49 protein-coding genes and 1 pseudogene are annotated in these 55,760 nt (G+C 67.6%); 20 read left to right on the top strand and 30 right to left on the bottom strand.

What is annotated here, in order from left to right:
• Positions 1 to 85: 85 nt before the first annotated feature.
• Positions 86 to 934 carry a fumarylacetoacetate hydrolase family protein gene (locus tag FZ033_RS21970; protein WP_149578210.1) on the top strand — a complete coding sequence of 283 codons (849 nt, stop codon included), beginning with the start codon at positions 86 to 88 and terminating at the stop codon, positions 932 to 934.
• A gap of 147 nt (positions 935 to 1,081) precedes the next feature.
• Here the strand turns inward: FZ033_RS21970 and FZ033_RS21965 are convergent, their stop codons facing one another.
• Complete coding sequence (locus FZ033_RS21965) at positions 1,082 to 2,029, bottom strand: LysR family transcriptional regulator (protein ID WP_188079629.1); 948 nt, start codon at positions 2,027 to 2,029, stop codon at positions 1,082 to 1,084.
• A gap of 121 nt (positions 2,030 to 2,150) precedes the next feature.
• On the opposite strand from FZ033_RS21965, the gene FZ033_RS21960 reads away from it, so the two are divergent.
• The 6 genes from FZ033_RS21960 (at position 2,151) to FZ033_RS21935 (ending at position 8,502) form a co-directional block, all read left to right on the top strand.
• Positions 2,151 to 3,257 (top strand): ABC transporter ATP-binding protein, encoded by a 1,107-nt coding sequence (locus tag FZ033_RS21960; RefSeq protein WP_149578193.1) that lies wholly within the window; start codon positions 2,151 to 2,153, stop codon positions 3,255 to 3,257.
• Positions 3,258 to 3,259: 2 nt separating this feature from the next.
• A complete protein-coding gene (locus FZ033_RS21955; RefSeq protein WP_149578192.1) occupies positions 3,260 to 4,306 on the top strand; it encodes an ABC transporter substrate-binding protein in 1,047 nt (348 codons plus the stop codon).
• Between the two features lie 2 nt (positions 4,307 to 4,308).
• Positions 4,309 to 5,184, top strand: coding sequence for an ABC transporter permease (locus tag FZ033_RS21950; protein WP_149578191.1), 876 nt, complete (start codon positions 4,309 to 4,311; stop codon positions 5,182 to 5,184).
• Between the two features lie 112 nt (positions 5,185 to 5,296).
• Positions 5,297 to 6,100, top strand: a complete 804-nt coding sequence (locus FZ033_RS21945) for an ABC transporter permease (RefSeq protein ID WP_149578190.1) — start codon at positions 5,297 to 5,299, stop codon at positions 6,098 to 6,100.
• A gap of 13 nt (positions 6,101 to 6,113) precedes the next feature.
• The gene (gene uraD, locus FZ033_RS21940) at positions 6,114 to 6,992 is read left to right on the top strand and encodes a 2-oxo-4-hydroxy-4-carboxy-5-ureidoimidazoline decarboxylase (RefSeq protein ID WP_188079628.1); all 879 of its coding nucleotides are present in this window, start codon (positions 6,114 to 6,116) and stop codon (positions 6,990 to 6,992) included.
• Between the two features lie 91 nt (positions 6,993 to 7,083).
• Positions 7,084 to 8,502, top strand: coding sequence for an RsmB/NOP family class I SAM-dependent RNA methyltransferase (locus FZ033_RS21935; RefSeq protein WP_149578188.1), 1,419 nt, complete (start codon positions 7,084 to 7,086; stop codon positions 8,500 to 8,502).
• Between the two features lie 48 nt (positions 8,503 to 8,550).
• Here the strand turns inward: FZ033_RS21935 and FZ033_RS21930 are convergent, their stop codons facing one another.
• Both FZ033_RS21930 and FZ033_RS21925 read right to left on the bottom strand, forming a co-directional pair.
• Positions 8,551 to 10,581: a YgiQ family radical SAM protein gene (locus FZ033_RS21930; protein WP_149578209.1), complete on the bottom strand. Its 2,031-nt coding sequence runs from the start codon at positions 10,579 to 10,581 to the stop codon at positions 8,551 to 8,553.
• A 273-nt stretch (positions 10,582 to 10,854) separates the two neighbouring features.
• Entirely contained in the window at positions 10,855 to 11,169 is a 315-nt protein-coding gene (locus tag FZ033_RS21925; protein ID WP_149578208.1) for a hypothetical protein, read from the bottom strand.
• Positions 11,170 to 11,418: 249 nt separating this feature from the next.
• Here FZ033_RS21925 and cls point away from each other — a divergent pair, with 249 nt between their 5' ends.
• Entirely contained in the window at positions 11,419 to 12,864 is a 1,446-nt protein-coding gene (gene cls, locus FZ033_RS21920) for a cardiolipin synthase (RefSeq protein WP_149578187.1), read from the top strand.
• Positions 12,865 to 12,908: 44 nt separating this feature from the next.
• Here cls and FZ033_RS21915 read toward each other — a convergent pair whose 3' ends face one another.
• The 6 genes and pseudogenes from FZ033_RS21915 to FZ033_RS21895 form a co-directional block, all read right to left on the bottom strand.
• Positions 12,909 to 13,610, bottom strand: a complete 702-nt coding sequence (locus FZ033_RS21915) for an ABC transporter ATP-binding protein (protein ID WP_149578186.1) — start codon at positions 13,608 to 13,610, stop codon at positions 12,909 to 12,911.
• Positions 13,611 to 13,643: 33 nt separating this feature from the next.
• Positions 13,644 to 14,402: an ABC transporter ATP-binding protein gene (locus FZ033_RS21910; protein WP_149578185.1), complete on the bottom strand. Its 759-nt coding sequence runs from the start codon at positions 14,400 to 14,402 to the stop codon at positions 13,644 to 13,646.
• Positions 14,369 to 15,259 (bottom strand): branched-chain amino acid ABC transporter permease, encoded by an 891-nt coding sequence (locus tag FZ033_RS24180; RefSeq protein ID WP_232847610.1) that lies wholly within the window; start codon positions 15,257 to 15,259, stop codon positions 14,369 to 14,371. The genes FZ033_RS21910 and FZ033_RS24180 overlap by 34 nt, the downstream gene beginning before the upstream one ends.
• Before the next feature lie 177 nt (positions 15,260 to 15,436).
• Positions 15,437 to 16,345, bottom strand: a pseudogene (locus tag FZ033_RS24420) (branched-chain amino acid ABC transporter permease); the annotation flags it as partial.
• Positions 16,346 to 16,379: 34 nt separating this feature from the next.
• A complete protein-coding gene (locus FZ033_RS21900) occupies positions 16,380 to 17,561 on the bottom strand; it encodes an ABC transporter substrate-binding protein (protein ID WP_149578184.1) in 1,182 nt (393 codons plus the stop codon).
• Between the two features lie 123 nt (positions 17,562 to 17,684).
• Positions 17,685 to 18,506: a phytanoyl-CoA dioxygenase family protein gene (locus tag FZ033_RS21895; RefSeq protein ID WP_149578183.1), complete on the bottom strand. Its 822-nt coding sequence runs from the start codon at positions 18,504 to 18,506 to the stop codon at positions 17,685 to 17,687.
• 201 nt (positions 18,507 to 18,707) lie between these two features.
• Between FZ033_RS21895 and FZ033_RS21890 the strand changes: the two genes are divergently transcribed.
• Positions 18,708 to 19,415, top strand: coding sequence for a TetR/AcrR family transcriptional regulator (locus FZ033_RS21890; protein WP_269149880.1), 708 nt, complete (start codon positions 18,708 to 18,710; stop codon positions 19,413 to 19,415).
• 296 nt (positions 19,416 to 19,711) lie between these two features.
• Here FZ033_RS21890 and FZ033_RS21885 read toward each other — a convergent pair whose 3' ends face one another.
• The 11 genes from FZ033_RS21885 to FZ033_RS21835 form a co-directional block, all read right to left on the bottom strand.
• The gene (locus FZ033_RS21885) at positions 19,712 to 21,160 is read right to left on the bottom strand and encodes an NAD-dependent succinate-semialdehyde dehydrogenase (RefSeq protein WP_408068505.1); all 1,449 of its coding nucleotides are present in this window, start codon (positions 21,158 to 21,160) and stop codon (positions 19,712 to 19,714) included.
• Positions 21,161 to 21,204: 44 nt separating this feature from the next.
• On the bottom strand, positions 21,205 to 22,017 hold the full coding sequence (locus FZ033_RS21880; protein WP_149578180.1) for an aldolase/citrate lyase family protein: 813 nt from the start codon (positions 22,015 to 22,017) through the stop codon (positions 21,205 to 21,207).
• Positions 22,018 to 22,026: 9 nt separating this feature from the next.
• On the bottom strand, positions 22,027 to 22,830 hold the full coding sequence (gene hpaH, locus FZ033_RS21875; RefSeq protein ID WP_149578207.1) for a 2-oxo-hept-4-ene-1,7-dioate hydratase: 804 nt from the start codon (positions 22,828 to 22,830) through the stop codon (positions 22,027 to 22,029).
• A 22-nt stretch (positions 22,831 to 22,852) separates the two neighbouring features.
• Positions 22,853 to 23,239 carry a 5-carboxymethyl-2-hydroxymuconate Delta-isomerase gene (locus FZ033_RS21870; RefSeq protein WP_149578179.1) on the bottom strand — a complete coding sequence of 129 codons (387 nt, stop codon included), beginning with the start codon at positions 23,237 to 23,239 and terminating at the stop codon, positions 22,853 to 22,855.
• 47 nt (positions 23,240 to 23,286) lie between these two features.
• Entirely contained in the window at positions 23,287 to 24,135 is an 849-nt protein-coding gene (gene hpaD / locus FZ033_RS21865; protein WP_149578178.1) for a 3,4-dihydroxyphenylacetate 2,3-dioxygenase, read from the bottom strand.
• A gap of 114 nt (positions 24,136 to 24,249) precedes the next feature.
• Entirely contained in the window at positions 24,250 to 25,710 is a 1,461-nt protein-coding gene (gene hpaE, locus FZ033_RS21860) for a 5-carboxymethyl-2-hydroxymuconate semialdehyde dehydrogenase (RefSeq protein WP_149578177.1), read from the bottom strand.
• A 4-nt stretch (positions 25,711 to 25,714) separates the two neighbouring features.
• Positions 25,715 to 26,491, bottom strand: coding sequence for a fumarylacetoacetate hydrolase family protein (locus FZ033_RS21855; protein ID WP_149578176.1), 777 nt, complete (start codon positions 26,489 to 26,491; stop codon positions 25,715 to 25,717).
• Positions 26,488 to 27,120: a fumarylacetoacetate hydrolase family protein gene (locus FZ033_RS21850; protein ID WP_149578175.1), complete on the bottom strand. Its 633-nt coding sequence runs from the start codon at positions 27,118 to 27,120 to the stop codon at positions 26,488 to 26,490. Before FZ033_RS21850 ends, FZ033_RS21855 begins: the two co-directional genes overlap by 4 nt.
• Before the next feature lie 18 nt (positions 27,121 to 27,138).
• Positions 27,139 to 28,470 carry a TRAP transporter large permease gene (locus FZ033_RS21845; protein WP_149578174.1) on the bottom strand — a complete coding sequence of 444 codons (1,332 nt, stop codon included), beginning with the start codon at positions 28,468 to 28,470 and terminating at the stop codon, positions 27,139 to 27,141.
• Complete coding sequence (locus FZ033_RS21840; protein ID WP_149578173.1) at positions 28,467 to 28,991, bottom strand: TRAP transporter small permease; 525 nt, start codon at positions 28,989 to 28,991, stop codon at positions 28,467 to 28,469. The genes FZ033_RS21845 and FZ033_RS21840 overlap by 4 nt, the downstream gene beginning before the upstream one ends.
• Before the next feature lie 115 nt (positions 28,992 to 29,106).
• Positions 29,107 to 30,123: a TRAP transporter substrate-binding protein gene (locus FZ033_RS21835; RefSeq protein ID WP_149578172.1), complete on the bottom strand. Its 1,017-nt coding sequence runs from the start codon at positions 30,121 to 30,123 to the stop codon at positions 29,107 to 29,109.
• 110 nt (positions 30,124 to 30,233) lie between these two features.
• On the opposite strand from FZ033_RS21835, the gene hpaR reads away from it, so the two are divergent.
• Entirely contained in the window at positions 30,234 to 30,776 is a 543-nt protein-coding gene (gene hpaR, locus FZ033_RS21830) for a homoprotocatechuate degradation operon regulator HpaR (protein WP_149578171.1), read from the top strand.
• A 168-nt stretch (positions 30,777 to 30,944) separates the two neighbouring features.
• Positions 30,945 to 31,481, top strand: coding sequence for an HPP family protein (locus FZ033_RS21825; protein ID WP_149578170.1), 537 nt, complete (start codon positions 30,945 to 30,947; stop codon positions 31,479 to 31,481).
• Between the two features lie 256 nt (positions 31,482 to 31,737).
• On the opposite strand, the gene FZ033_RS21820 is transcribed toward FZ033_RS21825, so the two are convergent.
• A complete protein-coding gene (locus tag FZ033_RS21820; protein WP_149578169.1) occupies positions 31,738 to 32,595 on the bottom strand; it encodes a LysR family transcriptional regulator in 858 nt (285 codons plus the stop codon).
• A 97-nt stretch (positions 32,596 to 32,692) separates the two neighbouring features.
• Here FZ033_RS21820 and FZ033_RS21815 point away from each other — a divergent pair, with 97 nt between their 5' ends.
• Positions 32,693 to 33,067, top strand: coding sequence for a tautomerase family protein (locus tag FZ033_RS21815; protein ID WP_149578168.1), 375 nt, complete (start codon positions 32,693 to 32,695; stop codon positions 33,065 to 33,067).
• 128 nt (positions 33,068 to 33,195) lie between these two features.
• On the opposite strand, the gene FZ033_RS21810 is transcribed toward FZ033_RS21815, so the two are convergent.
• Together FZ033_RS21810 and FZ033_RS21805 are read right to left on the bottom strand one after the other, a co-directional pair.
• Positions 33,196 to 33,594: a VOC family protein gene (locus FZ033_RS21810; RefSeq protein ID WP_149578167.1), complete on the bottom strand. Its 399-nt coding sequence runs from the start codon at positions 33,592 to 33,594 to the stop codon at positions 33,196 to 33,198.
• Between the two features lie 7 nt (positions 33,595 to 33,601).
• On the bottom strand, positions 33,602 to 34,075 hold the full coding sequence (locus tag FZ033_RS21805; RefSeq protein WP_149578166.1) for a cupin domain-containing protein: 474 nt from the start codon (positions 34,073 to 34,075) through the stop codon (positions 33,602 to 33,604).
• A 57-nt stretch (positions 34,076 to 34,132) separates the two neighbouring features.
• Between FZ033_RS21805 and FZ033_RS21800 the strand changes: the two genes are divergently transcribed.
• Positions 34,133 to 35,065, top strand: a complete 933-nt coding sequence (locus FZ033_RS21800; protein WP_232847607.1) for a LysR substrate-binding domain-containing protein — start codon at positions 34,133 to 34,135, stop codon at positions 35,063 to 35,065.
• Positions 35,066 to 35,138: 73 nt separating this feature from the next.
• Here the strand turns inward: FZ033_RS21800 and FZ033_RS21795 are convergent, their stop codons facing one another.
• A complete protein-coding gene (locus FZ033_RS21795) occupies positions 35,139 to 36,470 on the bottom strand; it encodes an LLM class flavin-dependent oxidoreductase (protein WP_149578165.1) in 1,332 nt (443 codons plus the stop codon).
• A gap of 52 nt (positions 36,471 to 36,522) precedes the next feature.
• The gene (locus tag FZ033_RS21790; protein WP_456243181.1) at positions 36,523 to 37,527 is read right to left on the bottom strand and encodes an aliphatic sulfonate ABC transporter substrate-binding protein; all 1,005 of its coding nucleotides are present in this window, start codon (positions 37,525 to 37,527) and stop codon (positions 36,523 to 36,525) included.
• A gap of 556 nt (positions 37,528 to 38,083) precedes the next feature.
• On the opposite strand from FZ033_RS21790, the gene FZ033_RS21785 reads away from it, so the two are divergent.
• The 7 genes from FZ033_RS21785 (at position 38,084) to FZ033_RS21755 (ending at position 49,489) form a co-directional block, all read left to right on the top strand.
• Entirely contained in the window at positions 38,084 to 39,736 is a 1,653-nt protein-coding gene (locus FZ033_RS21785; RefSeq protein ID WP_149578164.1) for an ABC transporter substrate-binding protein, read from the top strand.
• 38 nt (positions 39,737 to 39,774) lie between these two features.
• Positions 39,775 to 40,785: an ABC transporter permease gene (locus tag FZ033_RS21780; RefSeq protein ID WP_149578163.1), complete on the top strand. Its 1,011-nt coding sequence runs from the start codon at positions 39,775 to 39,777 to the stop codon at positions 40,783 to 40,785.
• Positions 40,782 to 41,630 carry an ABC transporter permease gene (locus tag FZ033_RS21775; protein WP_149578162.1) on the top strand — a complete coding sequence of 283 codons (849 nt, stop codon included), beginning with the start codon at positions 40,782 to 40,784 and terminating at the stop codon, positions 41,628 to 41,630. The genes FZ033_RS21780 and FZ033_RS21775 overlap by 4 nt, the downstream gene beginning before the upstream one ends.
• Complete coding sequence (locus FZ033_RS21770) at positions 41,609 to 43,351, top strand: dipeptide ABC transporter ATP-binding protein (protein WP_149578161.1); 1,743 nt, start codon at positions 41,609 to 41,611, stop codon at positions 43,349 to 43,351. Before FZ033_RS21775 ends, FZ033_RS21770 begins: the two co-directional genes overlap by 22 nt.
• 445 nt (positions 43,352 to 43,796) lie before the next feature.
• On the top strand, positions 43,797 to 45,344 hold the full coding sequence (locus tag FZ033_RS21765; protein ID WP_149578160.1) for a Wadjet anti-phage system protein JetA family protein: 1,548 nt from the start codon (positions 43,797 to 43,799) through the stop codon (positions 45,342 to 45,344).
• Entirely contained in the window at positions 45,334 to 46,002 is a 669-nt protein-coding gene (locus tag FZ033_RS21760) for a DUF4194 domain-containing protein (RefSeq protein WP_149578159.1), read from the top strand. The genes FZ033_RS21765 and FZ033_RS21760 overlap by 11 nt, the downstream gene beginning before the upstream one ends.
• Position 46,003: 1 nt before the next feature.
• Complete coding sequence (locus FZ033_RS21755; protein WP_149578158.1) at positions 46,004 to 49,489, top strand: SbcC/MukB-like Walker B domain-containing protein; 3,486 nt, start codon at positions 46,004 to 46,006, stop codon at positions 49,487 to 49,489.
• A gap of 227 nt (positions 49,490 to 49,716) precedes the next feature.
• Here FZ033_RS21755 and FZ033_RS21750 read toward each other — a convergent pair whose 3' ends face one another.
• From FZ033_RS21750 to FZ033_RS21730, 5 genes are all read right to left on the bottom strand, one after another.
• Complete coding sequence (locus FZ033_RS21750) at positions 49,717 to 50,562, bottom strand: amidohydrolase family protein (RefSeq protein WP_149578157.1); 846 nt, start codon at positions 50,560 to 50,562, stop codon at positions 49,717 to 49,719.
• A 126-nt stretch (positions 50,563 to 50,688) separates the two neighbouring features.
• Entirely contained in the window at positions 50,689 to 51,816 is a 1,128-nt protein-coding gene (gene ssuD, locus FZ033_RS21745) for an FMNH2-dependent alkanesulfonate monooxygenase (RefSeq protein ID WP_149578156.1), read from the bottom strand.
• Between the two features lie 12 nt (positions 51,817 to 51,828).
• Positions 51,829 to 53,211 carry an LLM class flavin-dependent oxidoreductase gene (locus tag FZ033_RS21740; RefSeq protein WP_149578155.1) on the bottom strand — a complete coding sequence of 461 codons (1,383 nt, stop codon included), beginning with the start codon at positions 53,209 to 53,211 and terminating at the stop codon, positions 51,829 to 51,831.
• A complete protein-coding gene (locus FZ033_RS21735; RefSeq protein WP_149578154.1) occupies positions 53,208 to 54,464 on the bottom strand; it encodes an SfnB family sulfur acquisition oxidoreductase in 1,257 nt (418 codons plus the stop codon). The genes FZ033_RS21740 and FZ033_RS21735 overlap by 4 nt, the downstream gene beginning before the upstream one ends.
• Before the next feature lie 11 nt (positions 54,465 to 54,475).
• Positions 54,476 to 55,720 carry an SfnB family sulfur acquisition oxidoreductase gene (locus tag FZ033_RS21730; protein ID WP_149578153.1) on the bottom strand — a complete coding sequence of 415 codons (1,245 nt, stop codon included), beginning with the start codon at positions 55,718 to 55,720 and terminating at the stop codon, positions 54,476 to 54,478.
• Between the last annotated feature and the right edge of the window lie 40 nt (positions 55,721 to 55,760).

Below are 55,760 nucleotides of genomic sequence, written 5' to 3'. Positions count from 1 at the left end.
CGCGTGCCTCGCCCCCGGCGATGCCGGGGGCGCCGGGTCGCAGGGCGGGTGGAGGGTGGCAAATGCCCGAAAAAGGAAACGTGATATGAAATTCTTGCGTTTTGGGTCCGCCGGGCAGGAAAAGCCCGGCGTCCTTGATGGCGACGGCCGCATTCGCGACCTCTCCGGGGAAGTCTTGGACATCACGGGAGATGTCCTTTCACCCGCCAGCATCGCCCGCCTGTCCACCCTCGATCTTTCCGCCCTGCCCATCGTGGAAGGAAAGCCCCGGCTGGGGTGTCCGGTCGCCCAGGTGGGCAAGTTCATCGCGGTCGGCCTGAACTATGCCGATCACGCGGCCGAGGCCAACATGCCGCTGCCGAGCGAACCCGTCATCTTCTCCAAGGCGACCAGCTGCATCGTGGGACCCAATGACGATGTGGTCCTTCCCCCGGCTTCCAAAAAGGGCGATTGGGAAGTCGAACTGGGCATCGTCATCGGAAAGACCGCGCAATACGTGCCGCAGGAAAAGGCGCTGGGCCACGTGGCGGGATATTGCCTGGTGAATGATGTTTCGGAACGCGAATATCAGCTGGAACGGGGCGGCACCTGGGACAAAGGCAAGGGCTTCGACACCTTCGGGCCGATCGGGCCCTATCTCGTCACCGCCGATGAGGTTCAAGATCCGCAGGCGCTGGACCTGTGGCTCGATGTCAACGGGCGCCGGATGCAGAGCGGCAACACCCGCACCATGATCTTCGATGTCGAGACGCTGGTGAGCTACATCAGCCGCATCATGACCTTGTTCCCGGGCGATGTGATCACCACCGGCACGCCGCCGGGCGTGGGCATGGGGCAGAAGCCGGAGCCGATCTACCTGAAGGCCGGCGACGTGATGGAACTGGGCATCGAAAAGCTGGGCACCCAGAGGCAACATGTGCGGGTAAGGGCTTGATGCCTGTTCGAGAAGGCTCGGCGAAGCGGCCGTCGTCGGCCGGCACCAGCATGTCCAGCGCCACGGGAACGAAACAGGAGCGCAGGGCCCGCGCCTAAGCGGAGAACGGCATGGACGAGTAGCCTCTGAGGTGAGGGGAGGGAAGGGTCAGCCCGGCGGGGGCTGGCCGGCGGCGCGCCGCACCTCGGCGATGGTAGTGTCGATCAGCCTTTCCAGCGCCTCCGCGACGATGCGACCCACCCGCGTCAGCGGCTTGCGCCCGTCGATGGCGATGCTCACCATCTGCGGCTCGGCGCCCTTGTCGCGGACCGGGCGAAAGACCAGGGTGCCCGCGATCAGCTCGGGTGCAGCGTCCAGCTCCGAGGTGAAGGCCACATAGCCCTTCTCGCAGGCCAGGATCTTCACCAGCTGGAGCGAATTGGTCTCCACCGTCTTGCGGTCCTGGGTGAACAGCCAGCCGTGGTGCGCTTCCAGATAGCGGCGGATCATCAAGGCGCGGCTCTGGAGCACGATGGGGTGGGCCACCACCTCCTGCAGGCTGAGGGAGGCGCGCTGCGCCAAGGGATGGTCCGGCGCGATCACGCAGCCGAAGGGCAGCTCCGCCGACCAGAGCACATGGATGTCCCGCCGCGGCGAGAGATTGAACACGGCGGCGATGTCGGCTTCCCCGGCGGTGAGCGCCGCCACCGCTGCGTCGGTGCTCGCCACCTCCAGATCCAGCGAGATGCGCGGGTGGCGGGCGTCGAGGTCGGCAATCAAGGCGGGTAGGATGCCGTTCACATGGCTGTCCATGGCCATCACCCGCACATGGCCCTGGTTGACGCCCTGGAGCTGGCGTAGCTCCGCCGCCGCCCGGCGCTCGTCCGCCAGCCAGCGGCGCGCCAGGGTCACGATGGCGTCCCCCGCCGGGGTGAGGCGCATGCCCTTCGCCACCCGCTCGAACAAGGGCACGCCCAGCGTCTCCTCAAGCTGGAGCACCTGCCGGTTGATGGCGGAGGCGGCGACGTTGAGGTCCTTGGCCGCGCGTTGGATCGAGCCGGAGCGGGCCACCTGCTCGGCATAGCGCAGGGCGGCGGGAACGAGCGATGCCGGCATCCCAGCCTCCATGCGCATTTTGCGTATGGAAAAGTATCAAATCTGCGATGGACGGCAATGCCCCGCCCGGTGACTATCGTCCCCATGAGCGCGATCGGGCGCCCCTTGCGAGGCTGGGACCATGAGCCAATCCGCCGGGCATGCGCTGACCCTTCGGACGATTTCCCATTCGTTCGGCCAGATGGTGGCCGCCAACGCCATCGACCTGGACATCCGCCCCGGCGAGCTGGTCTCCCTGCTTGGCCCGTCGGGCTGCGGCAAGACCACCTTGCTAAAGATCATCGCCGGCTTCCTGCGCCAGACCTCCGGTGACGTGCTGGTGGACGGGGCCTCCATCACGCGCCTGCCCACCAACCGGCGGCGCATCGGCATCGTGTTCCAGAACTATGCCCTGTTCCCGCACATGAGCGTCGCCCAGAACATCGCCTATGGCCCGGCGGCGGCGGGCCGGCCGAAGGCGGAGATCGCGGCGGTCGTCGCCGAGATGCTGGACGTGGTGCAGATGGGTGCTCTGCGCGACCGGCTGCCGCGGGAATTGTCCGGCGGCCAGCAGCAGCGCGTCGCGCTCGCCCGCTGCCTGGCCATCCGCCCCAAGATCCTGCTGCTGGATGAGCCCTTCAGCGCGCTCGACAAGAACCTGCGCCTCGACATGCAGATCGAGATCAAGCGCCTGCAGCGGCATTCGGGCATCACCACCGTGATGGTGACCCATGACCAGGAAGAGGCGCTGGGCATGTCCGACCGCATCGCCGTGCTCTCGCGTGGCAATCTGGAGCAGTTCGCCCCGCCCTCCGACATCTACGACCGGCCGGCCTCCCTGTTCGTCAACACCTTCGTGGGCACCGCCAACTTCCTCAAGGGTGAGGTCGTGGGCTCCTCTCCCGCCGGCGCGGCGGTGCGGCTTGAGGGCGGAGCGGTGATCGAGACCGGCCGTGAGACGGCCCTTGTGCCGGGCGCCCGCGTGCTGGTGGCGGTGCGGCCGGAAGGGCTGCGCGTGCGCGCCGAAGGCGGCCCCGGCGCGCTGGGGGCGCAGGTCACCGCCGTCATGCCCATCGGCCCCTCCTTCATCTACGAGGTGAGGCTCGCCGACGGCACCGCGGTGAAGGTGGTGCAGGAGCGGGACGAGGCCGCGCCGCTCTCCGGCGCCGTCTTCCTCCACCTCAAGCCAAATCGCATCAGCGGGCTGTTCCCGGACCTTCCAGGCGACACCCACAAGAAGGGGAATTGACCATGACGTTCGAGATGTCCCGGCGAGGTTTCCTCGCCTCCGCCTCGGCCGCCGCCGGCCTCGCCCTGCTGCCGCGCGGCGCCCTCGCCGCTGACGAACTGGTGGCCGCAACCTTCGGCGGCACCTGGGCCAACGTGCAGAAGCAGATCCTCGTGCCCTATTTCACCAGGCGCACGGGGGCGAGCGTGGTGCAGTCGCCCATGCTGGCCACCGAGCAGATCGCCAAGCTCACCGCCGCCCGGGGCAACCAGCCGCCCTTCGATATCGCCATGCTGGACGAGGGCCCGGCGCTGGAGGCCATCGATGCTGGCCTGATCGCCAAGTACGATCCCGCCAAATCGCCCAATTTCGCGGCGCTGAACCCGCAGTTCCAGGGCGCCTACGGCCCTGCCATCACCATGCAGGCCATCGGCATCGCCTATAACCCGAAGACCGTGAAGACCCCGCCCACCTCGTGGGAGGACCTCTGGAAGCCGGAGTTCAAGGGCCGGGTGGGCATCACCTCGCTGGCCTCCACCCTCGGCCTCGCCTTCCTGCTGGAGATCAACCGGCTCGCCGGCGGCACCGAGGCGAACATGGAGCCGGGATTCAAGCGGCTGAAGACCCTGCTGCCGAACCTTGCCGCCGTCTCCGCTAATTTCGGCGCCCATGGCGCGCTGTTCCAGCAGGGCGAGATCGACATCGGCGTGCAGAACTTCAACTTCGCCGAGGAACTCAAGGCCAAGGGCGTGCCCATCGAGTTCGTGCGGGTGGACACCGGCACCCCCGCCTGGAAGACCACCATGCACGTGGTGGCCGGCGCCCTGAAGCCGGACCTCGCCTATGCCTATGTGGACAGCCAGATCTCTGCCGACGTGCAGGGCGAGATGCAGAAATCGCCCTGGAACGTTATCCCCACCAGCAGCAAGGTGCCGTTCTCCGGCCTTGTGGCGGAAAAGATCGCCAGGACCCCCGCGGACCTCGACAAGATGGTGTTTTTCGACTGGAAGGCGGTGAACCAGAACCGCGCCGCCTGGACCCAGCAGTTCAATCGCGAGATCCGGGTGTGACCATGGCGGGCGCCGTGTCCACCCCCTCCAGAGCGCCCACCCTCTCTAAAGACTGGGCGCTCGCGCTGCCGCTCGCGGCCTTCTTCGCCCTGTTCTTCATCGCGCCGCTGGGCCTGCTGGTCTCCATCAGCTTCCAGGCCGAGCGTCAGATGACCGGAGCGCTGGGCCTTGGCCAGTACGCCGCTTTCCTCACCGACGCGCTGAACCTTGCGGTGCTGCGCGACACGCTGCTGGTGGGAGCGAAGGCGACCGCCTTGTGCCTCCTCTTCGGCTATCCGCTGGCATGGCTGTGCACCCGCGTGTCTGCCCGCTGGCAGGCGGCGCTCATCTTCCTCGTCGTGCTGCCCATCGTCACCAGCGTGGTGGTGCGGACCTTCGCCTGGATCGTCATCCTGGGGCGCAACGGCATCGTCAACGAGGCGATCCTGGCGCTCGGCCTCTCGGCCCAGCCGCTGCGCCTGCTGTTCAGCGAGACCGGCGTCGTCATCGTGCTGGCGCAGGTGCAGATGCCGCTCATGGTGCTGCCGCTCATCACCACGCTCCAGCGCATCGACCCGAACCTGGAGAGCGCCTCGCAGGCGCTGGGCGCCGGGGCATGGCGCACCTTCTTCAAGGTCACGCTGCCCCTGTCCCTGCCGGGCATCATCGCCGGTACAATCCTCACCTATACCGCGTGCGTGACCGCCTTCGTCACCCAGTCCCTCATCGGCGGCTCGCGCCTGCTCTACATGCCCATGCTGATCTTCCAGCAGGCCATGGACCTCCAGAACTGGCCATTCGCCGCCGCGGTCTCGGTGATCTTCATGGCCTCCGTCCTCCTCATCGTCGCCATGCTGGTCGCGCTCTCGCGCAGCCGCGCGGCCCGGCTCTACGGCTAGAGCGACCTCCGCGCGCCCTGGCTCGCAGAAGTCGCTCTAGATTCTTGTGTTGACGCGTTTTCTTCACGCGAACCGGTATCCACTTCGCTCGAAAACGCTCTGGGAGGCACCCATGCCCCGCGACTGGCAATCCCTGTCCTTCACCGCCGTGTTCGGCCTTATCTCCCTGATCTCGGTCATCGTGCTGGCGGGGCCGACCCTGGTCATCCTCATCCTCTCCTTCACGGGGGAGGAGGCGCTGCACTTTCCGCCTTCCAGCTATTCCCTGCGGTGGTATGCGGCGCTCGTCGACGCCAATGAGCTCCAGTCCGCCCTGTGGGTGAGCCTGAAGGTGGCGGTGATCAGCGTGACGGCCTGCGTGGTGCTCGGCGTCGGCGCCGCGCTCGCCATCGCCCGCAGCAAAGGGGCGGTCGCGCGGGCGCTGGAAACGCTCTTCATGTCGCCGCTCATCCTGCCGGCGCTGGCCTTCGGCTTTGCGTCGCTGATGTTGTTCTCCATTCTGGGGATGCGGCCTTCCATCCTCACCCTCGCCATCGGCCATATCGTGGTGTGCGTGCCCTTCGTGCTGCGCACTACGCTGGCGAGCCTGATGCAGCTCGACCCCGCCTTGATCGATGCGTCGCGCAGCCTGGGCGCCTCGGGCCTGCACACGTTCCGGACGGTGACGCTGCCGCTCATCAGCCCGGGCGTGGCGTCCGGCGCCTTCATCGCCTTCATGGCCTCCTTCGACAACGTGCCGGTCTCGCTGTTCCTACAGGATGCACGCACCCAGGTGCTGCCCATCTATCTGTGGGACATCATCCAGAACCAGCTCGACAGCCGCGCCGCCTCGGCGTGCGGCGTCATCATCATCGCCACCGTGCTGCTGATGGTGCTGATGGAGCGCGTCGCCGGCTTCTCACGCTTCATGAAATGACCGGGAGATGGATGTGCCGAGCGACTTGATCAGCCTCGACGCCCTGAACGCCATGCCGGCTGCCGAGTTTGCGGCAAGCCTCGGCCCGGTGTTCGAGAACGCGCCCTGGGTGGCGCAGCAGGCCGCAGCCGCGCGGCCCTTCGCCAGCCTGACGGCCCTGCACAAGGCCATGCTCGATGCCATCGGGGCCTTGCCGCCGGAGGCGCTGCTCGGCTTCCTGCGCGGGCATCCACGCCTCTCTGCCGAGACGCTGCGGCGTGGCACCACGGCTGAGTCCACCGTGGAGCAGACCGCCCTTGGCCTCGACGCGCTGGACGCGGACCTCAGCGCGCGGCTGGAGCGGCTGAACGCAGCCTATGAGGCACGGTTCGGCTATCCCTTCATCCTGGCGGTGCGCAAGGCGTCGCTGGCGACCCTGTTCGCTACCTTCGAGCGGCGCCTCGCGGCGAGCCCGGAGGCGGAGCGCGCCGAAGCGCTGGCGGAGATCTCGGCCATCTCCTGGATGCGCCTTCTGGACCGGGTGCGGGCCGCGCCCACGGGCAGCGTGTCCACCCACGTTCTCGACACGGTGCGCGCCGCCCCGGCCGGCGGGCTCGGCGTGGAGCTGTGGCGGCGCGACGGCGACGGCGCCACGACCCGCATCCTCGCTTTCGTCACCAATGACAACGGCGCCTGCGACGGCGCCCTGCTGGATGGCGGGGCCCTTTGCGCCGGCACCTACGAGTGGCGCTACGACACCCCCACCTATTTCGCTCGCCACGGCTATTCCACCCCCGCCCGCGCCTATCTCGGCAAGGTGCGCGTGGCCTTCACCGTGTGGAATCCCGAGGAACATTTCCACGTGCCCCTGCTGCTCTCGCCGGGCGCCTACACCACCTATCGCGGGAGCTGAGGCGACACGCGACCCCAGGTCGGGAAGGGCGGCCATTGCGCCAGCGACACCGCGGCCCCAACACGGGGCCGCCCGAGAGGCGTGCGAATCAATGGTCAACGCCAGCGCCTTCATCTATGGTGCCGCGCCATTTTCCAGCCTGATCGTCTCTCCCGTGACTCCCGCCGCCCGTCTGCAAGCTACTCTCGAACTGATGCATGAAGTCGACAGTGTCGCGCGTCCCGCCGATGCTGTCGTCTCGGCGTGGTTTCGAGCCCACCGCCATATCGGCGACAGGGATCGCGGCCATATCTGTGATCTGCTCTACGCGCTACTGAGGCATCACGCACGAATAGTCTGGTGGTTGGCAAAACACGGGCGCCCGGACGTGCCGCGCAACCGGCTTTTGGCATGGCTTGCGCTCGATGGAGGCAAGACCTTGGGGGGCAACGCCTTGGGGGGCAGGACCTCGGGGAGCAAGACGCCGGACCAGGTCCATGGCCTGTTCACCGGTGGCAAGTTCGCGCCTGCCGCCTTGACGGATCGCGAGCGTGCGCTGCTGGTCAAATTGCAGGGCTGTACGATCGATCATCCGGCCATGCCGGACGAGGTGCGCTTTGAATGTCCGTCCTGGGCGGTCGAGCCCTTGCGGCGGCGTTTCGACGCCTCGTTCGGGCGCGAGATGGCCGCGCTTCTGACCCCCGCTCCGCTCGATCTGCGTGTCAATCCGGTCAAGTCCACGCGCGAGGTGATGCTGCGCGCGCTGCGCGATCTTGGCCTGAAGGCCGAGGCGTCTCCCCTGGCACCGTTCGGCATTCGCGTGCGGGAGCGTCCCTCGCTGGCCAGCCTGCCCATGCTGAAAAGCGGCGAGGTGGAGATTCAGGACGAGGGCTCGCAGCTAGTCGCCATGCTGGTCGACGCGCGGCCGGGCGAACGCGTGGTCGATTTCTGCGCCGGAGCCGGCGGCAAGACGCTGGCCATTGCCGCGCAGATGGCAAACAAGGGCCACGTCATTGCCTGCGATGTCTTGGACGGCCGCCTGAAGCGCGCCGCCGAGCGGTTCCGGCGCGCAGGCCTCCACAATATCGAGACCCGGCCCCTGGCTAGCGAAACCGATCGCTGGGTGAAGCGTCACAAGGGCAGTTTCGATCGCGTGCTGGTCGATGCGCCATGCAGCGGCACCGGGACGTGGCGGCGCAATCCGGATGCACGGTGGCGTCAGCAGGAAGCCGGGCTCGATCATCTCTTGCCGCTGCAGGCCCGTATTCTTGCAAGCGCCGCGCGGCTAGTGAAGCCCGGCGGACGGCTCGTCTACGCAACCTGCTCCATGCTGCCCGAGGAGAACGAGGCCCAGGTGGCCGCCTTCCTTGCGGCCTATCCCGCCTTTCATGTCACGCCGCTGCACGAGGCTGCGCCGCAGCTGACCGGTTCGGCGCATCCGGACCACTTGTCGCTGACGCCCGCGCGTCACGATACGGATGGCTTTTTTGCCGCTGTCCTGCAGCGCGAGTCCACGGCAACGCCCGAGTAAAAGTCGCCGCCGGGCGACGCGGAGAACCCCGCCTGCCTATGGGACCGTTTACTTGCGGATGGGAACGCCCTTGGTGGTGAAGCGCTGCGTCCCTCCGGTGCCGCGCACGGGTCGCCGCGTGCCGGCGGCCTTGCCTGTGCCGGGCGGCTGGTGGGCCGGCACCAACTGGTCGGGGCGCGGGCCGATCAGGTCGGCGCGGCCCATCTGCTTCAGCGCCTCGCGCAGCAGCGGCCAATTGTCGGGATCGTGGTAGCGCAGGAACGCCTTGTGCAGACGGCGCTGCCGCAGCCCCGTGACCGTCACCACCTTGTCGCTCCCCCCGTGCCGCACCCCACGCAGCGGATTGATGCCGGTATGGTACATGGCGGTGGCCGTGGCCATGGGAGAGGGCAGGAACGTCTGTACCTGATCGGCGCGATAGCGGTTCTTCTTGAGCCAGAGCGCGAGGTTCATCATGTCCTCGTCGGTCGTGCCCGGATGGGCGGCAATGAAATACGGAATGAGGTAATATTTCTTGCCCGCCTGCTTCACCGCGGCTTCGAACATCTCCTTGAAGCGGTCATAGGTACCGATGCCCGGCTTCATCATCTTGTCGAGGGGGCCGCGCTCGGTGTGCTCGGGCGCGATCTTCAGATAGCCGCCGACGTGATGGGTCACCAGCTCCTGGATATATTCGGGGCTCTTCACCGCTAGGTCATAGCGCACGCCGGACGCCACCATCACCTTCTTGACGCCCTCGGTCTCGCGCACCTTGCGATAGAGCCGGATCAGTTCGTCGTGGGAGGTGTTCAGGTTCGGGCAGATGTCGGGAAAGACGCACGACGGCAGCCGGCAGGCCGCCTCGATCTTCGGGTCCTTGCAGGCCATCCGGTACATGTTGGCGGTGGGCCCGCCGATGTCCGAGATCACGCCCGTGAACCCTGGTGTCTTGTCCCGGATCAGCTCGATCTCGCGCAGGATCGAGCCTTCCGAGCGGTTCTGGATGATGCGGCCCTCGTGCTCGGTGATGGAGCAGAAGGTGCAGCCGCCGAAGCAGCCGCGCATGATGGTCACCGAGAACTTGATCATGTCCCAGGCCGGGATCTTCGCATCGCCGTAGGCGGGATGCGGGGCGCGGGCATAGGGCAGGTCGTAGACCGCGTCCATCTCGTCGGAGGTCAGCGGGATCGGCGGCGGGTTCAGCCACAGGTCCCGGTCGCCGTGGCGCTGGACCAGCGGGCGCGCATTGCCGGGATTGCTCTCCCGGTGCAGCACGCGCGAGGCGCGGGCATAGGCTTCCTTGTCCTGTTCGACCTGCTCATAGGCCGGCAGCCGGATCACCACGTCGCCGGGGCGGCGGGCCGCTCCCTCATCGGCGGAATCGAGATCGTCGGCGTGCAGCTCGGTGTAAGTCTCCGGCACGCGGCGGAACAGCGCGACGCCCCTGATGGACTCCAGATCGCGCGGCGCCTCGCCTGCGGCGAGCCGGTTCGCCACCTCGACCACGGCGCGCTCGGCATTGCCATAGAGCAGCAGATCCGCCTTGGCGTCCGCCAGGATCGAGCGGCGCACCTTTTCGGACCAGTAGTCGTAATGGGCGATGCGGCGAAGCGAGGCCTCGATGCCGCCGAGCACGATCGGCACGTCCTTGTACGCCTCGCGGCAGCGTTGCGTGTAGACGATGGTACAGCGGTCCGGCCGCTTGCCGCCTTCGCCGCCGGCCGTATAGGCGTCGTCGTGGCGCAGCCGGCGGTCGGACGTGTAGCGGTTGACCATCGAATCCATGTTGCCGCCGGTGACGCCGAAGAACAGCTTGGGCTTGCCCAGCGCCTTGAACGGCTCCGCCGACTGCCAGTCTGGCTGCGCGATGATGCCGACCCGGAAGCCCTGGGCCTCCAGCAGCCTGCCGATGATGGCCATGCCGAAGCTTGGATGATCCACATAGGCGTCGCCGGTCACCAGCACGATGTCGCACGCGTCCCAGCCGAGCGCCGCCATCTCGGCACGGCTCATGGGCAGGAACGGCGCCGCCGTGCCGGACTGCGGCCGGTGGCGGGACAAGGAGCTCAAGGGTTTTGCGGCGTCGGCGTGGGTGTCCATGGCGTCCACGCATAAGGCTCCACCGCGGCGAATTCAACTCACCGTGCCTGGAGCCCTGGGGCTGTTGGCCCGATTGGCGCACGGACGACGCAATGGGCTTCCCGCTACGCTTGGTGGCCTCCTGCCTCCGCCAGGCGTCGGACGACGCGATCATCGCCGGACTGCAGTACCTTGCGAACAACGCGAAGCGTAGCTCCAGCCGAGGCTGGAGAATGGAGGAAAGGGGCCGCGTGTCCGTTGCGCCTTGTGAAGCCTTTCGCCTCAAAAGCCGCATTACTCCGGCGGGGAGGAGCCGATGGGCGCCGGCGCCGTTCCGGGCCGATGCAGCAGGGTCAGCGATAGGAATGCGCCGACCCAGGACCCCACCGCAGCGAAGACCACATACACCCAGTTCTCGGTGTAGCTGATCACGGCGAAGGACGAGAGCATGTACCAGACGCTCGACCAGTTGGCGGCGGAGAGCCGCTTGCGCGCCACCACGGCCGAGGTGAAGGCCACGTAGCAGGCATCTGTCGCCGCCGTGGCGACGAACACGCCGAGCGCGATGAGCGGATCGAGGGCGGAAAAGGCCGTGAGGATGTGCTGCATGGGAAGCCCAGGACGGGGGAGGACGGTCGGATGACCCGCGCCCTCCATCATGGCGCAGGCGCGGGCCTGGGCAATGGGCAGGTTGGCCGGACGTTTGTCGCCATGGTTGGCGCCTGCTTTGGCGATCGCCCGGCTCCGGCTTGCCCAGCTCATCGGGCCGCCTCGAAACGCGCCACCGCCGGGACGGCGTTCGCACGAGCGCCGAACGTGGTTTAATGCGGGCTGCTTCGTTCGAACGCGTGCCGCGACATGCCTGATTCCGCCGTCCTCGCCTGGATGCTGTTTGCCGCCCACGTGAGCCTCCAGCTTGTCTTCGTCGTCCGCGCGCTGCTGCGCCCCCACCGGGAACCCGCCTCGCGGTTCGCCTGGGTGCTGGTGATCGTCCTCGCGCCCGTGGTCGGCGTCCTGGCCTATATCCTGTTCGGCGAGGTCAATCTGGGGCGCAAGCCCATCGAACGGCTGCGCGCGGCGCTGAAGGCCCTGCCGCCCGCCCCGGATGTGGCCGGAGCCTCCGCCGAGGCGATGATCCCCGAACGCTGCGTGCCCCTGTTCCGGGTCGGCTATTCGGTGAACCACTTCGTGCCGGTCGCCGGCAACCGGGCGGTGCTGCTGCCCGATTCCGCGGCAGCCATCGCCGCCATGGTCGCGGACATCGATGCCGCGCGGCAGAGTGTGCATGTGCTGTTCTATATCTGGCTCGCCGACGAGAGCGGCCTGAAGGTGATGGAGGCGCTGAAACGCGCGGCCGCGCGCGGCGTGATCTGCCGGGCCATGGCCGATGATCTCGGCTCGCGGGCGCTGATCCGCTCCGCCCATTGGCGCGACATGGCTGCAAGCGGGGTGAGGCTGGCGGCGGCCCTGCCGGTGGGCAATCCCCTGCTGCGCCTCTTCAAGGGCCGGATCGACATGCGCAATCACCGCAAGATCGTGGTGATCGACAATGCCATCACCTATTGCGGCAGCCAGAATTGCGCCGACGCCGCCTTCGCGGTGAAGGCGCGGTTCGCGCCCTGGGTCGATGTGATGGCCCGCTTCGAAGGGCCGGTGGTGCGGCAGAACCAGTATCTGTTCGCCAGCAACTGGATGGCGCAGACCGACGAGGATCTCGCGCCCCTGTTCGCCGAGCCGCTGCCTGCGCCGGTGCAAGGCTTCGTGGCGCAGGTGATCGGCTCCGGCGCTGGCGTGCGCTATTCGGCCATGCCGGAGACGTTCGTCGCGCTGATGAACGCCGCCCGGCGCGAACTGGTGATCACCACACCCTATTACGTCCCGGACGAGCCGATCCAGGCCGCTTTGTGCGCCAGCGCCCGGCGCGGGGTGGCGACCACCATCGTCTTTCCCCGGCGCAACGATTCCTGGATCGTGGCGGCCGCCAGCCGCAGCTATTATCGCGACCTGCTGGAGGCGGGCGTCGAGATCCGCGAATATGTCGGCGGCCTGCTGCACGCCAAGACACTCACCCTCGACGGCGAGGTGACCCTGATCGGCTCCGCCAATATCGACCGTCGCAGCTTCGAGCTGAACGCGGAGAACAACATCCTCCTCCACGACGAAGCCTTCACCCGCGTGGTCCGGGCGCGCCAGCAGGTGTTCCTCGAGGCCGCAACACCGGTGACGAAGGCCCAGGTGGACGCCTGCAGCCCGGGGCGGCAGCTCTGGAACAATGCCATCGCCATGCTTGGTCCGGTCCTGTAGGCGCGCGGCCGGTTGGGACGGAAATTGCCTTAAGGCAGGATGCTTCAGGCGCTCAGGAAGCGGGCGCTGATGCCCTCGTCCGCGTCCAGCTCGCCGGAGGTGCCGGACCACACCACGCGGCCCTTCTCCAGGATCACGTGGCGATCGGCGAAGCGGCTCAGCATCCGGATGTTCTTGTCGATCACCAGCACCGATTGGCCATGGCTGCGGATCTTCTGCAGCGCGGCCCAGATCTGGGCGCGGATCTTCGGGGCGAGGCCTTCGGTGGCCTCGTCGAAGATGATGAGCCGCGGATTGGTCATCAGCGCGCGGCCGACGGCGAGCATCTGCTGCTCCCCTCCGGAGAGCAGTCCGGCGCCCCGTCGGGCCAGAGGCGCGAGGGCGGGGAAGAGGTCGTAGACGGCCTTCAGCGTCCAGGGCGAGGCGGCGCCGCCGCGGTTGGCGGCCGTGGCAATGAGATTTTCCTCCACCGTCAGGTTCGGAAACACTTGCCGGCCCTCGGGCACCAACGCGAGGCCAGCGCGTGCGATGCGGTGGGGCGGCAGGCCGGAGATGCGATCGCCGGCGAAGCGGATCTCGCCCTGGGTGAGCGGCAGCAGGCCCATGATGCTGTTGACCGTGGAGGTCTTGCCCATGCCGTTGCGCCCCATGAGGGTCACCACCTCCCCCTCGCAGATGGAGAGGTCGATCCCGAACAGCACGTGGCTCGATCCATAGGCCGCGCCCACCTGTCTCAGTTCAAGCATCGCATGACCTCTTGTGTCGCATGGTTCTACGCATCAGCCGGCGTCCGCGTCGTCGCCGAGATAGGCGAGCTGGACCCTGGGGTCGGCGCGCACCGCGTCGGGCGGGGCATCGGCGACCCGGGCGCCGGAGGCGAGCACGAACACCCGGTCCGCCAGCGCGAACACCGCGTCCATGTCGTGCTCCACCAGAAGGATGGTGAAGCGCCCCTTGAGCGAGGCGAGGAACGACACCATGCGTCGCGCCTCGGCGACGCCGAGCCCGGCCATGGGCTCGTCGAGCAGCAGCACGCGGGGCTTCGTCACCAGCGCCATGGCGATCTCCACGAGGCGCTTCTCGCCGTGGGACAGCTGGCCGGCGGGCCGGTGCGCCGCCTCGGCAAGGCCGATGCCGGCAAGTTCGGCCTCGGCGGCGGCCAGGAGGGCGGTCTCCGCCCGCACCGGACGCCAGAAGCCGAAGCTGTGCCCTGCATGGGCCTGGGCCGCAAGGGCCACGTTCTCGACCGCCGACAGATCCGGAAAGATGCTGGCGATCTGGAACGAGCGGGCGATGCCGAGCCGCGCCCGCGCATCGATGGGCAGGCGCGAGATGTCCCGCCCCTCGAAGCGTACCGTCCCGGCATCGGGGATGAGGGCGCCGGAGAGCAGGTTCACGAAGGTGGTCTTGCCGGCGCCGTTGGGGCCGATGACTGCCACGAGCTCTCCGGGGGCGAGGGCGAAGTCGACCCGGTCGACCGCGTTCAGCCCGCCGAAGCGCTTCATCACGCCTTGGGTTTCAAGAAGGGCCGGGCCCATCGCATCGCTCCCCTTGGTTCTTCGGCCTCGGCCCGCCCCGGCGTCGCCGCGAACAGGGCGGCAAGGCCGCCCCGGCCGAGGAAGACGACCAGGATCAGCAGCCCGCCGAAGGCGAGGCGCCAGTGGATGGTGAGATCGGAAAGATATTTCTCGAGCCCGAGATAGGCGAGCGCGCCCACGACGGGCCCCAGCGGTGTCGCAAGCCCGCCCGCGACCACCATGATCATCAGCTCCGCCGAGCGCGTCCAATCCATGAACTGGGGACCAACGAACTCGGCCGCATTGGCAAGCAGCGCGCCGGCAAGCCCGCACACCGCCGCCGAGATGACGCAGGCCGCGAGCTTGTAGCGGAAGGTGGGGAAGCCGACCGCCTGCATCCGCCGCTCGTTGACCCGAATGCCCCGCAGCACCTGCCCGAAGCGTGCGCCGGACAGGCGTGCGTAGAGGCCGGTGAGGAGGGCGAGCAGCGCCAGCACCAGATAATAGAACTGGTCGCTCTCATAGAGGTCGATCAGCCCCGCGAAGGTGCTGCGGACGGCAAGGTGCATGCCGTCGTCGCCGCCGTAGTCGTAGAGGCTGGAGGCGCCGTAATACATCATCTGCGCGAAGGCGAGGGTGATCATGATGAAGAAGGTGCCCGAGGTGCGCAGCGCCACCACGGAAAGCCCCGCCGCCACCGCTGCCGAGACCAGCATGGCGAGCGGCCACTGGATGAAGCCGCTCTCGATGCCCGCATCGGCGAGGATGCCCACCGCATAGGCCCCGAGGCCGAGATAGAGCGCGTGTCCGAAGCTCACGAGGCCCGCCTGGCCCAGGATGAGGTCGAGGCTCAGGGCGGCGATGGCGAAGATCAGCATTCGCGTGCCGAGATCCACCCAGAAGGGGGCGCCGGCCATGTGGGCGATGACCGGGAGCAGCAGCAGCGCTCCGCCCAGCAGGCCCAGCGCCGGCACCCGCCAGCGGGCCAGCGGGCCGCCCGTGGTGCGGTGCGGCTCCGGCGCCGTGGCGACGGCATCGGGACGCTTGAGGCCGGTGGCGGGCACGAGCCCCTCGGGGCGGAAGAACAGCACCACCGCCATGAGGATATAGATCAGCATGGAGGCGAGCGCCGGGGCCACGGTGTTGGCCGCCACCGGTGGCAGCACCAGCCCGACGAGGCTCTTCAGGTAGGCCCGCCCCATCGTGTCGATGACCCCCACCAGCAGGGCCGCGACGAACGCCCCCTTCACCGAGCCCATGCCGCCCACCACAAGGACCACCAGGGCGAGGATGAGGATGTTGTCGCCCATGCCGGGATAGACGGTGAGGATGGGGGCGGCGATGAAGCCGGCAAGGCCGGCGAGCGCCGCGCCGATGGCGAAAACCACGGCAAAGACCGCGCCGATGTTCACCCCGAGCACGCTCGCCATGGTACGGTTGCTGGCGCCGGCTCGGATGAGCATGCCGGTGCGGGTGCGGGCGATAAGGACATAGAGCGCCGCCGCGATGGCCAGCCCCGCTGCAATGATGGCGAGGCGGTAGGCGGGGTAGGGCGCCCCCGGGATCAGCTCCACAGTGCCCGTCAGGATGGCGGGCACGGGGGCGTGGAGCGGCTCCGGGCCGAAGACCATGCGCGTCGCCTCGTTGAACACATAGACGAGGCCCACCGTGCACAGCACCTGGTCGAGATGGTCGCGCCGGTAGAGGTGACGGATGACGAGATGCTCCATCACCAGGCCGACGCCGAAGGTCGCCACCCCCGACAGGAGGAAGCCGGCGACGAACGAGCCGGTCCACAGGGCGAAGGTGACGCCCAGATAGGCGCCCAGCATGAAGAGCGAACCGTGCGCGAGGTTCACGAGGTTCATGATGCCGAAGGTGAGCGTGAGCCCCGCCGCCATCAGGAACAGGATGATGCCGAGCTGCAGCCCGTTGAGGAGCTGCTCCACGAACAGGAGATGCATGTGCGGGGCGCCTTTCGTCAGATGCGCAACGGACCTACTTGCCGAGCGGGCACTCCTGGGAATAGGCGTCCTTGGCGTCGCTCATGATCTTCTCGACCGTGCGGGTCACGAGCACGCCGTCCTTGCCCTTCACCACCTCGCGCACATAGTAATCCTCGATGGGGAAGTGGTTGGTGTTGTAGGAGAACTTGCCGCGGTTGGAGGCGAAGTCCGCCTTCTCCAGGGCCTTGCGGATGTCGTCCTTGCGGCTCATGTCGCCGCCCACCGCCTGCACCGCGCTGCCGATCAGAAGAATGGAATCATAGGCGTGCGCGGCGTAGTCGTTGGGCAGGAAGCCGTTCTTCTGCTTGAAGTCGGCGACGAAGCGGGCGTTCGCCGGGTTGGGCAAATCGATGCTCCACACATTGCCGGAGCGCACGCCGATGGCGTCGTCGCCGACGGCGGGAAGCGTCGCCTGGTCCACGGTCCAGACCGTGTAGAGCGGCACCGACCTGGTGAGCCCAGCCTGGGCATATTGCTTCACATACTGGACGCCCATGTCTCCGGGATAGAAGATGAAGGTGGCTTCGGGCGTGGTCGTGCGCAGGGCGGATAGCTCGGCGGCAAAGTCCACCTGGCCGAAGCGGGTGTAGACCTCTCCGACCAGCTCGCCCTTGAAGTGGCGCTTGAAGCCGGAGACCATGTCCTTGCCGGCCTGGTTGTTCACCGTCATCACATAGACGCGCTTGACGCCCTGCTTCTCCAGATAGGCGCCGAGAGCCTCCGCCTGCTGGTCGTTCTGCGAGGAGACGTTGAAGAAGTTCGCCGAGCAGGACTTGCCCGCGATGGGCGCGGGCCCGGAGATGGGGGAGATGACGAAGGCGTCGGTGCGCGCGAGGCCGCCGTGAACCGCCATCATCTCCGAGGAGAACAGCGGGCCGACCAGGAACTCCACCTTCTTCGACTTCACCATCTCGTCGGCGAGCTGCTTGGCCACATCCGCCTTGCCCTGGCTGTCGCCCCACACGAACTCCACCTCCTGGCCGCCGAGCTTGCCGCCCTGGTGGACGATTGCGAGATCGATGGCCGCCTGCATCTGTTTGGCGAGGACCGCGCCCACCCCGGTCTGGGGCAGGATGACGCCGACCTTCACCGGATCAGCGAGGGCCGTCGTGGCGAGGACAGGGGTGGCGAGAAGGAGGCAGAGGGCTGTGCTGAGGCGGACGGCGGCTTGCATGGAATGCGCTCTCGGTTCGAAGGGGGCAGAAGGCTGAGGCAGCGTCCAGATGGGGTCCCGAGGCCGGCGGCGGGGCTTCCACGCGGAGGAGGGGCCTGGCGCCGGACGGTGCCGCGCGGGAGCTCAGGCGATGCGGGCCGACTGCCTGGTGGTGGCCTCGTCGCGATAGGTGGCCCAGACGCTCTCCATGAAGGCGAGGCTGTCGGGGTCGAGGTCGAACTTCGGCTCGGGGTCCTTGTCCCAGTGGCCGTGGCGGTCCTCGCCGGCCACCAGCAGCGCGGAGCGGCGACCCAGCGTCGAGCGTGCATGGGCCGGCATGTAGAAGAAGGCGATGCCGATGCGCCGGTCGTCGGACATGTTGGCGGGCGAGCCGTGGACGGTGCGCTCGTGATGCATGGAGAACTCGCCCGGCTCCAGCGGCATCTCCACCGCCAGGCTCTCGTCCACCGTCACTTTCTGGCCGCGGGCCAGAAGGTTGTGGGTATCGTAGGTCTCCTCGTGCACGAGGTCCGGCCCGCGATGACTCCGCGGGATCACCTTCATGCAGCCGCTGAGGGCGTTGGCCCGCGACAGGGCGAGCCACACGGTGACCTCTTCATGAGGGTCGAGGCCGTAGTAGGCGGAATCCTGGTGCCAGGAGACGAAGCGCGGATCGCGCGCATTCTTGGCGAAGGCGGAGCAGCCGAAGAGCAGCACGTCCGGGCCGATGATGTCCTGCACGGCGGAGACGATGCGCGGGTGGCGCGCCAGATCGACCAGCCAGGGGAAGGCGAGATGCGCCTTGATCTTCAGGCGCTTATTGACTTCTTCTCCGGTTTTTTGCTCGAAGTCTTCGATCCTGCGGCGATAGAGCTGCGCCTCGTCGGCGCTGATGGCGCGGACGGGGCAGAGATAGCCCTCGTCCTCGAAGTGGGCGACCTGGGCCGGGGAAAGCACACCTGTCATCACGAAATCCCTTGGGGCTGGAGGGTTTCTGCCTGGTCGGACGGTCACTGGCGAGGGCAGGCCGCAGCGCGGCTTCAGCCCTCTTTCGCTCTCCGGATTTCCGATAAAAGCGACACTGTGTAGTTTTAATCGTGGCGGCGGATTGTCAAGCAGAGCGGCTGGCGATAATCTGGGCATAATCTTCCATTTGGGCGGCAAATTTTGAGCAATACCAAATCAACTCAGCGCCGCCGCGGTCGCCCGCAAGGTGACGAAGTCAAGATCGCAATCCTGAAGGCCGCAAACGAGTTGCTGGAAGAGCAAGGTCTTTCCGGCTTCACCATCGATGCGGTGGCCACCCGCTCCGGCGCGGCGCGCTCGTCCATCTATCGCTGGTGGCCCAATCGCGGCGCCCTGGCCATTGCCGGTTTCCTGGCGGAGACTGCTCAAAAGATCGCCTATCCCGCCACCGGCTCGGCGGTGGCGGACATCAAGAGCCAGCTCATGCGGGTGGCCGAGGTGTACGGGCAGAAGGTGGGGCGCACCATTTCCGCTCTGGTGGCCCAGGGCCAGAGCGATCCGGAGGCGCTCAAGGCGCTGCTTGAAGGCTACGTGCTGCCCCGCCGCGACGAGGCGAAGAAGGTGTTGGCGCGCGGCGTGGCCAATGGGGAGCTGCGGGCGGGCATCGATTTCGACGTGGTCATCGATGCGCTCTACGGCCCCATCTGGTATCGCATCCTGGTACCGCATGCACCGCTCAGCCGCGAATGGGCGGCGGCACTCGCCGACCATGTGTTCGGCGGGCTCATGGCGTCACCGGCGGCGCCGGAAGGGGTGGTCGATGCCGCCGGGGCCGCCGCGCCTCCGCCGGCCCGGCGGCGGGCAGCGCGCCGGGCCGTCCCCCAAAATCCCCCCTCCCGGGGTAGCTGACACTTGTGCATCAGTTCCTGCCGAGGCGTCTGGAAACGCTGTCCAAGGGTCCTTCGTGCCGGGCGATCAAGGTCGTCCACGCCGCACTGGTCGAGAGCTGCTGTGCTTGCAGAATGCACGGGGTGCCCCTCAAAGGTCGCGAAGCAAGGGAAAATCGTTTCCCTCGCCCAGGTCTTCGCGAAAGGGGCGGTCTCTAGAGCGTTTTCCGCTCGCCTTGGCTCACCGCAATCGATCTCGCTTCTTGTGTTGACGCGGTTTCTTCATGCGAACCGGTATCCATTTCGCTCGAAAACACTCTAGATGCCGCCCATGGCAAGATATTTGATCTCCAGATACTCCTCGATGCCGTGGCTCGATCCCTCTCGGCCGAGGCCGGACTGCTTGACGCCGCCGAAGGGCGCAACCGATGTCGAGATCACCCCGGTGTTGATGCCGACCATGCCGTAGTCCAGCCGGGACGAGACCCGCCACACCCGCCCTATGTCGCGGGCGTAGAAATAGGCGGCAAGGCCGTATTCGGTGTCATTGGCGATGCGGATGGCCTCATCCTCGTCGGCAAAGCGCAACAGCGGCGCCACCGGGCCGAAGATCTCCTCGCGGGCGAGGCGCATCTGCGGCGTCACGTCAAGCAGGATGGATGGCGCATACCAGTTGCCGCCGGGCGCCTCGCCGCCAACCGCCACCTTCGCCCCGTGCGCGACGGCGTCGGCCACCAGTTCCTTGACCTTCGCCACGGCCTCCCCGTCGATCAGCGGCCCCTGGGTCACACCCTCCTCGAAGCCGTTGCCCATGGTGAGGTCGGCGACCGCGCGGGCGAGCTTTTCGGCGAATGCTCCATAGACGGCGTCCTGCACCAGGATGCGGTTGGTGCACACGCAGGTCTGCCCGGCATTGCGATATTTGGAGATGATGGCACCGGCGACGGCGGCGTCGAGGTCGGCATCGTCGAACACGATGAAGGGGGCGTTGCCGCCCAGTTCCAGCGAGAGCTTCTTGATGGTCGGCGCGCATTGGCGCATCAGCAGGCGGCCGATCTCGGTAGAGCCGGTGAAGGTGAGCTTGCGCACCACCGGGCTGGACGTGAGGGCGCCGCCGATGGCAACAGGATCGCCGGTGACCACGTTGAAGACACCCGCCGGCACCCCCGCCTGTTCCGCCAACGCGGCCAGGGCCAGGGCGGAAAGCGGGGTCTGCTCGGCCGGCTTCAGCACCATGGTGCAGCCGGCGGCCAAAGCGGGTCCCACCTTGCGGGTGATCATGGCCGCCGGGAAGTTCCAGGGCGTAATCGCCGCGCATACGCCCACCGGCTCCCTGGTCACCACGATGCGGGTGGCCGGGAAGGGCGAGGGGATGACCTCGCCGCAGACGCGCTTGCCCTCCTCGGCGAACCATTCCAGGAAGGAGGCGGCATAGGCGATCTCGCCGCGTGCCTCCGCCAGCGGCTTGCCCTGCTCTGCGGTGAGCAGGCGGGCGAGGTCCTCCTGGTGCGCCATCATCAGCTCGAACCAGCGCTTCAGGATCAGGCTGCGCTCGGCGGCGGAGGTGGCCCGCCACGGGTCGAGGGCGCGGTCCGCCGCGGCGATGGCGCGCGCGGTCTCCGCAGCGCCGCACAGGGGCACCCGGGCGATGGCTACCCCGGTGGCCGGATCCGCCACGGCAAGCGTGCGGCCGTCATCGGCGGCGACCCAGGTGCCGTCGATGAAGCAGGCCTCGCGCAGCAGGGAGGCGGTGGTGAGCTGAAACATCATCGGGCCTTTCACTGCGGCCGGGCGTGACGGGCCCGGAGCGTTCAATAGGCGGCGCCGGCGACGGCGCGGGTGGTGTCGTTGAAGGACTGGGCGAGGCGCACCGCGGCATTGCGCAGGAGCAGGGTGTCCACGCCCACGGCAGCGAAGCGCGCTCCCTTGGCGCAATAGGCCCGCGCCGCCTCCGGATCGGTGGCGAACACCCCCGCCGCCTTGCCGGTGGCGGCGATGCGCGCGAGGGCATCGCCCACCGTCGCCACCACGTCGGGATGGCCCGGCCGGCCGAGATGGCCGAGGGAGGCGGCCAGGTCGGAGGGGCCGACGAAGATGCCGTCGACCCCCTCCACCGCGGCTATGTCCTCGATGGCGTCGAGGCCGGCGCGGCTCTCCACCTGCAGGGTCAGGCAGATCTCGCCGTCGGCCTCGGCGAAGTAATCGGTCACGCCGTTCCAGTGGGCGGCGCGGGCGAGCGCGGTGCCGACGCCGCGGATGCCGGCCGGCGGATAGCGGGTGGCGCGGACCAGCGCCCTGGCCTGTTCCCCGGTTTCCACCATGGGCACGAGGAAGCTCTGCACGCCGATATCGAGGAGCTTCTTGATGGCGGCCGGATCGTGGTTGGCGGTACGCACCACGGGCGCCACCGGATAGGCGGCGAGGGCCTGGAGCTGGGCCAGCGTGGTGGCGAGGTCGTTGGGGCCGTGCTCGTTGTCGATCAGCAGCCAGTCGAAGCCGGCATCGGCCACGATCTCGGCGCTGATCGCGTGGGCGAGGCCGAGGAACAGGCCGAATTGCGGCTTCACCTCAGCTCCCGCTGGCGCAAGCAAAGCCTGCTTGAAGGTGTTCCTGTGCAATTTCATGGTGCGTCCTCAGCTGAAGCGGCAGGCGATGGACCCGAGCGGGCCGTAGTCCACGTGGAAGGTGTCGCCCGCGCGCACTGCCACCGGCCGGGTGAAGGAGCCGGCGAGGATCACTTGCCCGGCCTCCAGCGCGACGCCGTGGGGCGCGAACTTCCGGGCCAGCCAGACGATGCCGTTGGCGGGATGGTTGAGCACGCCGGCGGCGACCCCGGTCTCCTCGATGACGCTGTTGCGGTAGAGCAGCGCGGAGACCCAGCGCAGATCGGTATCCATGGGCTTGATGGCGCGCCCGCCCATGACGATGCCGGCGTTGGCCGCATTGTCGGAGATGGTGTCCATCACCTTGCGTGGCCGCTTGGTCTCGGGATCCACGCGGTGGCAGCGGGCATCGATGATCTCGATGGCCGGGATCACATAGTCCGTCGCCGAGAGCACGTCGAACACGGTCACGTCCTCGCCTTCGAGGCGGTCCTTGAGGATGAACGCCAGCTCCACCTCCACCATTGGCGCGATGAAGCGGGCAAGCGGGATGTCGGCGCCCTCACCGTAGAACATGTCGTCGAGCAGCGTGCCGTAATCCGGCTCGCTGATCTGCGACGACTGCTGCATGGCGCGGGAGGTGAGGCCGATCTTGTGCCCCTTCACGCTCCGCCCTTCGGACAGCTTCAGGCGGATGCCTTCCCGTTGCACTTCATAGGCATCGGCGATGGTGATCTGCGGGTGATCGAGGGACGGCGCGCGCACCTGCTCGCGGGTCTTCTCCGCCTGGTGCAGGCGCTGGGCGATGGCGGTGATGTCGTCGGGTCGCAGCATGGCAGTGAGTTCCGGTGCGAGGTCACGCCACGCGATATCGGGCATGAATGTTGTTGAGCTTCCAGGTGCCGGCTTCGGAGAATTCCTCGAGTTCCAGCGACAAGGCGAGGCCGCGCCGGCCAAAGATCTCGGCGAAGTGCGCCTTCATCATCGCGAAAAGGTCGTCGCCGGTCTTCTGGCGCTGCTCGGCGGTGCGACCGGCGCCGATCTTGACGCTGGCGTGTACGAAGGCGTCGTCGGCGGTGCCGTCGGCGACGCAATAGTCGGCAAGCTCGATGGCGCGCGAGCGGATGCCCCCGATGGGGTAGACGCCTTGCGCGATCATCACCGCATTGGCCTTGCGCAGCAGGCCGGCGATGTCGCCTTCCGCGCGCAGGTTGGCAGTATATTCGAAGATGAGATGAGGCATCGGGCGGCTCTCGCGGGTTGGCTCGGAGCGGGCGGCAGTGGTGCTGCTCAGACCGGGAAGATGGCGTTGATCTGGCCAGTGCCGGAGGAGGGGAAGAAGGGCGTCACCACTTCCACCTTGCCCTTGTAGGCATCCCAGCCGAGGGCGCCGAGCAGCATGGCCGTGTCGTGCATGAAGCCCTCGCCGTGGCACTTGTCGGCATATTCGGGAAGCATCCCGCAGAAAGTCGCCCACTCGCCGCGCTCCCACATGCCCACCACCTCGTGGTCGGTGGCCTCCAGGAACGGGCTCCACATCTTGTGCATGAACTCTTCGGCGACGCCGTTCTGGGCAAAGCGGTGGGACAGGGAGCCGGAGGCCAGGAACGCGACGGAGCCGTCGTAATTCTCCTCCACCGCCTTGCGCATGGCGGCGCCGAGCTTGGCGGAATCGGCGAGGTTGTGCACCGTGCAGAGCGCCGACACCGAGACCACCTTGAAGTGCTGGTCCGCGTTCATGTAGCGCATGGGCACCAGCGTGCCGTATTCCAGCGCGAGCGTGGTGGCGTCATGGGCCCGGGTGAACACCCCTCCGGCGGTGGCTCCTTCCGCGAGGATCTTGCCGAGCTCCGGATTGCCCGGATAGGCATACGGCATGTTCCGGATGAAGTGCGGCAGCTCGTTGCTGGTGTAGACACCCTCGAAATGCGGCGCGCAATTCACGTGATAGCCGGAATTCACCAGCCAGTGGGTATCGAACACCACGATGGTGTCCACCCCCAGCGCGCGGCAGCGCCGGCCGATCTCGACATGGCCGTCGATGGCAGATTTCCGGCAGTCCTTGTGCGGCCCGTCCATCTCCGACAGGTACATGGACGGCACGTGGGTGATCTTGGCGGCGAGTGCGAGTTTGCCCATGGATTTTTCCTCTTCTTGTGTTGGCCTGCCAAGAACTGGCAGGGGGTCTTGTGGTCACGCGCGGCACAACGTGCTCTGGGGTAAGGGACTCAAGGCCGCCGGGTCCGGCCGGCCTCAGGAGCCCCAACGCGGGATCGGGTGGCTGCCGTAGGAGACGGCCACGTTCTTCGGCTCGCAGAATACCTCGTAGCTGTAGTGGTTGCCCTCGCGGCCGACGCCTGAGCCCTTGGTGCCGCCGAACGGCTGGCGCAGGTCGCGGACGTTCTGGCTGTTCACGAAAGTCATGCCGGCCTCGATCGCCTTGGCCATGCGCAGCACGCGTCCGGTATTTTCGGTCCATAGATACGAGGACAGGCCGTAGGCGGTGTCGTTGGCGATGGAGATGGCCTCCTCCTCGGTGGCGAAGGGGATGAGGCACGGCACCGGGCCGAAGATCTCGTCCTGGGCGATCTTCATCTTGTTGTCGACGTCGGCGAACACCGTGGGCTCCACCCAGTTGCCGCCGGCAAGATGGGCCGCAACCTGCGGGGTGCCGCCGCCGAGCACGAGGCGCGCGCCCTCTTCCTGGCCGATGCCGATATAGCGCAACACCTTCTCGCGGTGGGCAGGCGAGATCATCGGCCCGATGATGGTTTCGGGATCGAGTGGATCGCCCACCTTCAGGCGGGCCGCGCGGGCCGTGAAGTCGGCGACGAAGCGCTCGTAGATGGTCTTCTGCACCAGGATCCGGCTGCCCGCGGTGCAGCGCTCGCCGTTGTTGGAGAAGATCATGAAAAGCGCCGCATCGAGCGCGCGGTCGTAGTCGGCGTCGTCGAAGATGACGAAGGGCGACTTTCCGCCCAGCTCCATGGAGAACTTCTTGAGCCCCGCGGAACGCACGATGCGGTCGCCGGTGGCGGTGGAGCCGGTGAAGGAGATGGCACGAACGTCCTTGTGGCTCACCAGGGCCTCACCGGCGCTATGGCCGTAGCCGTGCACCAGGTTGAACACGCCCGGCGGGATGCCGGCTTCCAGCACCAGCTTGCCGAGATAGTTCGCAGTGAGCGGGGAGAGCTCCGACATCTTCATCACCGCCGTGTTGCCGAAGGCGAGGCACGGCGCGGTCTTCCAGGTTGCCGTCATGAACGGCACGTTCCACGGCGAGATGAGGGCGACCACCCCCACCGGCTGCCACAGGGTATAGTTGAGGTGGCCGGTATCGGAATCGTAGGTCTCGCCGTGCTGGTGCTGGATGAACTCGGAGAAATAATAGAAATTGTCCGCGGCACGCGGGATCAGCGCCTTCCTGGTCTGGCCGATCACCTGCCCGCAATCCCGCGTCTCCAGCTCGGAGATCTCCGGCACATGGGCGGCGATGAGGTCGCCGAGGCGGCGCAGCAGGCGGGCGCGTTCCTTCACCGGCGTCGCCGCCCAGCCGGGGAAGGCGGCCTTCGCGGCCGCGACCGCGGCGTCCACCTCGGCCTGCCCGCCGCTCGCTACCTCGGCGAGAACCTGCCCGGTGGCCGGGTTGATGGTCTCGAAGGTGGCGGCGCTGGCGACATCGCGGCCGCCGATGAGATGCTGCACCGTGTTCATGGCTTCACGCTCCCTGGGCGCTGCCGGCGGACCAGTCAGCGTCATCGATGATGGTGTTGACGAGGCAGCCGATGCCCTCGATCTCAGTCTCGACCCGGTCGCCGGGCCTGACGTCGGCGAGGCCCTCCGGTGTGCCGGTGAGGATCACGTCGCCCGGCGAAAGCGTCATGAACGAGGACAGGTAGGCGATGAGCGTCGGCACGTTGAAGATCATGTCCGCCGTCGTGCCCTCCTGGGTGGTGACGCCGTTCACGCGGGTGGTGAGGCGCAGGGCGTGCGGATCGGGCACGTCCGCGGCGTCCACCAGGAACGGGCCGAGCGGGGTCAGCCCATCGCGGTTCTTCACCCGCAGGTTTGGCCGATACCAGTTCTCCAGATAGTCGCGGATGGCATAGTCGTTGGCCACCGTGTAGCCGGCCACATGGGCGTAGGCGTCGTCCTTGGCGATGCGGGTGCCGGCCTTGCCGATCACCACCGCCAGCTCGCACTCGTAATGCATGTAGGCCACGTCCGCCGGGCGGCGGCTGAAGCTGCAGTGCCCGGTGAAGGCGTTGGGGCCCTTCAGGAACACCAGCGGCGCCTCCGGCGCCTTGAAGGCCAGCTCCCGGGCGTGGTCGGCATAATTGAGGCCGAGGGCGAACACCGTGCGCGGCGCCACCGGCGGCAGCCAGACCACCTGATCCTGCGCGACGATGCGGCCGTCGGCGAGGCGCAGTGCGTCGGCACCGTGAGGGGCGGCGTCGTGGATGGCGCCCTGCCAGGCGATGCGGGCCCGCTTCATTGCGCCGTCTCCTGCGCCAGGGTGAAGCCGAGGGTGCCGAGCACGCCACCCTCGATGCGCACGTGCTGGCCGAGGCCGGCCGTGGGCGCGAGATATTCGACCCCCGTCAGGAGGACATCGCCGGTGTGGAGCGTCATGAATTCCGTTACGTCGGCCAGCAGGCGGGGAACGTCGCGGATCAGGTCGGAGAGTTTGCGCACGCCGACCGGAGCGTCGTCGATGAAGGTCCTGAGCACGAAGGCCGCGGGATCGCCCGCCTCCGCCACCGGCACCACGCGGGAGGCTACCGGCAGCGCGCCGTCGAAGCATTTCTCGCGGATGGCAGGCCGGTAGTAGCTGGCATGGGGCAGGCTGAGGTCGGCCACCAGCACGTAGCCGGCGACCACCTTCAGGGCCTCGGCCGCGTCGAGCCGCGCCGCCGGCGCGCCGATGACGATGCCGACGCTCGCCCCCACCTCCGCCGCGGTCTCGCCCGCCGGCAGCCGCACGGCGCTGCCGTCGGCTGCAACGGTATTGGCGGGCTTGATGTAGAGCACCGGGGCCTTCGGCGCGCCCTTGTAGGGGGCCGCGTCGAGCGGTCCGATCCTTTCGAGCGAGGCGGTGTCGTTGAGGATGACGCCGTAATACATGAAGTCTCTCCTGCGCCCTCAGGCGTGCGGCAACCGCACGAGGAACAGCGGAATGGCGGGGAACAGCACCAGCAGCACGATCCGGGCAAAGTCGGAGGCGAGGAAGGGCATCACGCCCAAGGCCGTCTCCCGCATGGGAACCCCCTTGGCGAGCTTGTTGATAATGTAGAGGTTCATGCCCACCGGCGGATGGACGAGGCCGATCTCCACCACCATCAGCACCAGGATGCCGAACCACACCGACTTGTCGGTCGCCGACATGCCGTAGAAGTCGAGGCCCATGATCACCGGATAGAAGATGGGGACGGTGAGGAAGAGCATCGCCAGCGAGTCCATCACGCATCCGAGCAGGATGTAGATGCCGAGGATGCAGGCCAGCACCAGCAGCGGCGGCAGGCCCGAATGCTTCACCCAGTCGGCAAGCTCCACCGGAAGCTGGGAGAGGGCGAGCCCGGAGTTGAGCAGGTCCGCGCCGAGCAGCACCAGGAAGATCATCGCGGTGGCGATGGCGGTGCGGTAGATGCTGGTCAGCAGCTGTGGCAGCCGCAGCCCGCCGGTGACGAGGGCGATCAGCCCGGTGCCTGCGGCGCCGATGGAGGTGGCCTCGGTCGGGCTCGCCCAGCCGCCATAGATGCCGACGACGATGACGAGGAACAGGCCGACCACGGGCAGGACCCGGAACTGGGCCTCGATGCGCTCGCGCCAGCTGGCCTTGGCGCTGGCTGGACCGGCGTCGGGATCGCGGGAGACGATGATGCGGATCACCAGCAGGTAGCCGCACAGGGCGATGATGCCGGGAATGACGGCCGCCGCGAACAGCTTGCCGATGGATTCCTGGGTCAGCACCGCATAGACCACCAGCGGCACCGAGGGCGGCACCAGGATGCCGAGGGTTCCGGAAGCGGCGAGGGTCGCGGTGGCGAGGCGCCCGGAATAGCCCTTCTGCAACAGTTCGGGCAACGCCACCTGACCCATGGTGGCGGCGGTGGCGAGCGATGAGCCGCTGATGGCGCCAAAGCCGATGCAGGCGAGCGAGCTCGACATGGCAAGTCCACCGCGCCAGTGGCCGATCAGCGAGCCTGCGGCACGGAACAGGGAGCGCGACAGGCCGCCATGGGTGGCGAACTGGCCCATCAGCATGCACAGGGGAATGACCGAGAGATTGTAGTTGGACAGGCGCGCATAGGCGAGGTCGTTCAGGGTGAACAGCCAGGCGTTGAGATTGCCCTGGTTCATCACGAGATAGATGGCCGAGCCCGCGGTGAACATGGCGATGCCGATGTGGATCCGCAGGGCCATGAGGACCAGCATGAAGCCGAACCCGGCAAGGCCGATGGTGATGCCGCTCATGACGCAGCGCTCCGGGAGGTGAGGCAGTCGACCGCGCGGTCAAGGCTGCAGATGGCGGTCAAGGCAAGGGACGGAACGAGGCAGGCCACGGGGATCCAGACGGCGATGTTCCGCATCACCGTTACTTCTCCGGCCTCGTGAAGTTCATGGGCCTGGACGGCGCTGCGCCAGGCGAGCAACGCCATGGCGGCTGCCAGCATGACATTGGCGAGGGCGTCGAGGCCGGCGCGCAGCCGTGGCGAGAGGCCTTCGGTGAAGAACTCCACCCGCAGATGCTCGTTCTTCATGGTGCAGTAGGGGAAGAAGGCGGCGGCGGCGATGCCGGTCCCCATCTGCAGCAGCTCGATGTCGCCATTCACCGGCGCGCTCCAGAGCTTGCGCCCGACAATGGAGACGATCGACAAGCCGACCATGGCGATGAACAGCGCACCGCCGGACAAGGCGAACACCTCGCTCAGCCGCAGCAGGGCGCGGCTGTGGCCGAGAAGCGGAACCTCGCTAGCCTCCTTCGGAGCGGACATCTAGACCTCCCTGATCTTTCGGCCGCGATCTTCGCCGCCACGGGCGTCGTCGCGTTCGCCGGTTGTCTCGACAGATGGTCGAGGGTGAGCGGCGGAGACGGGCTCCGCCGCGGGCTTACTTCGTGGTTGCGAGCTCCCGGGCCGCCTGCGCCAGCGGCTTGCCGTCGATGCCCCGGTCGGCGAGGGTTTTGAGCCACTCGGCCTCGACCGGGGCTGAGGCCTCTTTCATCGCGGCGGCGAATTCTGGGGAGAAATCGGTCACGGTGCCACCGCTGGCGGCGACCACCTCATGGGCATGCGCGTTCTCCGCATCGAACACCGCGCCGAGCGTCTCGGTCATGGGCAGGCCGGTGGTGCGGTCAATGATGGCCTTGAGATCAGCCGGGAGCTTCTCGTATTTGTCCTTGTTCATCAGCACCATGAGCACCGTGGCGGAAGGGTAGGGCTCGCCCTTGCGTGGCTGGGCGTGATATCGCGTCACCTCGTCCAGCTTGAGCGGCACCACCAGTTCCCAGGAGCCCATGGCGCCATCGACGACGCCCTTGGAGATGGCTTCGGTGAGCTGCGACGGCGGCATCGCCACCGGGGCTCCGCCCAGGGCCATCACCGTCTTGGCGCCGAGGCGCGTGGAGGCGCGCAGCTTCAGGCCCTTCCAGTCCTCGACCTTGGCGACGCCGCGCCCGGCAGTGTGGATCGCCTGGCCTCCATCCACGTGGAAGGCGAGGACCTTGAAGGCCGCGAACTCGGCCTCGGCATGGGCCTTGTAGTATTGCCACACAGCACGGCTGCCCGAGGCCGCATCGGCGACGACGAACGGCAGCTCGAACGCCTCGATGCGGGGGAAGCGGCCGGTGGAATAGCCCGGGGCCGTCCACACCACGTCGGCGACGCCGTTGCGCACCTGGTCGACAAGCTGAGCCGGCGTGCCGCCGAGCTGCATGGCCGGATAGAACTGGCAGGTGATGCGGCCACCCGAATCGGCCTTCAGCGTGTCGCACCAGGGCTGAAACACCTTCTGCTGCGCCGGCGCTCCAGCAGGCAGGAAATGCGCGATCTTGAGCACGACCTCCTGGGCCGCGGCGGCCTGCGGGAAGCTGAGCGCGAATGCAATCAGGGCAATGTTTTTATTCAACTTTTCCTCCCTTGGGCAGCTTGGCGCGGCTGTTTACTAACATGTTAGCGACATAAATCACTAACATATTCGCAAGTCAAGTGCTACAAATCGCCTTGAGGAGACCTGCGATGAAGCCGCACGTACCGCGCCCCGGATCGCGCACGAGCCCGTTGATTGCGCATCGGAACCTGCCCCAGCTGTTGCTCAAGGCGCGGGAGGCGCTGCTCGCCCATTTCCGACCGATCATCACGCATTTCGGCCTGACCGAACCGCAGTGGCGGATCATCCGCGCGCTGAGCGAACTCGGCGCGCTGGAGCCGCGGCAGATCTGCGAGGTGTGCCAGATCCTCAGCCCCAGCCTCACCGGGGTGCTGGTGCGCATGGAGCAGATGGGCCTCGTGGAGCGCCATCGGATGGAGGGGGACCAGCGGCGCATGCTGGTGAGCTTGACGGCGCGCAGCCGAAAGATCGTGACCGACATGGCGCCGCTCATCGAGGAGCGCTACCGGCTCATCGAGGAGGCCGTGGGCAAGACGCTGCTGGATGAGACCTACGCCCAGATCGACCGGCTGCTCGCCGCCCCCCTCAACGCGCTGCCTCCTGCGGACCTGTCCGATCGCGAGATCATCGACGCCATCGATGAAGACCCCCACGATGGTGTTCGGGGATGATGCCATGCCGCTTCGGCGGCCGAGCGGTTCCCTCCGGTGGGGAGGCATGGGTGCGGTTTCCATCGGTAAAGCGCACGGGATGCGACCTTGGAGTCTCGGCCCGTCCCGGTTTGCTGATCTGCGGAATTCGTATTTGCGAATGGGCCGCGCATTGATGCAAAATCAGGCATGCCTTCTTCCGCTCCACAGTCCCGCGCCTCATCCGATAGACGCGCTCCCACGCGTACCTTCTTCGGCAAAGATGGGCGCACGCTTCTGCTCTGGTGCTGGCAGGGGCTGGGTGGGGCGCTGGCGGTCGCGGCCATGGAGATCGCGGCCTATTTCGGCGAGACGCCTCTGGCCCTCATTCCGTTCGCCACCTCCATCGTCCTGGTTCTGGGCATGCCCGAAGCCGAGGCCGCCCAGCCGCGGGCGCTGGTGGGAGGCCATCTGGTCTCGACGCTGGTGGGCCTGGCCATGCTCGCCGCCTTTGGGCGTTCCGAGCCCGCTGCCGCGGCGGCGGTGGGGCTCGCCATGGTGGCCATGCGGGCCAGCGGAACCATGCATCCCCCGGCCGCCATCAATCCGATCATCGTGGTGATGGAGGCCATGAAGCCCGGCTTCTTGCTGGTGCCGGTGGGCCTCGGAGCCGTGCTCTTGTCGCTGTATGCGTTCGGTTGGCACAATCTGGCGCGGCGGGGCAGCTGGCCCTCGCGCTGGTGGTAGGTCCGGAACGGGTGGCCACAGGCAGGGGCTGGTCGGCGCCCCAGACGCATCATATCCCGGAGTGATCCTTTGATGCGGAGGCAAAGGACGTGGGTTGCGCGGGCGGAACTGCTGGCGGGCATTACGGTGGCAGACATTCTGTCTAGAGCACGCGCCGATCAGATCGCATCGCGATCTAATCGGATAACGCGTTCTCTATCTTAGAGTTAGAGGGCGATTCACCGATCAGATTGGTTCAATCTGATCGGATCGCGCTCTAGCCCCGCACGGCGCCCCTGAAGGCGGCGGAAAGCGCGGCGAGCGCGTCGCGCGGGCGTCCGTCCTTGATCCGGGTGTGGAGCAGCACCGGCAGGCGCGGCAGCTCTGGCAGGTCGAGCCTGCGGCCGACGTCGACGGCGCCGAAGGGCAGCATGCGCGGGGCCAATGCGGCGACGCCGAGCCCGGCCGTCACCGCCGCCGCGACCGCGGCGACGCCGCCTCCGACGAAGATTTCCGTCCAGGGCACGCCGGCCGCGTCGAGGATCTGCCCGGCCAATGCCCGCACGCCGCAGGGCTCGGCCATGGTGGCGAGCGGCAAGGGCTCACCCGCGCGGTGCTGCCAGTGCGGGGCGGCGAACCATCCGAACTTTTCCTCGGTCACCAGCTCCCCGTCGCTACGCCCGGCATGCAGGCGGACGATCACCGTATCGAGCTCCCGCCGGTCGAAGCTCTGCAGCAGGTCACCCGACGATCCGATGCGGATCTCGATGAGCAACTGCGGGTCCTGCGCGTTCATGCGGGCAATCAGGGCCGGCAGCTCCGGCCCCGCCACATGATCGCTGATGCCGATGGCGAGGCGCTGCCGGGCCCGCGCGAAGGCGGCCAGCGCGCGGTCGTGCATCTCCAGGAGGTCGCGTGCGTCCTTCAGGAAGACCTCGCCGCGCGCCGACAGTTCCACATAGCGGGGCGTGCGCTCAAGGAGTCTGCAGCCGAGCCTCTCTTCCAGCCGCTTCAGCTTCAGGCTGACCGCGGCCTGCGTGGTCTGCAGGGCTTCCGCCGCGCGCGTGAAGCTGCCCAGCTCGGCGGTGCGGACGAAGGCCCGCACCGCGTCAAGGTCGAGAGGATGGTCCATCATTATGAAATGTTATCACTGATATGAGCAGCCATAGCTTATCAAAATGACGAGACGGCGTCTAACGTCGCAGCAGGCCATACGAGGAAAGGACCCGCACATGCCGCTCATTCATGTCTCCCTGCGCGCAGGCAAGCCCGAAGCCTACCGGCAGGCCATTCTGGACAGTCTTTACCGAGCGCTGCGGGAGGCGCTCAACGTTCCCGAGGACGACCAGTTCATGACCATCTCCGAGCACGCGCCCGGCAACTTCCGCCATGGCACTGCCTATGGCGTGAAGCGGGGCGACGATCTCGTCTATATCACCATCACCGTGTTCAACACCCGCACGCCGGAGCAGAAGAAGGCGCTGTTCCGGCGCATCGCGGACCTACTCGGCGAAAGCCCCGGCATCCGGCCCGAGGACGTGTTCGTCGTCATCGCCGATGCCCCGAAGGAGAACTGGTCCGTCGGCCACGGCCTCCAGTTCGCCTGAGGCGCGGACGGTCCTGGCGAAAGGGCTAGAGCATGTTCGGCAAACACCGGTTCGCCGAACATGCTCTAAAGCTTTGTTTCATCGCAATTCCGGACGCAAAACCGCTTCGCACTTTTGCTGGAATTGCTCTAGTCGATGGGCGCGGCATGGCAGCAGACGCAGATCTTGTTGCCGTCGAGGTCACGGAAATAGGCGCCGTAATAGTCGGGATGGTAGTGCGGTCGCAGGCCCGGATCGCCCTCGTTCGCGGCGCCGGCACCGATCGCCATGCGATGGATGTCGTCCACCGTCGTGCGGTCCAGCGCGAGGAGGGCGACCATGGTGCCGTTGCCCGCCGCGGCGATGCCGCCATCCTGGGGCCTGCCCAGCAAGAACAGCGGCCGGCCGCCTTCCGCCGGCTCCCAGCCGGCCCAGCCGCGGTCGAGGTCGCAGAAGCGCAGGCGCCAGCCGAGGCGAACCATCAACGGCTGGTAGAAGCGCTTCGCCGCCATCAGGTCGTTGGTGCCGATATGGATGTGGGAGATCATCGCCGCCTCACCATGGCGTCCCGTCCTTGCGGGTGAAGGACCAGCCCTGGGCGGAAAACTGGGCCACCAGATCGTCCTCGGGATAGGTGCCCGCATCCTCTGGGTCCCGGTCGCCGATCTCTAGGTAGCGCACCTCCTCGCCCGTCCGGTTGATGAGGTGGTGCGCCAGCCCGTTCGCCGGGAAGCCGATGCACATGCCGGGGCCGAGCGCAAACTCGCCCTCGTCCGTGCGCAGCGTCGGCGTGCCGGCGAGGATGTAGACGAACTCCTCCTGCCGCGTATGCCGGTGGAGCAGAGCGGATTGCGCACCGGGCGCGAGGGCGGTGAGGTTCACCCCGAAGCGGGAGAGGCCGAAGGCGTCGCCGAGCTGGCGCTTTTCGCGCCCGGACATGCGCGCCGCGAACGGCGCGGGGTAGTTCGAGGGTTTGCGGCGCGGCGGCACATCCTTGGCTGCAAGCGGCGTCCGCACAGGGGGGGTCATGAAGGGCTCCGTCACTTGAACGTCAAGGGCTGGAAACTAGCGGATGTCTGCGCTCAAATGGGTGAGAAGTTCTCACTCTTTTGCCCGATCGCCGGTCCGGGCGCGATGAGCGGAGCCGCCATGTCTTCCAGCCTGCCTTCGCTGCGTGGCCTTGCCGCCCTTGATGCCCTGGCCCGCCACACGCGGCAAGGGGCTGCTGCGGAGGCCCTCGGCATCTCGCGGTCGGCGCTCTCCCACCGCATTGCCGACCTGGAGGCGGAACTCGGGGCGCGGCTGATCCGGACCGAGGGCCGGGTCTCGGTGCTGACCGATGACGGCACCGCCCTCCTCGCCGCCATGGGAGACGCGATCGAGCGGATCGAGGCGGCGGTCGCGCCGTTGCAGCGGCGCCGCCGGCAGATCCGGCTCTCCACGGTGAACACCTTGGCTGCCAACTGGCTGCTGCCGCGCCTGCCGGATTTCCAGCGCGCGCATCCCGGCATCGAGATCGCGGTGCTCACGACGCAGAGGGTGGTGAGCCTCGATGAGGAAGATGTCGACTGCGCCATCCGCAACGGGTCGGGCGCCTGGCCGGATGTCGCGGCGACGCTGCTGTTCCGCGAGACGCTGGTGCCCGTCGCGGCGCCGGGCCTTGCGCTCGGGCTTGCGTCCTCCTGGCCGGTCATCCGCGCCCGCGCCCGGTATCGCGATTGGCCGCTGTGGTGGCAGGGGGCGGGGCAAGGCGGCACGGTGCCCGGGAGCAGTATCGTGGTGGAGAACAGGGCACAGGCCCTCGAAGCAGCCTTGGCTGGCGGGGGCGTCGTGCTCACCGATGCGCGCTACATCGGGGCTCATGTGGCATCCGGCCGCCTGCAGGTATTGGGGCCGGCGGTGGAGCTGGACACAGGAAACTATTTCGTCCGCCGCAAGGTGTCGCGCAACCAGCGGCACGTGGATGCGCTCGAGCGATGGCTGGTCGAGCAGGGGAGGGCCGCGGGACAGGCGGGATGACAGGCGTTGTAGCCGTTCTACGGTTCCGGTGGAGGTCTTGCTGGTGGGCCAGTCCGGCGAGCGATGATCCCAATCAGGCGCGGGGGAAGAAGCGGTTCTCCGGGCGCGGCAGCCCGAGGTGCTCGCGCAACGTGGTGCCTTCATAGTCGCGTCGGAAGATGCCGCGGCGCTGGAGCTCCGGCACCACCTTGTCCACGAAGGCGTCCAGCCCGTCCGGGACGAACGGGAACATGATGTTGAACCCGTCGGATGCCTCGGTGACGAGCCATTCTTCCATCGTGTCGGCGATGGATTGGGGGGTGCCCACGAAGGCGAGCCCGCCGTGTCCGCCGAGCCGCTGGGCAAGCTGGCGCACCGTGAGATTCTCCGCCCGGGCCAAGGCAATGGCGCGCTCGCGTCCGCTCTTGCCGGCGTTGGTCTGCGGGATCTCGGGCAGCGGCCCGTCCGGATCGAAGCGCGAGGCATCCACCCCGAGAGCGATGGAGAGGGAGGCGATTGCGCTTGCCTCGTGCACCAGCGAATCGAGCCGGGCGCGGGTCTCGCGCGCTTCCTCGATGCTGTCGCCAACCACCACCAGCGCACCGGGCAGGATCTTCAGGTGGTCGCGGCTGCGGCCCGCCTGTTCCACCCGCCCCTTTACATCCGCATAGAAGGCGCGGCCCGCCTCGATGGAGTTCACGGCCGTGAACACGACCTCCGCCGTCTCCGCCGCCAGCTGTCGTCCGTCGTCGGAGGCGCCGGCCTGCACGATCACCGGCCAGCCCTGCACCGGGCGGGCGATGTTGAGCGGTCCACGGACCGTGAAGTGTTCGCCCCTGTGGTCGAGCACGTGCATGCGCCCGGGATCGAAATAGAGGCCCGATGCCGTGTCGCGAACGAAGGCGTCGTCGGCGAAGCTGTCCCACAGGCCGGTGACCACGTCATAGAATTCGCGTGCGCGGCGATAGCGCGCGGCATGCTCCATCTGCTCGTCGAAGCCGAAATTGAGCGCGGCGTCGGGATTTGAGGTGGTGACGATGTTCCATCCCGCCCGCCCGCCGGAGATGTGATCGAGCGAGGCGAAGCGGCGGGCGATGTGGAACGGCGCATCGAAGGTGGTGGAGGCGGTGCCCACGAGGCCGATGTGCTCTGTCGCCCCGGCGAGGGCGGAGAGCAGCGTGAACGGCTCGAACGAGGTCACCGTGTGGCTGCGCTTCAGCGCCTCGATGGGCATGTTGAGCACGGCGAGGTGATCCGCCATGAAGAAGGCGTCGAACTTGCCTTCCTCCAGCTTGCGGATGAAGCGGCGCAGGTGCGCGATGTTGAAGTTGGCATCCGGGAAGGCGCCGGGATAGCGCCAGGCGCCCGTATGGATGCTCACCGGGCGCATGAAGGCACCCAGGTGCAGGCGGCGCGGAGGGGACATCGGGTCTCTCGATGGCACGGTGAAAGCAGGGGCGGGACCTGCCCTTGGCCGGTCAGGGGGTGGCGGGTTTCCAGGTAGCGGCGTCGGACGCGTCCACCTTCTTCGGCAGCACGCCTTCGGCGAAGAAGGTATCGGCGATCTTCTGCTGCTCGGCGAGCCCTGCCGGTGTCACTGCGCCGACCTTGTAGGAGCGGCGCGCATTGGCCTTCTCCACTGTTGCAGCATCGATGCCCCACAGGCCGGCGAGAGTCTCGGCGGCCGGGCCGGGATTGGCCTTCACCCAGTCACCGGTGGCCTTGAGGCGCTCGAACAGCACCTGGAGCACCTTGTCGCCACGCTTCGAGAAGTCCTCGGTGGCGAGATAATAGCGCTTGTAGCTCGCAAGCCCGGTGCCGTCGGCGAGGACACGCGCGCCGGACTGGCTCTGCGTGCTGGCCAGGAACGGATCCCATGCAACCCAGGCGTCCAGGTTGCCGCTGACGAAGGCGGCGCGGGCATCGGCCGGCGTGAGGTAGGCCGGCGTCACATCGCGGATGGCAAGGCCGGCCTTCGCCAGCGCGGCCAGCAGAAGGTAGTGACTTCCGGCGCCTTTGGTGACGCCGATCTTCTTGCCTTTCAACTGTTCCAGCGTGGCGATGGGCGAGCCCGCGGGCACCAGGATGGCCTGCGCTGAGGGAGAGGGCGCCTCGTCCGCAACGTAGACGAGCCGCGCTCCTGCGGCCTGGGCGAAGATGGGCACGGTGTCGGCCACGTCGGCGGAAAAATCGATGGACCCCACGTTCACGGCTTCGAGCAGCGGCAGGCCGCTGGTGAACTCGTGCCAGGACACCTCCACGCCGAGGGGAGCGAGGGCCTTCTCGAGCGTGCCGTTGGTCTTCAGCACGGTGATGAGGGTGGAGGAGCGCTGGTAGCCGATGCGCACTTTTTCCGGCGTCTGCGCCGCCGCCGCTTTGGTCAGCGCGAGACCGGCCAGAAGTCCGGCCGCGAGGCCGCCGAAGAGGACGGAGCGACGGGGGAGACGCAGGCCACGCAGGTGGGCCGGGCAGACGGGAGACACGTTCGTCACCTCACGAGTTGAATTGTGAGATCGGCGGCGCAGCGCTTGGTCTGCGCGCCGCGCACGCTGAGATTTGCCGGCACGCGCTCATGTGGACCACGTCCTCAAGAGCGTTGGAGATGGCGGACATGACTGATCCTGGCGCCTTGCGCATCGACGGGGGCGCCAATCCAGGCGACCCTGTCGATACGCCGAGCTGAATTAAATATGCCATCTGCGCTTGGCCTGCGGACACCGCTGACCACTTCTATCGGGTCTTTATTTGATAAAATAAATAGACAAAATATTATTAAGCCATAGACTGGCCCGGCATCGCGGTTTCAGCCGCCCATCGCATCGACCAAGGGGCAAGTCGTGGCGAAGTGCCGCCAGCATCTCAACGTCCTCATTCTCGAGGCGGACGGCGCGACGGAGCCCGGCGCGCTTTGCTTTCCTTTTTCCACGCAAGCTTCTCCACGCTAGACGGCCGGTTCAATGACATCGAATGCAGCAAAGCGAAGACCGTAGATGGTCATCGCTGCCGCAAGGACACGATTCGAGCCATCAGGATATTTTCATGATCGAGATTTCATCTTTGATTTCCCTGTCCCGGCGCCGTGTGCTGCTCACAACTTCGGCGCTGGCGACCGCCGCCCTGGTGGCGATGGCGGGTCTTGCTCCGGCCCGGAGCGCCGACGGCCCGCGCAATGGCGGCGGCATCACCTTCCTCATCGACTCGCTGGGCGGCACCTGGATTCCCAACAACAGCGCGATCTCCAGCTTTCAGGGCCACATCTGGGGTCACGTGACCGACAAGCTCGTCTACGTGGATGCTGACGGCAAGGTCAGCCCCTGGATCGCCGAGCGCTGGGAGCAGAACGACAACGCCACCGCGTTCACCCTCCATCTCAAGAAGGGCGTGACCTTCTCCGACGGCACCCCGCTCGACGCGGCGGCTGTCGTCGCCAACCTCGACATCTGGTACGCCGGCCGCAAGGCCGAGGGCATCAACCCGATCGGCCTCTTCCCCAAGACCTACGACCGCGCCGAGGCGGTGGACGCCACCACGGTGAAGGTCTTCTTCAAGGCGCCGACGCTCGGCTTCATCCCGACGCTCGGCTACCACGGCTCGATCCTCATCTCTCCCAGGACCATCGCGCAGCCCGCCTCCCAGCAGGCGGACCTGGGCAAGACCTCCGGCAGCGGCCCCTATGTGGTCGAGGCCTGGAAGGAGGGCGACTTCGTCAGGCTGGTCAAGCGCAAGGACTACAACTGGGGCCCCCCCGCGGTCGGCCACACCGGCCCGGCCTATCTCGATACGATCACCTACAAGCTGGTGTCCGAGCCATCGCTGCGGGTCGCCGCCGTCCAGTCCGGCCAGGCCGACATCGCCTACAGCGCCTCGCCGCAGGAGCTGAAGTCCCTCAAGGAGGCGGGCTTCACCGTCGCCACGCCGCGCTATCTCGGCTTCGTCAATGGCCTGGCGATCAACACCAGGCTGGCGCCCTATGACGATGTGAAGGTCCGCCAGGCCCTTCAGGCCGTCATCAACCGCCGGGAAATCATCGACACCGTCTACACGCCCGACTGGAAGCTGGCCACGTCCTTCATCCAGAGCAACGTGCCCGGCGCGACCGACCACGGCGACCTTTTGGCCTACAACCCCGACAAGGCCGGGAAGCTTCTCGACGAGGCGGGCTGGACCCGAGGCGCCGACGGCATCCGCACCAAGGACGGTAAGCCCCTCACGCTGACGCTCCACTCCAACCCCTATCTTGCGACCTCCAAGGCGATCGACGAGCTCATTGCCCAGCAACTCGGCAAGATCGGCTGGAAGGTCTCCATCCGGGCCTACGACGTGGTGACGTTCGGCGAGAAGGTCAGGTTCGGCGGCCCGGCCGTGCCGGCCTACGAAGTGACGCGCAGCTTCATCGATGCCGGCACCGTGGCCAGTATCCTCACCAACGCCAACAACGGCGAGAACTGGTTCGCCCTCGGCGAGAGCGATCCCAAGCTCAACGAACTGCGCGACAAGATCGCCAGCGCCGGCTCTGCCGAAATCCGGGCCCCGCTTCTCGACGCGTTGCAGAAATACGTCCTCGAGCAGGGCTATTTCATCCCACGCACGCAGATCGTCCAGCGGATCTATGTGCAGTCGCCGAAGCTCAGGGGCGAAGTCTACAATGGCATTGCCTACGCCAGCTACTACACGGCCTCGAAAGGCGAGTAGGTCGTAGCAGAACCGGGCAACGCGCGGAGGTGACCGGCATGAGGACCGCCTACCTGACCTACGCCGCAAAACGCATCGCCCAGGCGGTGGTCGTCATCCTGCTGGCTTACGTCTTCACCTTCGTCGTCGTCAGCATCCTGCCGGGCGATCCCATCACCAATGTGCTGCATGACCCCCAGAACGGGTTCACCGAGGACGAGATCCGGGAGATCATCGCCGCCCAGGGCCTCGACCGGCCGATCGCGGTCCAGTTGTGGACATCCCTGTCCCACTTCCTGACCGGCGATCTGGGCCTGTCCATGCGGTCCAGCCGGCCCGTGACCACCCTGATCGCCGAAGTGCTGCCCTCGACGCTCACCCTCGCGTCCGCCGGTTTCGTCGTCGCGTTGCTGCTCGCTGCGACGATCGCCTACGGCACCCAGTTCCTGCCCAGAAGGTTCGGCCAGGGCGCCCTTCGGGGCTTCCCGTCGTTGTTCCTGTCGGTGCCCAATTTCGTGATCGGCCTGGTGCTGATCCACGTCTTCGGCTTCCAGCTCGGACTCTTCCGGGTGATCGAGCCCGACAGCTTCTGGGCGACACTGTTCGCGGCGATGGCGCTCGGCATCCCCGTCTCCGCACAGATCGCCGAGGTGCTCATCGCGAACCTCGACCATGAGTCCCGGCAGGAATATGCCGCCGTGGCGCGCGGCCGCGGCCTCGGGCAGGTGCGCCTCTTTGCCAGGCACCTGCTCAAGCCCTCTTCGCTCCCGGTCGTCACCGTCATCGCGCTCACCATCGGCGAACTGCTCGGCGGCTCGCTGATCACCGAGACGGTGTTCGGGCGCACCGGCATCGGCAGCCTGGTGCAGCGTTCGGTGACCACGCAGGATTTGCCCGTGCTGCAGGCGGTCGTCTCGCTGGCGGCCGTGGTGTTCGTGCTGGTCAACCTGCTCGCCGATCTCGTCTATCCGCTGCTCGACCCGCGCGTGAAGCTCGTCGGCGCCGGCAGGCCCCGCCCGACCGTCGCCGACGAAAGCGCGGCGGACTCGTCCCGGGCGATGACCGCATGAGCCTCGCTTCCCTGTCCTCCGCCCGCCGCGCCACGGCGACCCGCCGGCTGGCAGCCCTTCGGGTGCCCCCGACCGTCGTGCTCGCGTTCGTCATCATCGCGCTCGTGATCGCCTGGTCGCTCGCCCCGGGCCTCTTCACGAACCACGACCCGGTCAACGGCGTCCCCGCCGACAAGCTGCTCGGCCCCAGCGCCGCGCACTGGTTCGGCACCGACCACCTCGGCCGCGATCTTTATGCCCGCGTCGTCTACGGCACGGCCTCCTCGGTGACGAGCGCGCTCATCGCCGTGGTCATCGGTGTCCTCGCCGGCGGCCTGATCGGCCTCGTCGCCGGCTTCCTCGGTGGCTGGGTGGACATCGTGTTCGCGCGACTGGTCGACGTGCTGCTGGCGATCCCGAACTTCCTGCTGGCCGTCATCGTGGTCACCGCCATCGGGTTCGACACCACCAACGCCGCCATCGCCACCGGCGTCTCGGCGGTGGCCGTCTTTGCCCGGGTGATGCGCGCGGAGGTCATCAAGACCCGGCAGGCGACCTTCGTCGAGGCGTCGTTCCTCTTTGGCGGCTCGCGCTGGCACATCCTGTTGCGGCACGTGCTGCCGAACGCCTCGCGCTCGGTGCTGCCGCTTGCGGTGCTGCAGTTCGGCCTGTCGATCCTGGTAATCGCCAGTCTCGCTTTCCTCGGCTACGGCGATCCGCCGCCCGCCTCCGACTGGGGCCTGCTGATCTCCATCGGCAAGGACTACCTGAAATGGCCGTGGCTGGTTTATGCGCCCGCCCTCGTCACGATCGCGACCGTCCTCTCCGTGAACAGGATCAGCCGATGGCTCCGCAAGACAGACTGACTGCGATCTCCGGCCGCGTCGGGACCACCGCGCCGCCGCCGCAGCGGTCGGCCTCCCTGCTCCGGGTCGATGGCCTGTCGGTCTCCTACGGGCCGCAGGAGGTGGTGACCAATGTCGGGTTCGATCTCGGCCGTGGCAGGAGCCTTGCCCTCATCGGGGAGTCCGGCTCGGGCAAGTCGACCATCGCCCGCGCGGTGCTGCGGCTGCTTCCCGGCGGGGCGCACGCCACCGGCCGCGTCGAGTTCGACGGCGAGGAGGTGCTGGGGCTCTCCGAGCGCCGGTTCCGGCCGCTCAGGGGACGGGCCGTCGGCTTCGTGCCGCAGGACCCCGGCAATGCGCTCAACCCGGTGCGGACCATCGGCGCCCAGGCGCAGGAGGCCGCCGCGCTCCTCGACGAAACCGACAAGGCGGTCCGCAAGGCGCTGATCCTGGAGACCTTCGTCCAGGTCGGCCTCGACAATCCCCAGCGGGTGTATGACTCCTACCCGCACCAATTGTCCGGCGGCATGCTGCAACGGGTGCTGATCGGCCTTGCGGTCCTGCCACGGCCGGCGCTGCTGGTCGCCGACGAGCCGACCTCGGCGCTCGACGTGACGATCCAGAAGCGGATCCTCGACCTGCTCTCGCGGCTGCAGCACGAGCTTCATATCAGCCTGCTGCTCATCACCCACGATTTGGCGATTGCCGCCGAGCGGGCGGACACGCTGGTGGTGCTCAAGGACGGCGTCATCCAGGAGGCCGGCAGTACCGCGACCGTCTTCTCCGCGCCAGCGTCGGCATACGCCAGGAAGCTGCATGCCGACGTTCCGGCCCTCAACCCCGACCGCTACGCCGATTTGCGCGATCCCGGCTTTCGTCGTCTCGGGACCAGCGCCGGCACCGCGCTGAAGATCGAGGTCAGCGCCGTCACGAAGACCTTCACAGTCGATGGCAAGGCGCTGACGGCCGTCGATGACGTGTCGTTCACCGTCCCGGCCGGCACCACGCATGCGCTGGTGGGCGAATCTGGCTCGGGCAAGACGACGACGATCCGGCTGCTGCTCGGGCTGGAGGCGCCGGATACCGGGACCATCTCTGTGGCTGGCGAACGGCTCACCGGTCGCGCGCCGGGCGCGTTGCGCGCGGTGTGGCGCCACCTTCAGCTGGTCTACCAGAACCCGTTCACCTCCCTCGACCCGACCTGGACGATCGAGCAGCTGGTGCGCGAGCCGCTCGACCGGTTCAAGATCGGCACCCGCAAGGAGCGGGATGAGCGGGTCCGCGAGGCTCTGGCCGATGTGGGGCTGGGCCCGCACCTGCTCTCCCGCAGGCCGGCCGCCCTGTCCGGCGGCCAGCGCCAGCGCGTGGCCATCGCCCGGTCGCTGGTCCTCAGGCCGGACGTGATCGTGCTCGACGAGCCCACCTCCGCGCTCGACGTCACCGTCCAGGCCGACATCGTCGAGGTGCTGCTCACGCTGCAGGCTAATCTGGGCCTGACCTATGTCTTCGTCTCCCACGACCTGGCCCTGGTGCGCCAACTCGCCCATACCGTCTCGGTGATGCACCGGGGCCGCATCGTCGAACACGGGACCGTCGCCGACATCTTCGACAACCCCCGGCAGCCCTATACCCGGTTGCTGCTGGACTCGATCCCGTCCGGCGTCGCGGATGGCGCGCATGGGACGCACCTTGGGAAGCCATCGCGGTCCCGGCCGATCAGCAATGAGCAAATGATCGCATGACCTTGTGAGCATACGAGCGATTTGATTCGAGTGCGGCAGGCCGGCGCTTCGGAGTTCGCGTTTTCCTCCCAGCACCCTTTGGCGAGGAGGAACACGAGGCGCCGAAGGCATCTCGCTTTCGGATGCGCAACAGGGCTTCAACCCGACGCATGGCGCCGAGGGTGTTGCGGCATGCTCTGACGCCGGACATGCGCAAGCCCATCGTCATGCGCATCCTCACCCGCCGCATAGCCCATTGCAGCGTCGGTAGTTCCGATCATCTTTGGCGATCACGGTTGGCGGGGCCGAACGCACCTTCCCATGGATCTGAGCCGTTTCGACGCCTCGTCATTCACGACGGGCGCAAACGCGCGTCTCTACGGCTTGCAGAATGGCGCGATCATCATCAATGTTCCCGTCATCTCTTCGTCATCTGGTTCACGCCTGAAAAAGGGGTTCCGGCCAAATGGCCCTGTTCGCTCATCTCGACGACAATTTCTTCCTGCCGTTCAGCCGTGCGAACAAGCATTTCCATGAAGCGTGCCTCATCCGGATCTATGAGCGTTTCTACAAGGAAACACCCCGCTTTCCCCGCAACAGCGAGGTGATCGCAGAGATCTACGAGACACTGCGGGAAAATCCGGATTTCCTCTCCACCACCGCAGAGGACCTCGCCGACCTGCCCGAGATGAAGACACGTGGGCGGCGGCGCGCCAGCATCGGCCGGAACATGGGCGGGGCGCGGCAGGAGGTGGTCGATGCCGCCCGCAACATGGCGGTGCGCACCTATGAGAACCTCATCGCCTGGGGCTGGCTCGAGGAGGAGAAGTTCGGGATCGTCGTGACGGTGGATATGTCGCCGGGTGGCCTCGCCGTCATGGAGACGCTTTATCGAATCCGGGATGGCTTCGCGCTCGCGTTTTCCGGCACCCTCGTCCAGCTCAATCTCGCTCTCGACGGAATCCGGTCGGATCCGCGCCGCAACGCCCCCTCGCTCTCGCACGTGCGGCGGGATCTCGAGAGTTTCGTGCGGCACCTGCGTGCCATATTGGCCGACCTGAAGCGCATCCGGTCCGAGATGATCGAGGGCGAGGGGCAGCGCGCGCGCACGGCGATCTTCTTCGAGAGGTTCGTGAAACGTCTGCTGCTCAAGGACTTCGCCGCCATCCATACCACCAACCATCCCTATCGCTACAAGGCCGAGACCCTTGCCAAGGCGGCGCGCCTCGCATCCGATCGCGACGTGCTCCGCGCCATGGCCGAGACCTATGCGGAGCATGACGATGCGGAGATGCTGGTAAGGCAGGGGGACGATGATCCGGAGCGGGAGGCCCTGATCGAGGCGGCGGAGGCCCGCGTCGTCGCCGACTTCGAGGCGGTCCATGGCATGCTGAGCCATGTGGATGTGATGTTCGAGCGGATTCGCGACTTCCAGGAGAAGCTGGAGGGTCGGCTGCGCAACATGCTGCGCTACAAGAGCCGCGGCAGACGCAATTTCGCTGACCGGCTGGAGGCGGCGCTCGACCGTCTCGTCGCTGTTTCGGGGCGCCGGCCGGAGACGCTGGATCAGGAACGCATCGTGGGCTATCTCGATCATTACGAGCGTCCGTTCGCGGTGCACCTGCATGCGCGGCCCGCGCGCGAGCGACAGCCAGTGGGCGCCGCGGCGGTGGCGGTCCGGTTGCCGGATCCCGTCGACCTGCAGCTGCAGCGCCTCAAGAAGGCCTATCTCAGGCGGCTGCATCCGAGCGAGGGACGAATCCGGGCCTTTCTCGACGAGCGGCTGGAGGGCCGGCGGATGGTGCACGCGTCGGAGCTGGTCCTGGAGACGATCGACGACTTCCTCGCCTTCGACGCCCTCCATCTGATGTTGCGGCGCAAGGCTCTGCCGGTTGTGATCGCCGAGGCCTTCGAGCTTCGGGAACGGCCCGGCGGGGGGCGTGTCGACAACCCTTACATGGCGTGCGACGACTTCGTTATCGCGCGCAAGGGAGCCGAACAGGATGCTGCATGAGACCCTGCGCGATCTCTCCCCGGAGCGCCTCGCGGACGTGAGGCGCGCCATCCACCATCTGATGCACAGGCAGTTCTTCCTGGTTTCCGTCGGCGCGGGCGCGGTCCGCCGGGTGTTCGACAATCCCCGCCTGCGCGAGGTTGTGCGGGCGCATTTCGACCTTGCGGGATACGACTTCCAGTTCAATGACGAGGAGGGCTGGTACGGCATCCTGCCGCGCCCCGACGAGGCCGTGGTGCGGAAGATGTCGCCCACCAACACGCTGGTGCTGCTGGCGCTGGCGCTGCACTGGCAACGGTCGATGGAGAGCGGCGAGGTGGACGCCCGTGCCAATGCGGTCACCGGCGTGACCGCGGTGTGGGAACAACTCGAGGAAAAGCTGATCGCCGGCAAGGGGCCCGCCCTCGATGTCGACCGCTTCCTCGACATCCTGAAGAGCGAGTTCGAGCCGAAAGAGATCGTCTCGGTGGGGCCGTTCGATCCCGAGGCCGGGGATGCGCCCATGCTGATTCGCCCCTTCGTCCGCTTCCTCGCCGGGGAGGACGCGCTGATGCGCCTTGCCAATTATCTCGACGGGGAGGACCTCGCCTTGAGGCGGGAGGAGGAGGCCGCCTCAGGTGCGCAGGCGCCGGACGCGGACGAAAGGGAGGCCGGCTGACATGCATCTCGTGCATATGGGCCTCGTCAATTGGCACCTGTTTCCCCTCATGGACATTCCCCTGACAGGGCCCGTCATCGGCATCAGCGGCGAGAACAAGAGCGGCAAGAGCACGCTGCTCGACGCGCTCCAGACGGTGATGACCGGCTGCGACCAGGGACAGATGGATCTCAACCGCGTCGCGGCCGAGAAGGGTGGCCGCGGCACGCACCGCCGGACGGTGCAGGCCTATTGCCTCGGGCGCCTGTCGAGCGATGTGGACGGCGTGCTGCGGCAGGCCTCCAGCTCCTACATCCTCGTCGTCTTTCGCGATCCGAAGGGCGTGAAGCCGTCCGTGACCCTGGGGGTGGCGCTGGAGGCAAAGGTGTCCGAGAGCTCGGTCCACGTTGCGACGCGCTTCGTGGCGACGGGATGCGAGCTGACGGCCTCCGACATGGTGGTCCCCGGGCCTGACGGCTCAGTCGTCGTCGCGCCCTGGGCCGAAAATCGCGCCCGCATCAAGGATCTGGTGGAGAAGGCCGGCGGCCGGCTCGACGAATGGCGGGATACGGCAAAGGAGTTCGTGCGCGAATACACCTACGTGCTGTTTGCGCGGCGCCGTTCGGCGCTCGCCGGCCCCTACATCCGCAACCTCATAAACGCGATCACCTTCAAGGAGATGGCGAGTGCGGACGAGTTCGTGCGCACCTACCTGCTGGAGGACCGGCCGATCCAGGTGAGCGCGCTCCGTCGTTCGATCCAGCTCTACCGGGACGCGGCCGAGCAGGTGAAGGAGCTGTCCGGCAACCTCGCGGCTCTCAATCACCTGTTGGGGCACCTCGACGAACTGCGCATCGCACGGGAGGACCTCGACCGGGAGATGTGGATCGTGCTGCGCGCCCGCATCTCCGCGGCGCTGAGGGCGTATATCGATACCCGGCGCAAACATGCCGCGGTTTCGAAAAAGCACCGGGACAAGCTGCGGGAGGAGACGCAGTGCGAAGCCGAGATCGGGCGGATCAATGAAGAGCTGAACGAGGCCCGCATGCGGCGGCGCGAAGCCCTTTCCATGGACCGCCAGGAGTTGCTGCGCAAAGACATGGCGCTGATCGACGGTGAGGTCGATGCCATCCGCCGGCCGCTCTTCGGGCCGGAGGGCGGCGGCCGGCTCCTGTCCCGGCTGGAGGAGGTGGCGCAGATCCCCGAGGGCGATGCGGTCTTCGGCACGCTGAAGATGCTGGCGCGGGACGCCGCCGCTTTGTTGCCCGGCGGTCTCGACCGCAACGCCATGTCATCGGCTCCCGAACGCCTTGATGCCATCGCAGCCGAGGTGGGCTCCATGGCGCCGCACTTGCGCGACGTCGTCGCCGGACGCCATGCGGATGCGGCCGCGCGCCTCGGGCGGCTGCAGGCGGAGCGCCGGGATCTGGAGCGCATCGTCAGCGAGGCGCAGGCCGGCCGCATCTCGCTGAGCCCCCAGGTGGAGGCCATGATGCGCCGGCTGCGCGCGGCTGGTATGGGTCCGCGCGTCCTCGCCGAGCTGGTCGATATCGTGGACGACGACTGGCGGTTCGCCGCCGAGGGCTTTCTCGGCGCCGATCGCGAGGCCATCTTCGTTTCACCCGCCCATTGCCACGAGGCCATCGACATCCGCTCGCGGGAGCGGTTTGACTTCCGGGGCGCGCGCATCGCCAACACCCGCAAGCTCCAGACCATGGATCACCGGCCGCAGCGCGGCATGCTGGCCAGCGTCTTCTCTGGCTCTGACCCGCTCGCCATGGCCTATGTCGTCCATCGCACCGGGCGCGTGGGGCTTGCCGCTTCGAAGACGGATTTCGACCGCCAGGGCCGCTGGATCCTGGCCGACGGCACCTATGACGACGGCGTCGCCATCGACGTGCGGGAGCCCCACGGCGGCCTCAAGATCGGGTCCCGTGCGCTGGAGAGCGCCGCGCGGGCGGCAGGGGAGCGGCTCGCCGCGCTTGCGGGGGAACTCAAGGCCGCGCAGTCCACCGCCGAGGCGGAGCGGCGCCATCTGGAGACGGTGGAGGCGTTGCTGCGCTGGCTCGCCGCCCATGCCGGCGCGGACGGGCCGGCGGCGCCCTTCGCGACCGGATCGGCCGAGGTTGCGGCGCTCCTTGCCCGCCGCAGGGAGGCGCAGGACGAGATCGACCGCCTCGCCGACGCCGATGTTGGCGGGCTCGACGCGGACATCGCCTTCCTCGCACAGGCGCTGAAGGACTCCACCGAGGAAAAGCAGGCGCTTCGCAAGGAGGTGGACCAGCTTCATGCGGCAGCGAGCATCGCCAAGGCAACGCTCGGCAATGGCCCCCAGGCGGTTGGTTCCTACCTGCATGCGAAGTTTGTTCGCGACCGCTGCCGCTCCGACATGCGCCGGCATCTGGTGGTGGAGCCGATGAAGGCCTACGTGGCGGGCCTCGCTGCATCGAAGTCCCTGTCGGCTCTGGAGAAAGCTGCGCAGGCGGCGGCGGATGATGCAAGGGATGAGATCGTCGAGCTGGAACGGGACTGCGCCGAAGAAGCGCGCGCCTGCCTTTCCGCGCTGAAGCAGAGCGAGCAGTTCGGCCCGCGGCCGGATCTCGAAAAAGATATCCGTCCCTGGGCGCAGCAACTGGCGGAGGAGATCGAGAACGAAACCCTCGTCACCTATCGCCGCGAACTGGAGGAGGCCCGCGCGAAGACCAACGACATCTTCCGCAACAGCTTCGTCAACGTGCTGATCGCCCGCTTCGCCGGGGTGGAGGAAGAGCTGCGCGCCATCCGCGACGTGCTCAGGCGCTACGAATTCCTCGGCGAGCGCTACACGTTCAGAAGCAGCCAGGCACCGGGCTACGAGGCGTTCCACCGCATCGTGGACAAGCAGAAGGAGCTGGAGCGGGAGGCCGGCAGCATGCCTCTTTTCCGGGGTGCCATCGACGATGACAACCCCTTCGCCGAGGACATGCGTATCGTCGAGAACGTGCTGCTGGATGACGACATCGACATCGAGGCCTACGAGGACTACCGGCGCTACTTCAAGTTCGAGCTGGAGATCACCGACGTTGCTTCCAACCGGACGGTGTCGTGGGCGGCGCGCAAGGGCACGGCCTCCGGCGGGGAGACGCAGACGCCCTATTACGTGGCCCTGCTGTCCGCGCTGTCCTCGGTCTATTACGGCGGGGCCCGCGCACGCAACGGCGAGGATGTGGATGGCCTGTGCCTCGCGGCCTTCGACGAGGCCTTCTCCAAGCTCGACGAGAAGGTGCGGCTGCAGATGGTCGCGTTCAGCCAGGAACTGGGCCTTCAACTCCTCGTCTGCGGCCCTGACGGCGGCCGGCGCTCCATGGAGCGCTATGCCCACACCATCGTCGATGTGTGGCGCAGCAACGACCAGTCCTTCGCCATGGCCGACGTGATCAAGGAGCGCACCCGCCGGGAGCTGGCGGCCATCGATCCGGCGCGCCTCAGCCGCGACGAGGTCGCGCAAAGTCTCGAAGCGGCCCAGTAAGGCGACGTAGTGAGGCGGAGATGCTGCCGGCAGTGCGCAAGGCCCTGAACCATCTTCTCGACCGGCACGAGACGGCCCTCGGCCTTGACGGAGATCGAGGTCAGGGGTCGCGGCGAGGGTCTCTCATACCATCGGCCTCGGTCTTCGACCGATGCCGAGTGGGTGACGCTCAAGCGCCGCGCGGGCTTGACCAATGGCCCATGAGCCAAGCTCACGGGCCATTGGTTTCACAGCCGCAGCAGGCGCGTGGCGTTGGTGTGGAACACCCTCTCCAGAACGTCGTCGCGGAACCCCGCGGCGGCGTAGTCGTCGATGGATTGCCGGATCGGCCGGAACGGATAGGAGGAGCCGAACAGGAACTGGTCGGCGAGGAAGCTGTTGGCCGCCTTCACATAGGCGTCCTGGCCCGGCTGGAAGAGATACATGTCCGGGATGAGGTGGACATTGGCGTGACGGAACGCGACGCCGATGATCTCCTGAACCCGTGGCCAATAGCCATGGTAGACAGCGATGGAGAGGCGCGGGAAGGCAGCCGCCACCACCGCCACGCCGGCGGGATCGTTGAAGCGGGGGTCCGGCGTCGTCGGGCCCGTCATCAGGAACAGGGGCACGCCCAGCTCTTGCAGCCGCTCGTAGATCGGCCAGTAGAGGCGATCGTCGGGATGGCGCGGCGGCGCGCCGAAGCCGGGCTCGATGTCGATGCCCCTGAGCCCGAGCACGCCCGTCGCGCGTTCGATCTCCTCTATGGCGCCCCGTTCGCCCTGGAGCACCGGATCCACCGAGCCGATGCCGATCAGCGCCTCGTGGCCGGAGACGATCTCGTGGATGCGATCGTTCGGCAGGTGCTGAGAGGGCGTGTGGCGCCCCACCACCACGGCGCGCGACAGGCCCGCATCGCGGATTTCGGCGAGGAAGCCCTCCTGGGTCAGCGAGCGGACGAAATGGGCATCGTCCCCCCGGGTGCCGACGCGGCGGTTCAGCCACCGCGCGGTCTCGAATTCCGGGCTACCGGGCGTGGCGCCGAAGAAGTCGTGGAGATAGGCCGGGCGGCAGCGCAGATCGATGACGGTCATGATTTTTCCAGCGGATCGCTAGAGCGTTTTCCGCTCGCCTTGGCTCACGGAATTCGCTCTAGAGTCTTGCTTTGACGCATTTTCTTCACGCGAACCGGTATCCGCTTCGCTCGAAAATGCTTTAGGTCAGCTCGCCGCGGTGGCGCGGATGTCGAAGGCGCCGCCGGTCTGGGCGGAATCGCGCAGCGTCACCGGCCCCTTGCCGGCGATCAGCGGAAAAGCCAGTTCCGCGAAGCGGATCGCCTCCTCGAGATGCGGATAGCCCGAGAGCACGAAGGTATCGACCCCGAGCGCGGCGTATTCCTCGAGCCGCTCGACCACCTGTTCCGGCGATCCGACCAGCGCGGTGCCGGCGCCGCCGCGCACGAGACCAACGCCCGCCCAGAGGTTTGGTCCGACCACGAGCCGGTCCCGCCGGCCCTGGTGCAGCGCCGTCATCTGCGATTGGCCCACCGAATCCATCCGCGCATAGTTGGCCTGGGCGCGGGCGATGTCGTCGTCGGTCAGGTGGCTGATGAGCCGTTCGGCGTCGGCCCAGGCTTCCTTCTCGGTCTCCCGCACGATGACATGGAGGCGCACGCCGAAACGCACGGTGCGCCCCTGCCGCGCCGCCTTCTCCCGTACGTCGGCGATCTTGGCGGCGACGGCCGCCACCGGCTCGCCCCAGGTCAGATAGGCATCCACATGCTTGGCCGCGAGGTCGTGCGCGGCCGGCGAGGAGCCGCCGAAATAGAGCGGCGGCCACGGCTTCTGGACGGGATCGTGGAAGTTCTGGGCGCCCTCGACCCGGATGTGGCGGCCGGCGAAGTCCACCTTCTCGCCGGCGAGCAGCCGCTTCCAGACGGAGAGATATTCGTCCGCCGCCTCGTAGCGCTGGTCGTGGGCGAGGAACACGCCGTCGGCGGCAAGCTCCGTCGCATCGCCGCCGGGAACCACATTGAGCAGGAGGCGCCCGCCGAGCGCCTCGTCCAGCGCCGCCGCCTGCCGGGCGCCCGCCGTGGGTCCGGTGACCGAGGTGCGGAGCGCGACGAGAAGCTTGATCCGCCGCGTCACCGGCACCAGCGAGGCGGCGGTGACCCAGGGGTCGGTGCAGCTTGCCCCGGTCGGGATCAGGAGCCCGTCATAGCCCAGCCGCTCGGCGGTCTCGGCGATCTGGCGCATGTAGGCGTTGGTGGGGGCCCGGCCGAAATCCGACTTGCCGAGATAGCGCGTGTCGCCCGAGGTCGGCAGGAACCAGAAGACTTCGTAGGACATGGGTCTTTCCTTTCACACGGCCTCGGCGCGGCGTGCGGCCGGCCGGAACGCCCCGGCCGCGTGGCGGTCGGGCAGACGGTCGCCATGGCCAAAGAGCTTGTGGCGCAGCGCGCCTTCCGCGTAGGCGGTCTTGTAAAGGCCGCGGTCCTGAAGCTCGGGGATCACGATGTCGATGAAATCCGCGTAGCTCTCCGGCACCACGATGCGGGTGAGGTTGAAGCCGTCGACCTCGCCCTCCTCGATCCAGCTTTGCAGTTCGTCCGCAATGGCTGGGCCGTCTCCGGTGATCGCTGCATAGCGCCCGCCGAGGGCGAGTTCGGACAGGAGGTCGCGCTTGGTGAGGCCCCTCTGGGCGGCAGCGGCCGTCGCCGACTGGATGGCGTTGCCGGGGGCATAGGGAATGGGCGTGTCGAGCCCGTAGCGGGCGAAATCGATGCCGGTGGTGGCGGAGAAATGGGCCAACCCCGCCTCCGGGCTGGAATAGCGCAGGTACTCGTCGCGCTTCTCCTCCGCCTCGGCCTTGGTGCGGCCCGGCACCACGGCGATGCCCACGAAAACCTTGACGTCCTCGGGCCGCCTTCCGGCACGCTCGGCCTCCGCGCGGATGGCGCGCACGGCGGTCCGCGCCGTCGCCTTGTCGCGGGCGGAGATGAAGACGCATTCCGCATGCCGGCCCGCGAAGGCGCGGCCGCGTAGCGAGGTTCCGGCCTGGTAGAGCACTGGCGTGCGCTGGAGCGAGGGCTCCGCGAGGTGATATCCGCCGATATCGAAGAACTCGCCGTGGTGGTCGACAGGCCGGATCTTCGCCGCATCGGCGAACACGCGGGCGGCGCGGTCGCGGCGGACGGCATCGTCGTCCCAGCTGCCCTCCCAGAGCTTGTACAGCACCTCGAGATATTCCTCGGCATAGTCATAGCGCCGGTCATGCTCGGGAAGCTGTCCGTCGCCCTTGCCGCGATGGGCGCTCTCCAGATAGCCGGTGACGATGTTCCAGCCGATGCGGCCCTGGGTCAGATGGTCGAGGGTCGAGAAGCGCCGGGCGAAGGTGTAGGGCGCCTCGTTGTGCACGTTCACCGTGATGCCGAAGCCGAGGTTCTGCGTCACCGCCGCCATGGCGGAGACGAGCAGGATCGGGTCGTTCACCGGAAGCTGCACGCTTTCCCGCGCCGTCACGTCGATGCCGCCGCCATAGACGTCGTAAACGCCGATGATGTCGGCGATGAAGAGCCCGTCGAACAGCCCGCGTTCCAGCAGCTTGGCCTGATCCGTCCAATAGGCGAGGGTGTTGTAGTCGGGCGAGCGGTCGCGCGGGTGGGTCCAGAGCCCGTGGTTGATGTGCCCGACGCAGTTCATGTTGAAGGCGTTGAGCAGGATCTGTTTCTTCGCGGCCATCATAGCGCCCCGTGCCGGGGCGGAAGGCGCCCGTTGAGGTGGTAGGCACCGATCCAGTGATACTTCCAGCGTACCGGATCATGCAGCGTATGGGTCCGGACATTGCGCCAGTAGCGGTCGAGATCGTCCGCCCGGCCGGTGGCCGACGTGCCGCCGAGTTCCAGCAGCTTGTTGGCGGCCAAAAGCCCCGCCCGGTGGCTTCCCGCCCGCGCCTCGGCCACCGCGATGGAGGCGGCGGCGACGCTGGCCTCGTCGGGCGCTGCCTGCGCGGCGTCCACGTAGCGCCCCGCGCGTTCCAGCAGGGCATCGGCGGCGGCGAGCCGCACGCGCACATCGCCGATGGCATGGAGCGTCAGGGGATCCTCGCTGGCGCGTTCGACCTTGGCGTCGATCCAGGCCCGTGCACGTTCGCGCACGAAGGGCAGCGTCGCCGCGAAAGCCCCCTGTCCGATGCCGAGGTCGATGCCGGCGTGCAGGATCTGGGCGAAGGGACCGATGGCGGTCGGCCGGTCGAGGGACGCCTGGAACGGCACCACCCATTCGGGCTCCACCTTCACCCGCTCGAACAGGATCGAGCCGGAGCCGGTGACGCGCTGGCCGAAGCCGTCCCAGTCGTCGATGACGCTTACCCCCGCCGCATCGCGCGGGATGAAGACGAGATAGGCGACCTCGCGGCCGTGCTCCTCGGCGTTCACCAGTGTGGGGATGCGATGGGCGAAGAGCGAGCCGGTGCAATAGTATTTGCGCCCTTCCACGTACCAGCCGGCGGGATCGCGGACGAGCCGCGTGCGCCGGGTGTAGTCGCGCGCGCCGATCTCTGCGAGGGCATTGCCGAAGCGCTCGCCGGCCAGGACCCGCTCGTAGAGGAAGTGCTTCTGCGCCTCGGAGCCGCCGTTCCGCAGCACCTCGAGGGCGTAATAATGGTTCTGCGGGATCTGGCCCAGCGACCCGTCCGCCGCCGAGATGAGGGCGATCACCTGCGCCACGGTCGCGGCTTTCACGCCCGCGCCGCCGTACTCCTTCGGCACGGTGATGGCCCACAGGCCGGTCTGCGTGAAGCGTTCGATCTCCTCCCAGGGCAGCCGCCGCTCCAGATCGCGCCCGGCCGCGCCGGCGGCGAAGTCCGCGGCGAGTGCCCGGGCGGCCTCCAGCGCCTCGGCATCGGAGGCGATCCGCGGCACCGGGCTTGGCGGTGGGGCGATGCGGGTGATCGGCGTGGTGGCAGATATGGTGGCAGGTGTGGCGGGAAGGGTCATCGGCCTGCCTCTCAGTTCCATTGGTGGCGCGGGGGCAGGGCGCCGTTCAGCGTGTAATTGCCGAGCAGATGGTATTTCCAGCGCACCGGGTCATGGAGCGTGTGCACCCGCGCATCGCGCCAGAACCGCCCGAGGTTGTAGCCCTCGCGCGTGGCCGAGGATCCGGCGAGTTCGAGCAGCCGCTCCGAGGCCTCCAGCGCGATCTCGGTGGTCAGGATCTTGGCCTCCGCCACGGCGACCGAGGCTTCGGCCGAGCTTTCGGCCGTCACCGGCGCCGCCGCGATCCGGTCGAGCGTGCGGCCGGCGCGCGCCAGCACCTCCTCGGCGGCGTGCAGGTCAATCTCCAGCCGACCCACCTCGCCGATGATGTAGGGATCCTGCGTCGCGGTCTCGACCGTGAAGGGCCAGGCCCGGGTCTTCGTGCGCACGAAGTCGAGGGCGGCGGCCACCGCGCCGGCCGCGATCCCCGCATCGATGGCGGCCTGGATGAGCTGGGACTGCGGCCCGGCAAGGCCCGGCCGCGTGGCGAGGGGCGTCAGATCGATCAGCAGTTCCGCGTCGACGGGGGCCGCCTCGAAGATCACCGTGCCGCTTGCGGTGGTGGTCTGGCCGAAGCCTTCCCAGTCGTCCACGACCCGAACGCCCGGCGCGTCGCGTCGCACCCAGACGAACACCGGCCGCCCCGCCTCGTCCACGGCACGGGTCGGGATCCAGTGGGCGAACATTGATCCGGTCGAATAATAGCGCTGGCCGGTGAGCCTCAGGCCCGCGTCGGTGCGTGCCAGCTGCGTGGTCACGTGGGTGATGGCGCGGCCGTGCCGTTCCGGCCCGGCGTTGCCGATCCGGTGGCCGGCCAGGATGTCGGCGTAGATGCGCGCCTGCTGGCCGGGGCTCGCGGCCTCGCGCACCAGGCCGAGGACGCCGAACTGGTTCTGCGGGATCTGGGCCACCGACGCGTCGGCCGCAGCGAGGATGGCGAAGACGCGGGCCAGCGTCTCATTCGAGACCTCCGGCCCCCCGAACTGGCGCGGCACGGTTAACGCGCCGAGGCCGCTCGCGGTGAAAAGCTCGATCTCCTCCCAGGGCAGGATCCGGCCGCGATCCCGCGCGGAGGCGCCTTCGGCCAGTCGCGGGGCGAGCGCATGGGCGATCTCGATGGCCTCGGCATCGCAGGTGATCAGATGCGGGCGGGACGGCAGCGGCGGAAGCCGCTCCTGCGATCCATCGGGGCTCGTCTGGGTGAAGGGAGACGCCATCTCGCGCAATGCCTTGACAGGTAACAATGGTGACAAGTGA

The organism is Xanthobacter oligotrophicus (genome assembly GCF_008364685.1).
In the GTDB taxonomy this organism is placed as follows: Bacteria; Pseudomonadota; Alphaproteobacteria; order Rhizobiales; family Xanthobacteraceae; genus Xanthobacter; species Xanthobacter oligotrophicus.
Note: the sequence above shows the minus strand (reverse complement) of the source record. Positions and strands in the feature narration are given on the sequence as shown.

What these genes read in the sequence shown, in the direction of transcription:
- FZ033_RS21820 (WP_149578169.1), bottom strand. Translation starts at nt 32,595, where the DNA reads ATGATGGACCATCCTCTCGACCTTGACGCGGTGCGGGCCTTCGTCCGC.
- FZ033_RS21950 (WP_149578191.1), top strand. Translation starts at nt 4,309, where the DNA reads ATGGCGGGCGCCGTGTCCACCCCCTCCAGAGCGCCCACCCTCTCTAAA.
- FZ033_RS21870 (WP_149578179.1), bottom strand. Translation starts at nt 23,239, where the DNA reads ATGCCTCATCTCATCTTCGAATATACTGCCAACCTGCGCGCGGAAGGC.
- FZ033_RS21785 (WP_149578164.1), top strand. Translation starts at nt 38,084, where the DNA reads ATGATCGAGATTTCATCTTTGATTTCCCTGTCCCGGCGCCGTGTGCTG.
- hpaE (WP_149578177.1), bottom strand. Translation starts at nt 25,710, where the DNA reads ATGAACACGGTGCAGCATCTCATCGGCGGCCGCGATGTCGCCAGCGCC.
- FZ033_RS21880 (WP_149578180.1), bottom strand. Translation starts at nt 22,017, where the DNA reads ATGAAATTGCACAGGAACACCTTCAAGCAGGCTTTGCTTGCGCCAGCG.
- FZ033_RS21945 (WP_149578190.1), top strand. Translation starts at nt 5,297, where the DNA reads ATGCCCCGCGACTGGCAATCCCTGTCCTTCACCGCCGTGTTCGGCCTT.
- FZ033_RS21925 (WP_149578208.1), bottom strand. Translation starts at nt 11,169, where the DNA reads ATGCAGCACATCCTCACGGCCTTTTCCGCCCTCGATCCGCTCATCGCG.
- FZ033_RS21740 (WP_149578155.1), bottom strand. Translation starts at nt 53,211, where the DNA reads ATGATGGCCGCGAAGAAACAGATCCTGCTCAACGCCTTCAACATGAAC.
- FZ033_RS21900 (WP_149578184.1), bottom strand. Translation starts at nt 17,561, where the DNA reads ATGCAAGCCGCCGTCCGCCTCAGCACAGCCCTCTGCCTCCTTCTCGCC.
- FZ033_RS21930 (WP_149578209.1), bottom strand. Translation starts at nt 10,581, where the DNA reads ATGGACACCCACGCCGACGCCGCAAAACCCTTGAGCTCCTTGTCCCGC.
- FZ033_RS21735 (WP_149578154.1), bottom strand. Translation starts at nt 54,464, where the DNA reads ATGACCCTTCCCGCCACACCTGCCACCATATCTGCCACCACGCCGATC.
- hpaD (WP_149578178.1), bottom strand. Translation starts at nt 24,135, where the DNA reads ATGGGCAAACTCGCACTCGCCGCCAAGATCACCCACGTGCCGTCCATG.
- FZ033_RS21805 (WP_149578166.1), bottom strand. Translation starts at nt 34,075, where the DNA reads ATGACCCCCCCTGTGCGGACGCCGCTTGCAGCCAAGGATGTGCCGCCG.
- FZ033_RS21730 (WP_149578153.1), bottom strand. Translation starts at nt 55,720, where the DNA reads ATGGCGTCTCCCTTCACCCAGACGAGCCCCGATGGATCGCAGGAGCGG.
- FZ033_RS21970 (WP_149578210.1), top strand. Translation starts at nt 86, where the DNA reads ATGAAATTCTTGCGTTTTGGGTCCGCCGGGCAGGAAAAGCCCGGCGTC.
- FZ033_RS21795 (WP_149578165.1), bottom strand. Translation starts at nt 36,470, where the DNA reads ATGTCCCCTCCGCGCCGCCTGCACCTGGGTGCCTTCATGCGCCCGGTG.
- FZ033_RS21770 (WP_149578161.1), top strand. Translation starts at nt 41,609, where the DNA reads ATGGCTCCGCAAGACAGACTGACTGCGATCTCCGGCCGCGTCGGGACC.
- FZ033_RS21845 (WP_149578174.1), bottom strand. Translation starts at nt 28,470, where the DNA reads ATGAGCGGCATCACCATCGGCCTTGCCGGGTTCGGCTTCATGCTGGTC.
- FZ033_RS21915 (WP_149578186.1), bottom strand. Translation starts at nt 13,610, where the DNA reads ATGCTTGAACTGAGACAGGTGGGCGCGGCCTATGGATCGAGCCACGTG.
- FZ033_RS21935 (WP_149578188.1), top strand. Translation starts at nt 7,084, where the DNA reads ATGGTCAACGCCAGCGCCTTCATCTATGGTGCCGCGCCATTTTCCAGC.
- FZ033_RS21965 (WP_188079629.1), bottom strand. Translation starts at nt 2,029, where the DNA reads ATGCCGGCATCGCTCGTTCCCGCCGCCCTGCGCTATGCCGAGCAGGTG.
- FZ033_RS21765 (WP_149578160.1), top strand. Translation starts at nt 43,797, where the DNA reads ATGGCCCTGTTCGCTCATCTCGACGACAATTTCTTCCTGCCGTTCAGC.
- FZ033_RS21895 (WP_149578183.1), bottom strand. Translation starts at nt 18,506, where the DNA reads ATGACAGGTGTGCTTTCCCCGGCCCAGGTCGCCCACTTCGAGGACGAG.
- hpaR (WP_149578171.1), top strand. Translation starts at nt 30,234, where the DNA reads ATGAAGCCGCACGTACCGCGCCCCGGATCGCGCACGAGCCCGTTGATT.
- FZ033_RS21850 (WP_149578175.1), bottom strand. Translation starts at nt 27,120, where the DNA reads ATGTATTACGGCGTCATCCTCAACGACACCGCCTCGCTCGAAAGGATC.
- ssuD (WP_149578156.1), bottom strand. Translation starts at nt 51,816, where the DNA reads ATGTCCTACGAAGTCTTCTGGTTCCTGCCGACCTCGGGCGACACGCGC.
- FZ033_RS21815 (WP_149578168.1), top strand. Translation starts at nt 32,693, where the DNA reads ATGCCGCTCATTCATGTCTCCCTGCGCGCAGGCAAGCCCGAAGCCTAC.
- FZ033_RS21800 (WP_232847607.1), top strand. Translation starts at nt 34,133, where the DNA reads ATGGGTGAGAAGTTCTCACTCTTTTGCCCGATCGCCGGTCCGGGCGCG.
- FZ033_RS21780 (WP_149578163.1), top strand. Translation starts at nt 39,775, where the DNA reads ATGAGGACCGCCTACCTGACCTACGCCGCAAAACGCATCGCCCAGGCG.
- FZ033_RS21840 (WP_149578173.1), bottom strand. Translation starts at nt 28,991, where the DNA reads ATGTCCGCTCCGAAGGAGGCTAGCGAGGTTCCGCTTCTCGGCCACAGC.
- FZ033_RS21855 (WP_149578176.1), bottom strand. Translation starts at nt 26,491, where the DNA reads ATGAAGCGGGCCCGCATCGCCTGGCAGGGCGCCATCCACGACGCCGCC.
- FZ033_RS24180 (WP_232847610.1), bottom strand. Translation starts at nt 15,259, where the DNA reads ATGCTGATCTTCGCCATCGCCGCCCTGAGCCTCGACCTCATCCTGGGC.
- cls (WP_149578187.1), top strand. Translation starts at nt 11,419, where the DNA reads ATGCCTGATTCCGCCGTCCTCGCCTGGATGCTGTTTGCCGCCCACGTG.
- FZ033_RS21760 (WP_149578159.1), top strand. Translation starts at nt 45,334, where the DNA reads ATGCTGCATGAGACCCTGCGCGATCTCTCCCCGGAGCGCCTCGCGGAC.
- FZ033_RS21810 (WP_149578167.1), bottom strand. Translation starts at nt 33,594, where the DNA reads ATGATCTCCCACATCCATATCGGCACCAACGACCTGATGGCGGCGAAG.
- FZ033_RS21910 (WP_149578185.1), bottom strand. Translation starts at nt 14,402, where the DNA reads ATGGGCCCGGCCCTTCTTGAAACCCAAGGCGTGATGAAGCGCTTCGGC.
- FZ033_RS21825 (WP_149578170.1), top strand. Translation starts at nt 30,945, where the DNA reads ATGCCTTCTTCCGCTCCACAGTCCCGCGCCTCATCCGATAGACGCGCT.
- FZ033_RS21755 (WP_149578158.1), top strand. Translation starts at nt 46,004, where the DNA reads ATGCATCTCGTGCATATGGGCCTCGTCAATTGGCACCTGTTTCCCCTC.
- hpaH (WP_149578207.1), bottom strand. Translation starts at nt 22,830, where the DNA reads ATGCTGCGACCCGACGACATCACCGCCATCGCCCAGCGCCTGCACCAG.
- FZ033_RS21885 (WP_408068505.1), bottom strand. Translation starts at nt 21,160, where the DNA reads ATGTTTCAGCTCACCACCGCCTCCCTGCTGCGCGAGGCCTGCTTCATC.
- FZ033_RS21775 (WP_149578162.1), top strand. Translation starts at nt 40,782, where the DNA reads ATGAGCCTCGCTTCCCTGTCCTCCGCCCGCCGCGCCACGGCGACCCGC.
- FZ033_RS21960 (WP_149578193.1), top strand. Translation starts at nt 2,151, where the DNA reads ATGAGCCAATCCGCCGGGCATGCGCTGACCCTTCGGACGATTTCCCAT.
- FZ033_RS21750 (WP_149578157.1), bottom strand. Translation starts at nt 50,562, where the DNA reads ATGACCGTCATCGATCTGCGCTGCCGCCCGGCCTATCTCCACGACTTC.
- FZ033_RS21955 (WP_149578192.1), top strand. Translation starts at nt 3,260, where the DNA reads ATGACGTTCGAGATGTCCCGGCGAGGTTTCCTCGCCTCCGCCTCGGCC.